The sequence below is a fragment of the Pseudomonas sp. RA_35y_Pfl2_P32 genome, from assembly GCF_963970735.1.
Classification (GTDB): Bacteria; Pseudomonadota; Gammaproteobacteria; order Pseudomonadales; family Pseudomonadaceae; genus Aquipseudomonas.
The window spans coordinates 57,672-115,342 of the sequence record NZ_CAXAQF010000012.1 but is presented as its reverse complement, the minus strand read 5'-3'; the positions used below and the strand labels follow the sequence as shown (position 1 = coordinate 115,342).

Below are 57,671 nucleotides of genomic sequence, written 5' to 3'. Positions count from 1 at the left end.
TGTTCGGCGTGCGCCTGCTGGAGCTCTGCCAGGCGCTGGTGGAGCTCTGGCACCTGCCCTTCTGGGTCGCCCAGGGCTATCGCCTGCTACTCACCGAGCAACGCGAGCTGGTGCAAGTGCTGCACATTGCCCGCGACGCCGATCATCCCCTGCGCCAGCAAAACCGCCTGGATGACGACCCGACCCTGCGCCGCTGGCTCAGCCAGCCCGCCAACAGCGTGCTGCTGGCCAACGGCCTGGCGCTGTCGGCCCAGCAATCCTGGGCCGGTCCGCACACCTTGCGCTGGCAGTACCTGACCAGCCTCTACCTGCAAATGCCCATGGACGAGGTGCAGCAGCAACAACACCAACAGGCCGCACAAAGCGCGCGCAACCATGGGCAGCCCGACCTCTGGCACCCGGCCGAGGCGCTGCTGTGGCCCTGGGGAGATGGCCGGCCCCGTGCCGAACAGGCGCCCGCCGCCCCCACCGCCGAGGACCTGCAGCGCTGGCGCAAACACTGCGCCCAACTGCTGGCCGAGCCGAGCCCGTTCAGTAACGCCCTGCACCTGACCACCTGCGCCCGGGATGCCTTGGCAGCCTGTGGCATGCGCCGGGTCATGCTGCTGATGGCCGACCGCACTCAGAGCAACCTGCGTGTCCACCAGACCTGGGGCTTGCCCAAGGACAGCGCCACCCTGCAACTGGCAGTCGGCCAGAGCAGCGTGCTGCAGCGCTTGCTGGCGCAACCGGCGCAGTTGCGCCTGACACCCGCCAACCACGGCCAGTTTTGCGCCCACTTGCCGGACAGCCTGCGCGTGCTGTTCGACGGCGAGCACCTGCTGCTGCGCTCTCTGGCCAACAAGGGCAAGGTGATCATGCTGCTCGTCGCCGACCAGGGTGGTGGCGCGTTTGCGGACATCAGCGTCCAGGCTTTCGGCAAAACCGCGCAGTGCATCGAAAAGGCTCTCAACAGCTATAGCGCGCGCTAAGCACACGCTCATCCGTTTTTGCACCAACGGATTTGCCAATCTGGCGAACTGATACTAATCCTTACTCACCAGCGATCAGCCTGCGCAGCCCCCGAGAAACGACGGGGAGAGATACGTCAACAGTCCATCTCCAAGGACATGAATTATGTCTGGCAGTCATTCTTGGGCACGACTGGGCCGTCGTGGATATGGCGTTTTCTGGGTGATCGGCGGCCAGGCGGCGCAGAGCCTGACCAGCTTCCTCACAGGCCTGGTGCTGGGCCGCTGCGTCTCGCAAGAGGCCCTGGGCGCCTACGCCCTGGGCTTGAGCTTCTGCTTCCTGATCATCTCCCTGGGCGACACGCTGATTGCTACGCCCTACACCTACCTGCGCGCCAGTGGCGAAGGAGAGCCGCACACCCTGTTCAGCAGCGCCTTGTGGGGCAGCGCCGTGCTCGGCCTGGTGGTGGCGTTGATCCTGACCCTTATGCACCAGTTCGGTGCAGGCCTGCCCACCGAGCTCTGGCCCGCCTTGCCCCTGGCGGTGATGGGCCTGGTGATGCGCGAATTTTTGCGCCGGCATTTCTACGTGATCAACCGCTCCAGGCAGGCCCTGATCCTCGACCTGACCAGCGCAGTGGGCCAACTGGCAGCCCTCGGGGTATTAGCCTGGGCCGGATGGCTCAGCGCCGAAGCCGTCTTCTTTGCCATCGCCGGGGTTTGTGCCCTGTCCTTTGCGCTGAACCTGCCCCAGGCACAGGCGTCGTTCTTCTGGCCGTCCATCAAGCAATTGGCGACCCAATGGCGAGCGTTTCTGGGCTACGGCGGTTGGCTGGTGGCCGGCGGGCTATGCCATGTGGCCAGCGTGCAGCTGTACCCCTGGCTCGCCCTGCTGGGGGGGGGCCAGGCGATGGCCGGCCTCTACGCGGCGTGCATCGCGGTCACCAACCTGATCAATCCGTTGCTGACCGCCCTCACCAATCATTTCCGCCCGCGCTTCATTGCGCACTATCAAGAGGCAGGCCAGGCGAGTTTGCTCCCGTATATGCTGCTGCGGGCGCTGCCGTTCCTGCTGCCGGCCCTGGGGTTCGTGCTGCTGGCGTGGTGGGTGGGCGAGCCGTTACTGGGGTGGCTGTACGGCCCCGACTTCAGCAAAGGCGCACCGGCGCTGATGTACCTGGCGCTTGGCCTGCTGGCCGTGGCAGCCGCCGCACCGATACAACTCGGGCTCCTGGCCCTGCGGGCACCGGTCAGCAACGTGTTCTACCACGGCACCAACCTCGCGGTGCTGCTGGTGCTGGCTTTGATCTGGCATGACCGGTTGTCGCTTGAGCTGTTGGCCCAATTCTATTGTGGCGCAAATGTTGCTGGCCTTTTGATGCTAGGCATTATGTTTCAGGTAATGGCAAAAAAAACTAACCGCAGCACTGGAGAAATACAGGTGAGTGACTAAAGTCACACTTCACATCTAATGGCTATTAAGTATCAAAACGCCACAAGTTCGCTATTGTCGTTGGAGCTATCTGTAACAAAAAACACTAATGGGCCCTTGATCCGCGCAGTAGGGGCCGGCGAATCGACTGGACGTTTTATCTGACTCAGGTTTTTGGCCAAGGAGTTAACGTCATGCGCAAGATAGTAGTAACTGGCGGTGCCGGCTTTGCAGGCTCGCATATTGTCGACGAAGTTTGCCGGCATTTCTCTGACGCCAAAGTTGTGGTCTTCGACAAGATGACTTACGCCGGCGATGTACGCAATATTTCCCACCACTTGTTTCCCAATCGCGTCCAGTTACTGGTTGGCGATGTTGCCGACCTGGATATGTGCCGCCGGGTGGTCAAGGACGCTGACCTGGTGATACATGCCGCCGCCGAGAGCCATGTGGACAACTCGTTCGGCAACTCCCTGGAGTTCACCCGCACCAACGTGCTGGGCACCCATGCATTGATGGAAGCCTGCCGCCAGGAGAAGGTCAGGAAGATCGTCCATGTCAGCACCGACGAGGTCTACGGGCAGGTCATGGAGGGCGCGGCCAGTGAAAACGAGGTCTTGCGCCCCACCAACCCCTACTCATCCTCCAAGGCCGCGGCCGAGATGATCCTGCAGGGTTACCTGCAGTCCTACCACGAACCCATCGTGATCATCCGGGCCAATAACCTCTATGGCATCCGCCAGTTCCCGGAAAAGATCATCCCGCGTTTCATCTGCCACATGCTGACCGGGCGCAAACTGACCCTGCACGGTAATGGCACCAATCGCCGGCACTACCTCAGTGCCCAGGACTTCGCCGAAGCAGTGGTGTTCGTGGCTGAAAAAGGAGAAGTCGGCGAGGTCTACAATATCGGCACCACCGAGGAATATACCAACCTGCAAGTGGCCGAACTTATCAGCAAGGCCTTCGACAAACCCTCTCGCGAAGTCATTACCTATATCCCCGACCGGCCGTTCAACGACGGGCGTTATTCGGTGTCCTGGGAAAAGCTCATGCACATGGGTTGGAAGCCCAAAAACAACCTGAGCGACGATATCGGCATGTTAGTGGACTGGTACCGCGACAACTTCGCGCGCTACCCGGAGTTGTTTGGTGAGTTGCCCGCGACCGCTTCGGTCGAGGTCGAAGTCGCCGGCCTGCTCCCGGTACAGGAAGTCTCCAACGGGCTCTCCAAAGGCCTTAGTTCCTGACTCAGCGTTGTTGTCACTTGCGCAGTTGAGGCGAGGATATTCCATGTCAGTTAGCGAAACGCTCCCGGGCACTGCCCCGGACGTAAAAGTGCAGGGCACTCGCGCTCACAAAAGAGCTCGACGTTTTGATGCCCCGGCGTTGGCCGGCCTGGAAATCCTCCTGACACGACTGGGCCGAGTGCTGGGTGGGCTGCTCGCGACCCTGCTGCTCAGCGCCCACTACTGGTGGGTCACGGATCAAGGGTGGGCCAATGCCTGGACGGTGGGCTTTGTGGTGGTCTGTGCCTCGGCAGTGATGCCGGTGCGCGTCTATAAGGGCTTTTCGCGCCAGGATCGCAAAGCCCTGCGCTGGGTCAGCTCGGTGTTCAACGGCGCCCTGGTGACCCTGCTGGCGCTGGTATTCATGAAGATCGGCCAGATGCCGATGCTCCCCCCCTGGTACTACCTCGGGCTGTTCATCATGCTGACGCTGTTTGCTCAACTGGCCGGGCAGTACGTGTCGCGCTATACCCGCTCCTGGGACCGCAAACTGCGCCTGGTCATTGTCGGTGCCGGTGAGCAAGGCGTGGCGATCGCGCGCTACCTGACCGCACGGGAACCGGAAATCGTGGTGATCGGTTTCATCGACGACCGCAGCTCGCGCATTGACACCTCCACGCTGCCGTTCCCCCTGCTCGCCGGAGGGACCGCGCAGCTGGACCAACTGCCACCGGACATCGACGGGGTGATCATCGCCCTGCCCAACCAGGCAGGCGACCGGGTCAGTTCGCTGGCCACCCGCCTGCGCGGGCAGATGGGCAACGTCTACCTCGCCCCCGAGGAGCCGGTGCTGGGTCATCCCTTCCTGAGCCGACCGCACAGCGGACCCGGCAACATGTTGCTGCTGGGCATGAACCCCTTGCCCATCGAGGGACGGCTGATCAAGCGGGTGTTCGACATCAGCTTCTCGGCGGTCGTGCTGTTGCTGTTCCTGCCCATTGGCCTGGTGCTGGGCGCCCTGATCCGCCTGGAGTCACCTGGACCGGCCCTGTTCACCCAAGGTCGTTATGGCCTGCGCAACCGTCTGTTCCAGATCTACAAGTTTCGCAGCATGCGATTCGACCCCACGCCCGGCGAAATCTGCCTGAACCAGCGCCAGGATGCCCGCGTGACCCGTATCGGCAACTTCATCCGGCGCACCAGCCTCGACGAGTTCCCGCAGTTCATCAACGTGCTGCTGGGCGATATGTCGGTCATCGGCCCACGCCCTCACCCGCCCGGCGTCAAGGCCGGCGACCGGACCTACGAGAACGTGGTGGTGGACTTTGTCGAGCGCTACAAGGTACGCCCGGGCATTACCGGCTGGGCTCAGGTCAACGGCTCACGGGGCAATACCTTCACCGAAGAGTCACTGACCGAGCGCTTCATCTATGACGTGCAGTACATCCAGAACTGGTCGCCAGAGCTGGACCTGTGGATCGTGATCAAGACCATCTTTGGTGGGCTGGGAGGCAAGAATGCATTTTGAAGCCATGCCTGCCGCCAGTCCGAACGAGTTAGCCGATCTGGGGCTGCGCAGCAGCGTCGTCGTGCTGACCCTCAATGCCCAGGAGCACCTCAAGGCCCTGCTCCCGGCCCTGGCGGCCCTGAAGCAGGCGCCTAGGGAGGTGGTGTTCATCGACTCCTCGTCCACCGACCTGACGCCACAGATGATCGAGACCGCCGGGCATCGCCTGGTGACCATCCAGCGCAGTGACTTCGGCCACGGCAAGACCCGCAACCTGGCGCTGCAGTTGTGCGCGGACAGCGAATTCCTGGTCTACCTCACTCAAGATGCCTGCCCTCAGGGCGATGATTGGCTGCAACGCCTGCTCAAGCCCTTTGCCGACCCACAGGTGGCCCTGGTCTACGGTCGGCAACTACCGCGCCGGGAAGCCACCGACACCGAACGTTTCGCCCGCGAGTTCAATTACCCCGATCGCCCGGAACGCACGACCCAGACTGACATCGCGCGCATCGGGATCAAGGCGGTGTTCTGCTCCAACTCCTTTGCCGCCTATCGTCGCGAGGCGCTGGAGGCCGTCGGCGGATTCCCCACGCAGTTACCCCTGGGCGAAGACATGGCCGCGGCCATACGCCTGCTCGGCAAGGGTTATGTCCGGGTCTACGAACCCGCGGCCCAGGCCGTGCATAGCCACGACTACAGCATCAGCCAGGAATTCAAGCGCTACTTCGACATCGGCACCCTGATTGCCATGGACAGCGAGCTGAGCAAGGCGCGCCTGTCGACATCCGGCGAAGGCCTGCGGTTCGTCAACGTGGAGATCCAGGCCGCACTCAAGCGTGGCCAGCCCCTGGCCGTTTTCTCAATCCTGATGCGCACGGCCGGCAAGTACCTGGGCTACTGGCTCGGAGAACGCTACCACCTGGTACCGCTGGCATGGCGGCGGCGCATGAGCATGCACTCACTGTTCTGGAATCAGCCATGAGCATCGTCGTCGTCGGGGATACCAGCCTGATCGCCCAGGCCTTGCGCCAGTGCGGGCAGACCGCCGGCTGGCGCTTCATCGGCCACCGCGAAGCCCTCACGAGCAGTGCCTGGCTCGACGGCGTCGGCCAGGTGCTGAACCTGGCGTACAACCCCGCCTTGCGCAATGGCTACGAGCACGCCCTGGACTTCGAACTGGCCCTGGCCCGGCGCATTGAACCGCTGCCGCACGTACGCTACATCATGGCCAGTTCGCGCCTGGTGTACGGCCCCGCGATCCACGACCAGGCACTGCACGAATCCCAGGAGCCCCAGCCGGTGGCGACCTACGGGGTCGGCAAGCTGATCACCGAGCAAGCATTGACGCAGATGCTCGGCGAGCGCCTGACCATCGTGCGCATGAGCAATATCTTCGGCTACGAAATTGCGCAAACCCGGCGCAACTTCTTCGCCATCGCCTTGCGCAGCCTGCTTGACCAGCAGCGCATCGTGCTGGACATGAGCCCCTTCGTCGAACGCGACTTCCTCCCAGTGGAAGTCCTGGCCAGTTGGCTGATACCTATCGCCGAAAACCCGCAGCCCGGCCTCTTCAACCTTGGCGCGGGCATAGGTACACCCACGGGGCGCATTGCCCAGTGGTTGATCGAAGGTTTTGGCAGCGGTGAGCTACTGGTGACCAACCTGCGCGAGTTCGACGCGTTCCGCCTGGATATCGGCGCCGCCCGGGCCACCTATGGTATCCCGGGCCTGACCACCACCGCGCTCAGGCAGCATTGCCAAGCCCTCGGCGCCCGCCTGCGTGAAGAGAGCCGATTGATCCAGGGGTATGCGTGATGAAGACGCTCACGGTTTCCATCGTCAATTACCGCACGCCGCAGTTGGTGGTCGAGTGCGTGGCATCGCTCAAGCGCTTCCCTCCCACCCGGGCGACGCTGACCATTGCCGTGGTCGATAACGCCTCGGGCGATGACAGCGTGTCGGTCATCGCCGGGCAGTGCCCGGACATTCAACTCATCGCCTCGCCAGACAACCTGGGCTTTGGCGGCGGCAACAACCTGATCCTGCGCGGCTTGCGCAGCGACTACGTGCTGCTGCTCAACAGTGATGCCCAAGTGGAGGCCGGCACCCTCGACCGGCTGATCGACGTCCTGGAGCAGCAACCAACGGTGGGCGCGGTCAGTGGCCGGGTGGTCAATGCCAGCGATGGCGCCGACCAGGATTTCCCCTGCCGTTTCCCCAGCCTGACGCAGATGGTCAAGCGCATGCTGACCGGCCCGCAGTTCCCGGCCAACGGCCAGTCGAGCCCCGTCAACCTCGAACGCCTGCATGGCGCCTGCATGCTGATCCGCGGCGAGTTGCTGCAAAGCGTCGGACTGTTTGACGAAGGTTTCTTCATGTACGACGAAGACGTCGACTGGTGCGTACGGGCCCGCAACGCCGGCTGGGAGCTGCTGCTGGTGCCCGACGCGCGGATTCTGCACCACGGCGGCAGCTCTTCCGGGCGCGCCCCCGTTGGCCAGCGCCGCCAGGCACCGAGTGAAACCGCGCTGCGCATGCGCTATGAACTGCGCCGCAGCCGGTATCGGCTGTACCGCAAGCACCGCAGCCTGGCCGAGGTGCTGCTGCTCAAGCTATTGACCGACCTGGTGATGCTGGCCGCCAGTGCCAAGACACTGCTGGCAGCCGTCCTGCAGCCGGCGCGGCGCGAGGAAGCCCGGGCGTTGCTACGGGCCAATGCCCGGGTGATGTCGATCAATCCCCTGCGCATCGAGGTGGTTGACCATGGCATTTGAGCCTTCACCCTACGAACCCCTCGATAACCGGACTCAGCGCCGGGGCGTGGTGCTGGCCGGGGTCCTGGGGCTGGTGGTGGCCTTCGCCACGGTCTACATGCCCCTGGCGGGCATGGCGCTGTCGTTGGCTTTTGGCGGCGTCCTGCTGCTGGCCCGCCGACCGCAATGGTTGTTTCTGGGTTTTGTGATCAGCCTGGCCATCCCGATCCAGAAATCCATCGGTGGCATTCCACTGAACGCGGCCGATGCCATTGTCGTGCTCTGGGCGCTGCTCTGGCTGTTCATGCTGCAACGCCCACAGGCGCCGCACCTGGGGCGAATGCGCGTACCGTTCTTGATCCTGGCAATCACGCCCTTCCTGATCGCGGTGTTCCTCGCACAACTGGGCTCCATCGCGCCCGGCGCCAGCATCAAGCAGTCATTGCGGATCGTCGAATGGTTCGTGCTGTTGCCGGTGCTGTTGATGGTGTTCCGCCCTGACCAACGCTTCTGGCGTTTTGCCGCGATCACGCTGATCTGCACCCCGGCCTTCTTTGCCATCGATGGCCTGGTGGAGTATGCCACCGGTGGCCACACCCTCACCGGCATGCTGGGCATCCCGGTGCCCGGCCCCAGCGGCGATGAACCGGCGATTCACCACACCTTCGATGTCTCCGGCCGGGCAGGCAGTGCCTTTGGCGGGGCGCAGGGCCTGGCCATGTACCTGGTGATGCTGCTCAGCATCTCCCTGGCCCACCTGCTGAATTCGCGTACCGGTGGCCTGAGGGTCCTGGCCGGCCTGGGAATCGTCATCAGCATCGCCGGGATGATGGCCGCCCAATCCCGCGGCGGACTGCTCGGAGGGCTGGCGTGCCTGTTGGCGATCTGCCTGATGCGGCGCCCGCAACTGTGGAAATTCCTGGTGCTGGGGCTGGTCGCGGTGGCCGTGCTCGCGCCCATTGGCCTGGGCCTGTGGCCCAGCTGGGACGGCACCCTCAGCGGCCTGGTGCCGGGCCGCCCGGATGCGGTGCTTGACCGCCTGACCATCTGGGGCGTGGTACGTGACGTGTGGTTCGACAACCCGTTGATCGGGGTCGGGCTGGGCAATTTCCGCGATGAATTCTACGCCCGCGGCGTGACCCTCAACGTCGAACTCGGCTACCAATCGACGCATGCCCATAACACCTACCTGGAACTGCTCGCCGACACCGGCGCCCTGGGGCTGCTCAGCTACCTGGCCTTCATTGCCCTGGTCTTTCGGCAATTGATCCGGCGCTGGCGCCGCAGCGTTGGCGACCCCGGCGACACCTTCACCCTGGCGGCAGTGGGCACCCTGACCGCGTACTGCGTGTTTGCCATGGTTGACATGCTGCTGCTGCAGAACATGCATTTCACCCTGGTGCTGCTGCTGAGCCTGGGGCTGACCGACAGTACCGCCCGTGCCCTGGGGCTGACCGGCGTCAAGACTCAAGAGGATGCAGGATGAAGATCATGCTGCTGGTCGAGGAACTGGGCATCGGTGGCCTGCCCAACTATGTGCTGGACCTGGCCCGGGCGCTGAACGCCCAGGGCGACCGAACCCTGGTGGCGCACCAGGGGCAACAGGTTCCGGCGCACCTGGATTGCACCGGGGTGCAATTGCTCGGCCTGCGGGATGCCGCATCGCCCGGCGAGGCCCTGGAGCGCATCCAGGCCTGGGAGCCGGACCTGGTGCACGTGCACCTGTGCAGCGACAGCGACTTGCTGGCGGCATTGACCGACAGCGGCCTGGCGCTGATGCGCTCGTTCCATGACTACACCTCGATGTGCCTGCGCCGCGGTCGTCGGCGTTTCCCGGGGGATCGTTGCCAGCGCCCGCTGGACTGGTCCTGCGCCTTGAATGGCTGCCTGATCGGTCCGCCGAAAGCCGGTGCCCGCGTGCCGCGCTTGATGGACCTGGCGGGCAAACTCCACGAACGTGGCCTGTACCAGCGCTTTCGCGGGGCCGTGGTTGGCAGCCAGCACATGGGCCGGGTACTGCGCATCAATGGCTTCAGCGAACAACGGATCCATGTGGTGCCTTACTTCAGCCGGTTCGATCAACAGGCCCAGCAGCCCCAGGCCGTTGGCAAACCTGCGCTGCAAGGGCGTCCCCTGCAATTGATGTTTGCCGGCCAGGCCGTCAAGGGCAAGGGCCTGGAGGTGCTGGTCAAGGCCCTGGCCGAGATCCAGGGTGACTGGCGCCTGGTCGCCATCAGCAGCGGCCCGCGCCTGGCCTCGGCCCGCGGGCTGGCGCAAAAACTGCAACTGACCTCGCGCATTACCTTCATCGACTGGCTGGCCTCCGAGGAACTGGCCGGGCACTACCGGAGCGCCGACCTGTTCGTCCTGCCTTCGGTGTGGGACGACCCCGGCCCCTTGGTGGGAATTGAAGCGATGGCCTTCGAGACACCGGTGCTGGCGTTCGCGGTCGGCGGCATTGCCGACTATGTGCGCGATGGCCAGACCGGCCTGCTGGTCACCGACGTCAGCGTCAAGGGCCTGGCTGCCGGCCTGCAGCGCGCCCTGGATGAACCCGAGCGCCTGGCGGTGCTCGGCCGGGCGGCTCGTGAGTGGGTCAAGGCCCACCACAGCCGTGACGGTCACATCCGCGCCTTGCGCACGCTGTACGAGCAGTGCACCCACAACTTACAGGCCCATCCGCCCCTGGGACTGATCTGCGGGAGTGTGAGGGTATGACCGTATTGCGCCAGTTTGCCGGGTTCTACAGCAAGGCGATTGCGCCCTGGGCCGTGGCTCAGGGTGAACTGCTCAGCGTCCAGCGCTTGCGCGGGCTGGCGGTACTGATGGTGTTGGTGGTGCACGTCGAAGACATCGGCCGCAAGCTGCCGGTGATGGCCGACTTTCACAGCACCTACGCCATGCGCGTGGGGTATTCGGCTCCCGACCTGTTCTTCGTGATCAGCGGCTTCATCATGACCTACGTCTCGGCAGGCAGCACGTTCCGGCCCAAGCGCTGGGTCCTGAGCCGGGTCTTTCGCATCGTGCCCCTGTACGTGCTCTTTACCGGGCTGGTGGTGCTGATGTGGCTGTACAGCCCGAACATGACCATGGGCTCAGGCAGCCACGACTGGGTCAGCGCGCTGAAGTCGATGCTGATGCTGCCGCAAGCCGGCCTGCCGATCCTGTTCGTGGGCTGGACGCTGGAACACGAAATCGTGTTCTACACCCTCGTCTTCCTGGTCATGCGCTTCAGCACGCTCAACGCTTTGCCGTGGGTGATGCTGACCCTCTCGGTGCTGGCCCTGGCCAAATGGGCACTGCGGGTCCATGGCGGGATCGACTTCTGGGACTACCACCTGTTTTCGCTGTTCATTATCCAATTCACCATCGGCGTCGGGGTCTTCAAGATCTATGAGCGGGCCCGGGCCTGGGGCTTCTGGCCGCCCTTCGTGGCGGGCTGTGTCCTGCTGCTGCTGGCGTCGATCTTCGCCGACTCGGGGCAACTCAACCGTGAACAACCGGTCCGGGTCCTGAGTTTTGGCCTGGCCTATGGCGCCTTCATGCTGGCCGGGCTGACCCTGGAATGGCAAAACCGCAGCAACGGCCATGCGCCCACGCGCCGGGACTGGATGGTGCAAATCGGCGATGCCTCCTACGCGATCTACCTGACACACCCGTTCGTGCTCGCCAGTTTTGGCCGCTTGTTCAAGGTGGTCAGCGTGACCCCCTTCGGTGCGGTCGGGGTGGTGATCCTGGCGGGCCTGACTACGATTGGGGTGGGGTATGCCGTGCATGTGTTGCTGGAAAAACCGGTCATCGAGATTGGCAAGCGAATCACCCGAGCCATTGCATAAGCCGCGAAGGAAGAATCAATTATGAATGCAATCAGTCATCCCATCGTGCCCTCTGCGGGAGTAGACGAGGCAAGACTGAGGTTTCCGATGCAGGAAATCATGGCCAGGGTCCTGCGCGACGCCACTGACGAGGCGCTTACGCAACTGATGTTCATCGGCGTGGCGCGCAAGGTCGGCACCACCTTTGTCGCCCAGCAGGCCGCCAGCCATCTGGCCGCCGCCTTTGGCAGCGTGCTGGTGATCGAGGTCAGCGCCCATGTCGACGACGCCGAAATGCTCGCCGGCGACCTCAAGCGCCTGCGGGTGCCGAACCATTCGGTGGTGCGCATCAGCCTGTCGGTCAACAGTTGCCTGAAGCTGCTGGGCCACGGCGGTGAATCGCCGGCGGCACTGGCCGAGCGCCTGCGCGAGCATTTTGACCTGGTGCTCTGGGACATGCCGTCGCCGACCTTCGCCCCCGTGTCGATCGTTGCCGCTCGCCACATGAATTCGATTGTGCTGGTCGCACAGGCCAACAAGAGCCGACGCCATGCCGCCAAGTACGTTTGCGACCGCCTCGAGGACAGCGGCGGCAACGTGCTGGGCGTGGTGCTCAATCGCACCCTCAACTTTATTCCGGAGTGGTTGTATCGCTGGTTGTAACCGTGGCCAAGAAAAACATGAATTTCACCTGGGGATAAGAACGGACATGGCGATCATGGACTGGTGTGGGGCGAGCGCGAAGTTTCTGCTAACCGCTGTACTGATGGGGGGCCTGCTGAGTGGTTGTACAACGATCAAGACCGAACAGATGGCTGGGTCGGAGACTTTGCCGCTGCTAGGCAAGGATGGGGTGGTGCCCGGCGGAAAATACCTGATCCGTCCCGGTGATGACCTGGACATCAAGTTCTACACCGCCAAGGACTACGACGAGGCGATCCCGGTGCGGCCCGATGGCTTCATCAGTATGCAGCGGGTCTCGGACATCAAGGCCGCCGGGTTGACGCCCGACGAACTGAGCGCGGCCATCAGCAAGGCCTACACGGGCAAGCTCAGTGATTCGAGCGTGTCGGTGATGGTCAAGTCCTTCAAGGGCTTTCGCGCGTACATCGGCGGCGAAGTGGCCAAGCCCCAGGTTATCCCTATGGAGGGTGGCATCACGGTGATGCAGGCGATCTACCGTGCCGGGGGCCTGCGTTACACCGCGCACCCGGAATCCGTGGTGCTGATCCGCAAGCAGGAAAATGGCGAGCCCAAGAGCTACCACCTGGACCTGAGCGACCAGGCCATCGAACTGGGCAAGAACGACATGGCCGTGGCCCTGAACCCTTACGACGTGATCTATGTCCCGCGCTCGCCGATTGCCAATGCCAACCTGTGGGTGACGCAATACATCACCGACCTGCTGCTGTTCAAAGGCATCAACTTCGGCTTCTCGGTCAACCGCAACTACAACAGCGGGGACAGTTCGGATGGCACCTTCTAATCCACGCGTGAGGCTCTGGAGCAGCCTGGTCCTGGGGTTGCTCGCCTGTTTGCTGATGCCCGTGGCGCAGGCCGAGATGAAATACGGGATCAACGCCAAATGGGGCGGTGGCGGCTACGATGAGCTGGTCGCACGCTTTGCCCTGGCCCGTTCGCTGGGCGTCAAGCAGGTGCGTATCGACTGGGAGTGGCGCCTGGTGGAAGGCCAGAAAGGCGTCTACGACTGGGCGCCCATGGACAACCTGGTCAAGGCTGCCGCCGAGCAGGGAATCGAGTTGCTGCCGATCGTCCACTACGCGCCAAACTGGGCCCTGCCAATGCTGGCTTTCAAGTCCAGCGGCACCTACGAGCTGGCGCCTTCGAGCGACTACTACGACAACTTTGCCGCCTTCATCAAAGCCTGTATCGAACGCTACGGCCCCGCCACCCAGGCGGGAATCACCTACTGGCAAATCTGGAACGAGCCCAACACGCCGCAATTCTGGGGGCCGTCACCCAAGCCCAAGGACTTCGTCAAGATGATGAAAACCGTGAGTCAGGCGGTGGCGGAACAGCGGGCGAACATCAAACTGGTGCACGCCGGTATTTCGCGCAACGACATCACCTACCTGTGGATGCTCTGGGATATCGACCCCTCCTACGGCGACTACTTCGACATCCTGGCGGTGCACCCGTACCTGTTCAACAAGGACGCCAGCGGCATCAACGCCCCCCAGGACATGGACGCCGACGAAAGCAGCCTGGCCAAGATGGGGTTTGTCGGCAGCAAGGAAGACAGCACCTACCTGGGCAAACTCTTCAACCTGCAACTGTTCATGCACCTGCGCCAATCCAGCAAGCCGATCTGGGTCACTGAGCTGGGCTATGTGGTCGCCGAGCCGCCCCTGGGCGTGACCGAGGCCCAACAAAGCGCCAAGACCAAGGCCACCCTGGACTACATCAACCAGCACTTGGGCGGCAAAAGCTTCGGCAAGGGTTTGCGCGGCGACTTGCCGGCCGATGTCGAGCGGGTCTACTGGTTTTCACTGGAGGACTACGAGTCCCCCGACGGCCTGGGGAACTTCGGCCTGTTTCGTGCGGACGGTACCGAGCGGCCCGCCGCCGCCGTGTATCGCCAATACGCCCAATAAGAGGGGATGAACATGAGTATCCGCGACGTTCTTAATATTCTCTTCAAGCGGCGTTATGTCGCGATCTGCTTCTTCCTGGCGGTATTGATCGGCGGCTTTGTCGGGCTCAAGGTCTACCCGGCAACCTACGATGCCACCGCCCGGCTCCTGGTGCGCCTGGGCCAGGAAGACATCTACATGCCGGTGCTGAGCAGCAGCCAGTTCCGCACGCCGATGATGTCGGTGGTGCGCGAAGAACAACTGCACTCCGAAGCCGAGATCATCACCAGCGAGGGCCTGTCCGAACAGGTGGTGGACAAACTGACGCCGCAAGTGCTGTTTCCCGGCATCGACATCAACCATCCCTGGTACACCCCCAAGGGCTGGCTGCAGATGGCCACCCAGGCCTACGCCGGTCTCGAGAGCTTCTTCTTCCCGCAATCAGGCAACCGCGACCTGCGCAGCAAAGCCATCTCGCGCTTGCAGAATGACCTGAGTGCAGAACCGGTCAAGAGCTCCAACATCATCGAGGTCACGCTCAAGAGCAAGTCGCCGCAGGCTGCCGCATTGGGGGTCAATGAACTGGTCAAGCACTACCTCACCGAACGGGTCAGGGTCTACCAGCGCGAGCAGACCGGCTTTATCTCCACCCAGCTGGAGGAGCTCGACGGCCAGATCAAGGGCATCGAAGGCACCCTGGAACACTTCCGCAATGACCGGCAGATCATGGATGTCGACCTGCAACGCAGCATGCAGATCGAGAAACTCAAGGACGCGCGCAAGAACATCGATACCACGTCGTTGATGGTCGAGCAGACCGACAAGCAGATCGATGTGCTGCGCAGTCAGTTGACCGGCTTGCCCCGGGTGACCGAACTCGACGGCCAGCAAGGCTCCAACAGCTACGCCCTGAGCGAGATGAACAAGCAACTGACGGACCTCAAGCGCCAGGAGGCCGACACCATCGCCCGACTGTCGCCAAGCGACCCGAAGGTCAGCTCACTGCGTGAACAGATCAGCGTTGTCGAACGTGGGATCGCCGAACAACGCGGCCAGCGCGACACCAACTCGCGGCGCGGCATCAACCCGCTCAACGCCCGTGTGCGCGATGACCTGATGAAAAGCGAGGCGGCCATGGCCGGCTATCGCCAGGGCCTGGCCACTCTCAAGGAGCAGGAGGCGGCGGATATTGCCCGGCTCAACGAAATCAACAACGTCGAAGCCCAGTTCAAGGAACTGGAACAGAAACTCGGCGTGTTGCGCGACAGCCGCAAGCTGTACCTGGAGAAACTCGAGGAGACCCGCTTCCTCAACGAACAGGCCAGCTCGCAGATCGGCAACGTCTCGGTGGTGAGCTGGGCGACCGTCAATACCAAGCCCGTCAGCCCGAAACTGTGGATGGTGTTGATTGGCGTACTGATCGGTGGCTTGCTCGGTGGGATCGGCCTGGCGTTCGTGATCGAGTTCTTCGACGACAGCCTCAAGTCCGACTCGGACGTGCGCCGCTACCTGGGCCTGCCCGTGATCGCCAAGGTGCCGAACCTGGGATGATCCCTGTGGGGGCGAGCCTGCTCGCCCCCACACCCTCATAGTTCACAAGCCCTCTGTTAGTGCTTGCGCTACAATCGTCTCCCTTTGTGCTCTGGAGACCTCACATGCCTGACTTCTCTGGCTTGCCGTTGGTGATCGAGCCGGGCGAGCTGCGCGCCCGCCTCGACGCCCGCGAACTGATCCTGGTGGACCTGACCAGCAGCGCCCGCTATGCCCAAGGGCATATCCCCGGCGCACGCTTCGTCGACCCCAAGCGCACCCAACTGGGCCAGCCGCCAGCACCGGGCCTGATGCCGCCACAGGCGGCACTCGAAGCCCTGTTCGGCGAGCTGGGGCATAACCCCGATGCGGTCTACGTGGTGTACGACGACGAAGGTGGCGGCTGGGCCGGGCGCTTCATCTGGCTGCTGGATGTCATCGGTCACCGGCGTTATCACTACCTCGACGGTGGGTTGCTGGCCTGGCAGGCCGAAGGCTTGCCACTGTCTGGCGAGGTTCCCGCGGCAGTCGGCGGCCCGGTCGGGCTGACCTTGCACGACGGCCCCACGGCCACCCGCGAGTACCTGCAAAGCCGTCTCGGCGCCGCCGACCTGGCGATCTGGGATGCACGCGGCCCGCTGGAATACTCCGGGGAGAAAGTCCTGGCGGCCAAGGGCGGGCATATTCCCGGCGCGATCAACTTCGAGTGGACCGCGGGCATGGATCAGGCGCGTCAACTGCGTATCCGCAGCGACATGGCGCAGATCCTCGAGCAGCTTGGCATTACCCCTGACAAAGAAGTGATTACCCACTGCCAGACCCACCACCGCTCTGGCTTCACCTATCTGGTGGCCAAGGCGCTCGGTTATCCGCGGGTCAAAGGCTACGCCGGTTCATGGGGCGAATGGGGCAACCATCCCGATACGCCCGTTGAGATTTAAGGTTTTTAAGGACAGTTAATGAAAAAGCGTTTGTTTATCCTCAGCCAGTACCTGCTGCCCCACCACCTGCTCTCGCGTCTGGCCGGCTGCATTGCCGAATGCCGCGTGCGTTGGTTCAAGAATGCCTTCACCGCCTGGTTCGCCAAGCGCTACCAGGTCGACATGTCCCAGGCGCTGGTCGAAGACCTGAGCGCCTACGAGCACTTCAACGCCTTCTTCACCCGCGCCCTGAAAGACGGTGCCCGGCCACTGGACCAGACCCCGGGCGCGATCCTCAGCCCGGCCGACGGTGCGGTCAGCCAACTCGGCCCGATCGAGCACGGTCGCGTGTTCCAGGCCAAGGGCCACAGCTTCAGCGTGCTGGAACTGCTGGGCGGCGACGCCGCCAATGCCGCGCCGTTCATGGGCGGCGACTTCGCCACCATCTACCTCTCGCCCAAGGATTACCACCGCGTGCACATGCCGCTGGCCGGCACCCTGCGCGAGATGGTCTACATCCCGGGGCGGATCTTCTCGGTCAACCAGACCACCGCCGAAAACGTGCCGGAGCTGTTTGCCCGTAACGAACGTGTGGCCTGCATTTTCGACACCGAGCGTGGCCCGATGGCCGTGGTGCTGGTGGGCGCGATGATCGTTGCCTCGATCGAGACCGTCTGGGCCGGGCTGGTCACGCCGCCCAAGCGCGAACTGAAAACCTTCCGCTACGACGAAGCCGCCCGCGCACCGATCCACCTGGAAAAAGGTGCGGAGCTGGGTCGCTTCAAACTGGGTTCGACGGCAGTGGTGCTGTTTGGCCCGGACCAAGTGCAATGGGCTGAAGAACTGGCGGCGGGTTCGCCGGTGGTGATGGGCCAGGGCCTGGGCGCACCAAAAGCCTGATACACACCGGCACTGTAGGAGCGAGCTTGCTCGCGATGAACCATAGAGCGACGCGGGCATTCAGAAAGCCCGCGTCTTCGTTGACGACCATCGCGAGCAGGCTCGCTCCTACAAGTGTTTTGCGGTGTTACAGCTGTCCGTCGCGGTCCCTGAACCCCAGCAGGTACAGCACGCCATCCAGCCCCAGGGTGGAAATCGCCTGTTTGGCCGACTGTTTGACCAGCGGCTTGGCGCGGAACGCCACACCCAAACCGGCAATCGCCAGCATCGGCAGATCGTTGGCGCCGTCACCGACCGCAATGGTCTGTTCCAGACGCAAACCTTCCTTGTGCGCCAGTTCCCGCAGCAGATCGGCCTTGCGTTGGGCGTCGACAATCGGCTCGACCGCCACCCCGGTGACTTTGCCGTCGACCACTTCCAGTTCGTTGGCAAACACGTAGTCGATGCCCAGCTTGGCCTGCAGCTGCTTGGCAAAGTAGGTAAAGCCGCCAGACAGGATCGCCGTCTTGTAACCCAGGCGCTTGAGCTCGGCGAACAGGGTTTCGGCGCCTTCGGTCAGGCGCAGCGAGGCACCGATGGAATCCAGCACTCCGACGTCCAGGCCTTTGAGCAAGGCCAGGCGCTCCTTGAAGCTGGCACGAAAATCCAGCTCGCCGGCCATGGCCCGCTCGGTGATTTCAGACACCTGCTCACCCACTCCGGCCGCCTTGGCCAGTTCGTCGATGACCTCGGCTTCGATCAGCGTCGAGTCCATGTCGAACACCGCCAGGCGACGGTTGCGGCGGAACAGCGAGTCTTCCTGGAAGGCGATATCGACATTCAATTCCTGGGCCACGCTGAGGAACTCGGCCCGCAGCGCCTGCGGATCCGCCGCCTCGCCGCGCACCGAGAACTCGATGCAGCCCTTGCCCTTGTCGGCCGGAGTGTCCAGTGGCATGCGCCCGGACAGGCGGTCGATGTGGTCGATGTTCAGGCCGTACTTGGCCGTGATCGAGCTCACGCTCTGCAATTGCTCGGCCGTCACTTTGCGCGTCAGCAGGGTCACGATGTGGCGTTTTTTACCCTGGTTGCCGACCCACTGCTGGTAATCCTCTTCGGAAACCGGGGTGAACCGCACCTGCTGATCGAGCTTGTAAGCCGTGAACAGGATGTCCTTGAGCACCGACTTGCCTTGCTCGGTGTCGGGAATTTCAACCAGGATGCCGAACGACAGGGTGTCGTGGATCACCGCCTGGCCGATGTCGAGAATGTTCACACCACCCTGGGCCAGAACACCGGTAATGGCCGCAGTCAGACCCGGACGGTCGACTCCCGTGATGTTTATCAGGACGATTTCGCGCAAGGCGCACCCCCGCAAGTGGAAAAAAACCGCATTCTACCCACATTCAGTGACCATCGGGCACAGCGAGCGCTTTGCCGGTCTGGGGGCTATCGCTATACTGCGCGTCAACTCCACGGACAAAAGAGCCGAGCTCAGTGAACCGGCCCACGCCAGTCAAACCCGATAACTTCTTCCTGCTGATCTTCCGTGCACTGCGCCACCGCCGTGTACCGATTGCATTGCGCATTGCCAGCCATAACGTGATCCTGGTCGCACTGGCCCTGGTGATCTACGCCTGTGTGATGGGTCTGCAGTTCAAGCAGGCGATGCACGAACAGGCCGATGCCCTGGGTCAGAGCCTGACCACCCAGACGGCAACCTCGGCCACCGAGCTGTTAGTGTCCAATGACATCCTCAGCCTCAACGTGCTGCTGAACAACCTGACCAAGAACCCCTTGGTGGCCCACGCGGCTATTTATAGCGTGGACAACCGGATTCTGGCCGAGGCGGGGCAACGTCCCAAGCAGGGCCTGCTGGGCGAAACCCAGGGCATGTACGAGAGCAAGATCACCTTCCAGGACGTGACGGCCGGGCAACTGCGCATCAGCCTGGACATGCAGCAGTTCGAACAACCCATGACCATCAGCCTGCAGAGCATGGGCATTCTCAGCGCCATCCTGCTGGCCCTGGCCTTGGCCCTGAGCCTGCGCCTGGGTCGCCATATCTCCACGCCGCTGCTGCAATTGCGCGTGTGGTTGCGTGACATCGACGAACACACCCCGGCCACCCAGCGCCAGGACGAGATCGGCGACCTGGCCCGCCAGCTGCACGCCAGTTTTGCCCCTGAGCCAGTAGCGCCGGTGGCGGTTCCCGAGCCGGAAATCGACGAACTGGACGATGCCGAGGACGACGAGCCAGCTTTCGAAGTGCGCAACCTGCGGGACCCGAGCTTCGATGAAAGCGCTCCGGTGGCCAGCCCGAAAGCCGCACCCCGGCATGTGCTCAGCGCCGAGGAAGACGAAACGGACGATGATGAAGACCCATTCGCCGACGTTCGCGACAGCGCCACCACTGCCGTCGTGGTCAAGCCACAGCCCAAGGCCGTCGCCTCCAGCCAACCGCAGTTCAGCGCCGTGCTCGCCGTACAGCTTGGCGCCCAGGAGCAACTGCGCCGTTTGCCACGCGCGCGCCTGACCGAACTGCTGGACCGTTACCGCGACTGCCTGGACCAGGCCGCGTCGCTGTACGAGAGTGAGCTGCACACCCTCAACGATGGCAGCACCCTGATGCTGTTCCACACCCAGGAAAGCGGCGAAGACTACCTGACCAATGCCATTTGCTGCGGCGAACTGCTGCGCGCCCTCGGCCACCAGTTGCAGATCGAAGTCGCCGACAGCGGCATCACCCTGCAATTGCAGCTGGGCCTGACCCTGGGCGAAGAACTCTTCGGCCTGAGCCAGATCGACCTGCTGTTGACCGAAACCGCCCAGGACGCCCTCGCCCTCTCCCAGCACAGCCGCAACCTGCTACTGGTTGAGCGCAAGATCAGCGACGACGCCTTGATCCGCCAGCGCGCCCGCATCCGTCCGATCGCCAGCCCTGAAGGCGCCTGCTGCGTCGAGCGCCTGATGGAGCCTTACCCTTCGATGTTGGAGCGGCAACTGGCGCGCATGCACGAGACCGGCGCCTAAACCCGACCGCGCCACACCCAAGCCCGCAGCCGAGTAATCGCCTGCGGGCTTTTTGTTGCGATCCCCAGCCATTCCCCCGTAGCAGCTGTCGAGCCCGCGAGGCTGCTGCTACAGGGGTTCAGTTGGCAGAAACAACAAAGCCCGCATTGAGCGGGCTTTGTGGGTACGGTGTGCGACTTAGAAGCGGAACACTTCCATGTCTGTGCGAATAGGCGCGGCCATCGGAATCTTCGGCTGTTTCTCGCGCTCGGCGGGGGCCGTGGGTTTTGCCGCTGCAGACTTGCGAGGGGCTTCGGCAACAGGCGGCTGGTTGGCCAGCGGCTTCAGGGCCACCGACAACTGCTCGGCCAGGCGCTGCAACAACACGCCCTGGGCCTGCACCTGCGCGGCGGTGCCGCCGGCATGCTGCTCTTGCAGGTGAATGATGCGGTTATCGCGGACTTGGCCACGACGGTCGATCAGCCGCCATTGGGCATCCAGCACCGCCGGTTGCGACTCACCCGAGTCCAGGCGGGTAATCGACAGCAACACCTGGACGTCCGGGGTGAACCCCAGGGTCGCCGGCGCCAGGACCACACGCTGGCTGTCCAGTTGACCCGCGACCTGACGCAGCAGCAACTGACTGATGTCCGAAGACAGGCTGCCGGCCCAGCGACCGTCGGTCGAGGCTTGCAGGCTGCCGTCCGGTTGACGTTGCAATAGGGTTTCACGCTGCAGGTAATCGGCAATCAATACCGGACCCAGCAACACCGCCATGCCCGAGCTTTGCGCAGGCTGCGCCGGGGTGCCGCTGTCCAACTGATACAGCGACACCGGCTGGTGAACGCTGCAACCCGCCAGGCCAAGAACGCCAGCGAGCAACAAAATTAAAGGAAAGCGCAGAACAGTCATCATCCCATCCAGGTGACGGCCACAAGGCCAGCCACTGTGAAAATACTCAAAAAATATAAAGAACGCTCGACCACGCCGGCGTTTGAAAGGCCATATCATCCGTGAATATGCCCGGCGACTCCAGCGCGAAAGCATCGATCTACGCGTTAAATCGTAGATCGAGCGCTCTAGACCGCTTAATTGAGAGTTTCTACCAATAGTGCATCGACCCGCTGGAAGCCCCGCGGCAGTTTATTGCCTCGGCGTCCACGCTCACCTTTGTAGTGCTCCAGGTCATCGGCCTTGAGTGACAGTGTGCGCTTACCGGCCTGCAATACCAGCGTCGCGCCTTCCGGCAGCACTGCGATATCCGTGACGTATTCCTCGCGGTTGGCCACACGTTCGCCGGGGATACCGATGATTTTGTTGCCTTTACCCTTGCCCAGCTGCGGCAGGTCGCTGATTTTGAAGATCAGCAGGCGACCTTCGGTCGTTACCGAAGCCAGCCAGTTCTCGTCACGGTCCGCAACCGGACGCGGCAGGATCACCTTGGCGTTGTTCGGCAGGCTCAACAGCGCCTTGCCCGCCTTGTTCTTGGCTTGCAGGTCCTCGCCCTTGACCACGAAGCCGTAACCCGCGTCGGAGGCGATCACGTACAGGCCGTCGTCCTCTGGCATCAGGACACACTCGAAGGTCGCACCCGGTGGCGGAGTCAGGCGGCCGGTCAACGGCTCGCCCTGGCCACGGGCCGACGGCAGGGTATGGGCCGGCACCGAGTAACTGCGCCCGGTGGAGTCGATGAATACCGCAAACTGGTTGGAACGACCGGCAGCGGCGGTCTTGAAACCGTCCCCGGCCTTGTAGGAAAGGCCGGTCGCATCGATATCGTGGCCTTTGGCCGAGCGCACCCAGCCTTTTTCCGACAGCACCACCGTGACTTTCTCGTTCGGCAGCAGATCATGCTCGGTCAGCGCCTTGGCTTCGGTGCGCTCGACAATCGGCGAGCGACGGTCGTCGCCATAGGTTTCGGCATCCTTGAGCAGCTCGGTGCGCACCAGCTTCTTGAGCTTGGCTTCGCTGCCCAGCAGGGCTTGCAGCTTGGCCTGCTCCTTGAGCAGTTCGTCCTGCTCGTCGCGCAGCTTCATCTCTTCCAGGCGCGCCAACTGACGCAGGCGTGTGTCGAGGATGTAGTCAGCCTGGATTTCGCTCAGGGCAAAACGCTCGATCAGCTTGGCCTTGGGGTGTTCCTCGGTGCGGATGATGTGGATCACTTCATCCAGGTTGAGGTAGGCAATCAACAAGCCGTCCAACAGGTGCAGGCGACGCTCGACCTTGTCCAGGCGGAACTGCAAGCGGCGACGCACCGTGCGCACCCGAAATTCCAGCCACTCGACCAGCAACGCGCGAAGGTTCTTCAGCTGCGGCTTGCCGTCCAGGCCAATGATGTTGATATTGACCCGGTAGGTGGACTCCAGCTCTGTGCTGGCGAACAGGTGCTGCATCAGGGCTTCATGATCGACCCGGCTGTTGACCGGAATGATCACGATCCGGCACGGGTTCTCGTGGTCGGACTCGTCACGCAGGTCGGCGATCTGCGGGGCCTTGGACGGCTTGGCCTGCATCATCGCGGCAATCTGTTCCAGCACCTTGGCCCCGGAAACCTGGTGCGGCAGTGCGGTGACAATGATGTCGCCGTCTTCGACGTGGTACACGGCGCGCATGCGCACCGAGCCCTTGCCGGTCTCGTACATTTTCAGCAGGTCGGCGCGCGGCGTGATGATTTCCGCCTCGGTCGGGTAGTCCGGGCCCTGGATGTGCTCACACAGCTGCTCGACCGTGGCTTTCGGCTCATCGAGCAGGCGCACGCACGCCGTGGCGACTTCCCGCAGGTTGTGCGGCGGAACGTCAGTGGCCATGCCCACGGCGATGCCAGTGGTGCCGTTGAGCAGGATGTTCGGCAACCGCGCCGGCAACACCAGCGGCTCGTCGAGGGTGCCGTCGAAGTTCGGCCCCCAGTCGGCCGTGCCCTGCCCCAGTTCGCTGAGCAACACTTCGGAGTAACGCGACAGCCGTGCTTCGGTGTAACGCATGGCGGCGAAGGATTTCGGGTCATCCGGCGCCCCCCAGTTACCCTGGCCGTCCACCAGCGTGTAGCGGTAGCTGAACGGCTGGGCCATCAGGACCATGGCTTCGTAGCAGGCGGAGTCGCCGTGGGGGTGAAACTTGCCGAGCACATCACCGACGGTACGCGCGGATTTCTTGTGCTTGGAGTCAGCGTCCAGCCCCAACTCGCTCATGGCATAGACAATACGTCGCTGCACCGGCTTCAGGCCGTCGCCGATGTGCGGCAGGGCCCGGTCCATGATCACGTACATGGAGTAGTTGAGGTAGGCATTTTCGGTGAAGTCGGCCAGTGAGCGGCGTTCTACGCCGTCCAGGCTGAGATCCAGGGAGTCGCTCATGCGGGCCTCATCATTTCGTGGTCTGGCGCAGCAGCAAGGTGCCGCCGCGCTGGGTAAATTCGAGTCGTTTCAGGGCGCTCATGCCCAGCAGCACTTGATCGCCGCTCAAGCCTGGCGCCACCAGGGCGCGCACGTCATGCAAGACAATGTCGCCCAGTTTCAGTTGTTCCAGTCGGGTCCGATAGCCCTGGCTGCGACCATTGGCCGTGCTCAGGGTGACCTCGACACCTTTTTCCAGGTTCAGCCGTCGGGCCAGGCTGGCCGGGATCGACACATCGGTGGCCCCGGTATCGAGCATGAAGTTCACCGGCTGGCCGTTGATCTGGCCATCGGCAACGAAGTGCCCCTGACCATTGCCCACCAGCTTCACCTCGATAAACCCCTCGCCCTGCTGCGAACTGACCTGGGTGTTGGGGTTTTCCTGACGCTGCTCCCAGTCGCCAAAAAACCGCGTCGCCAGAAACAGCCCGGCACACCAGGCGAGCACCAGCAGCACCCGGCCGGCGCGCTTGCCCGGCGCCTGCTGACTCATGACTTGGCGCTCCAGCCACCCAGCGGCGCTGCGAAGCGCCAGACGATCGGGCGAAATTCACCATCGGCACGGGCGCCGTTGTTGTTGTCGATGCCAATCCAGGCACCTGTGGCGTCGATCACCAGCGCCTCGGCCAGGCCGTAGGCTTGTGGATAACGTCGCGGCGCCTGCAAGGCATCGGCGGCAAACGACCAGCAACGCTCGACCTTGGCCGTCACCGCGTCACGGCGGCAGATTTCATAGGCGTTGCGTTCCAGGGTAAAGAGCTTGCCGTCGAACCACGCCAGGTCAGCGAAGTCCCGAGACACCGGCCGGGCATGGGGAAACTGCGCCGGCTGCATTTGCGTGCCGGCTTCGCTGAGCAGCACGCAGGCGCCGTCGCAATCCCACACGGTTTGTTGCCGCTTGAGCCGCAACAGCCCGCGCCGCTCGCGCTCGGCCGCCAGCCACAGCTGGTTGCCCTCAGGGTCGACAGCCAGGCCTTCGAACAGCGCGTTGAAGTGCAGCAACATGCCACTGGCCCGCGCTTCGCGCGCCAGCATCGGGGAAATTTTCAGCCATTGCGCAGCGCCCGTCGGCGGCACCTGCAATACGGCCGCATGGGCCTCGCTGACGATGTAGCGATTGCCCGCCTTGTCACAGCTGATGCCTTCGAAATCGAGGTTGCCACCGCGCACGATCGACGACGCCCAGGTGCGCGATTTCAGGCCCCAAGGCAAGCCGCTGTCCGGCACCGGCGGCACGTCGATGGGCACCGCTTCGGCCTGCCACACGCCCTCGCCCGTGGCGAGACGATAGATCTGCCCATCGTCGCGATCGGAAACCGTCCACAGGTCATTGCCGCATTGCGCCAGTCCCGACAGATTGCCGCCGTGCATGCCTTGCACGGCATGCTCGGACAGCAGCGTCAGCTCAGGCGGGGGCTGCGCGAACGCAGCCCCCGCCAGCAACAGCCATGGGAGGGCGAAACCGCTCCGCATCAGCCCAGAACCTCGGCCAGGTTGCCCTTGGACTCCAGCCAGGACTTGCGATCACCTGCACGTTTTTTCGCCAGCAGCATGTCCATCATTTCCGACGTGGCGGCGAAATCATCCAGGGTCAATTGCACCAGGCGCCGGGTGTTCGGGTCCATGGTGGTTTCGCGCAACTGCGGCGGGTTCATTTCACCCAGGCCTTTAAATCGGGTGACCTGGGGCTTGCCGCGTTTCTTCTCGGCCACCAGGCGGTCGAGGATGCCATCGCGCTCGGCTTCGTCGAGGGCGTAGTAGATTTCCTTGCCCAGGTCGATCCGGTACAGCGGCGGCATCGCCACGTAGACGTGACCGGCATCCACCAGCGGACGGAAATGCTGGACGAACAAGGCGCAGAGCAAGGTGGCGATGTGTAGGCCGTCGGAGTCGGCGTCGGCGAGGATGCAGATCTTGCCGTAGCGCAGCTGGCTCATGTCCGCCGCGCCCGGATCGACGCCAATGGCGACGGCAATGTTATGCACTTCCTGGCTGGCCAGCACTTCGCTGCCGTCCACTTCCCAGGTGTTGAGGATCTTGCCGCGCAGCGGCAGGATCGCCTGGAACTCTTTGTCCCGCGCCTGTTTGGCCGAGCCGCCGGCGGAGTCACCTTCCACCAGGAACAGCTCGGAGCGCATCGGGTCCTGCCCGGCGCAGTCGGCGAGCTTGCCCGGCAGGGCCGGACCCGAGGTAATGCGTTTACGCTCGACTTTCTTGCTGGCCTTGAGGCGACGGCCGGCGTTGTTGATCGCCAGTTCCGCCAGGAGCATGCCGGTTTCCGGGTGGGCGTTGAGCCACAGGCTGAACGCGTCCTTGACCACTCCGGAAACAAACGCCGCCGCCTCGCGGGACGACAGGCGCTCCTTGGTCTGGCCGGAGAATTGCGGCTCCTGCATTTTCATCGACAGGACGAACGCGATGCGCTCCCAGACGTCTTCCGGCGCCAGCTTCACCCCACGGGGCAACAGGCTGCGGAATTCGCAGAACTCGCGCATCGCATCGAGCAGGCCCTGACGCAGGCCGTTGACGTGGGTACCGCCCTGCGCCGTGGGGATCAGGTTGACGTAGCTTTCCTGCACGCTGTCGCCGCCTTCGGGCAACCACAGCAGCGCCCAGTCGACCGCTTCTTTATTGCCGGCCAGGCTGCCGCAGAACGGTTCGTCCGGCAGGCGCTCGAATTCGCTGACTGCGTCCACCAGGTAGGAACGCAGGCCGTCTTCGTAATGCCATTCGACTTTTTCGCCGGTGGCCTTGTCTTCAAAACTGACCAGCAGCCCCGGGCACAATACGGCCTTGGCCTTGAGCACGTGCTTGAGGCGGCTGATGGAGAATTTCGGCGAATCGAAATACTTCGGATCCGGGGCAAAGAACACGCTGGTGCCGGTGTTGCGCTTGCCGACACTGCCGATCACTTCCAGCTCGGTTTTCTTGTAACCGTCGGCGAACGTCATCTGGTATTCGTTGCCGTCACGCTTGACCCGCACCCGGACCTCGGTGGACAGGGCGTTGACCACCGAAATACCGACCCCGTGCAAACCACCGGAGAACTGGTAGTTCTTGTTGGAGAACTTGCCGCCGGCGTGCAGCTTGGTGAGGATCAGCTCGACGCCCGAGACGCCCTCTTCCGGGTGGATGTCCACCGGCATGCCGCGGCCATCATCGCTGACTTCCAGCGAGTGGTCGGCGTGGAGGATGACCTGGACCGATTTGGCGTGCCCGGCCAAGGCTTCGTCGACGCTGTTGTCGATGACTTCCTGGGCAAGGTGGTTCGGCCGACTGGTGTCGGTGTACATGCCGGGGCGTTTACGCACCGGGTCGAGGCCCGAGAGGACTTCGATGGCGTCTGCGTTATAAGAGCTAGCGCTGGGAGTGGCCATGGGGTCTCGTCGTCAGTCGTTCATGAAAATAGGGGCAAGGGTTCACAGTGCTGTGAAATCGATCGCCTGGTACACATCGGCGCCAATGCCGGCAAAGCTCAACAGGGCCGGCAACTGCCCGGCAAATCCCTGGAAGCTATGGTCGCCGCCGGCCTGGATACGCAACGCACAGGCTCGGTAATACTGTTGGGCGAGGCGGTAGTCCAGCGTTTCGTCGCCGGTCTGCAGCCACACCTGGTAGCGCTGCGGGTCCCGGGGCGCCGGCACTTCCAGCTCGGCCAGGGCCGTGATGTGGTCGTGGGTCAATTCCCAGGTTTGTTCGGTATACAGGTTTTGCTGCGTCCCCAGGTAGCCGTCGAACATCCGGTGCGGACTGACGGCAGGGTTGATCAGCAGGGCTTTAAGACCATGGAGCTCGGCCAAGTGAGTGGCATAGTAGCCGCCGAGTGAGCTGCCGACCAGCAGTGGCCGCCCCAGCTCGGCAATCGCCTGCTGTAACTGACCGATGGCTTCGCGTGGGTGATGATGCAGGGCCGGAACGCGCAATTGGTCAGCCAGCCCCAGACGCTCCATCACCCCGATCAGCTGGCAGGCCTTTTTCGACGAAGGCGCGCTGTTGAAGCCATGGATGTAGAGGATCGAACCGGACATTTGAGCTCCCTGGCGGTCGGCAAAAGAAAGCGCAGTTTACAGGGAGTCGGGCATATCGCGAGCAGGCTTGATCTCACATTTACTCCCCTGTGGGAGTGAACCTGCTCGCGACTGCCGTGATGCGGCGCTCCTGCTCAGTAACCGTCAGAGCCGTAATCGACCGTAAAATCGAACCCAATGACCCGCTCCACCCCGGTCTCCAGCCGTCCATCGGGCAACAGCCGCAGCCAGCGATAGCCCGGCGCCAGGGTATCGACCCGGAAATCTTCGCTGCCCGGCTCGAACTGGATACAGGTCGAAGGCGACGCCAGCAACCGCACGCCGTTGCGCTGTTGATCGATTTCCTGATGCACATGCCCCCACAACACGGCCCGCACCTGGGGGAAGCGGTCGAGCACGGCAAACAGCGCTTCCGGGTTACGCAAGCCGATCGGCTCCATCCACGGACAGCCAATGGGCACCGGGTGATGATGGAAACACACCAGGTGGTGGCGTTCGGGCGCTTCGCTCAGGGCGCGGGCGAGCAATTGCAGCTGATCGTCCTGCAGGTAGCCCGGCACCGAGCCCGGCACGGCCGAATCGAGCAAGGTGATCCGCCAGTTGCCGATGTCCACTAACGGCTCCAGCAGCGAACTCTGCACCGCGGCCTGGGCCATGACCTGCGGCTCGTCATGGTTGCCCGCAATCCAGCGGGCAGGCGCGTCGATCTGCTCGCTCAAGCGGCGAAACAGTTGATAAGAGGCCAAGGTGCCGTCCTGGGACAGGTCGCCCGTGGCGATCACCAGGTCCACCCGGGGCTGTTGCGCCCGCACCAGCTCGATCACCGCCGTCAGGCTGTCGCGGGTGTTCATGCCCAGCAGCGTGCGGTCTGCCTCGGCGAACAGATGGCTGTCGGAAAGCTGCACCAGCAGGACGGGGTCGTTGGCGGTCAGAGTGGATACGCTCGGCAAGGCGTTCTCCCAAGGCGCGATCACGCAGGTGGATAGGTGGCGCAATTATGCTGGGGCATGGGTAAAAGAGGAAAGCCGTGAACCGGACACAGTTCACATCTGCCGCTTAACGCACCACTTCGTATTCGTGCCCGCACGCCAGGCAATGGCTCAGCCATTCGCCGAGGAAGACGTTGAGCTGGGACTTTTCGTCGGGTTGGTGCATGAAGGCATTGGGGTAAGGATAGATGCCGCGAAAGCGCCGCGCATGTTCGGCGCTGACCACTTCGGCCATGCGCGCATCGTGGTAGACCTGCACTTCCAGTTGCGGCACCGGCAGCCAGGGCAGGCTGTGCTCCTGGCGCACGCGCAGGGTCGTGGTGTAGGGACAGGTCAGCAGGACCTCGAGGGTCAACACCCCGAGCATCTGGTCACCCTGGGTCATGGCGATGCGCCGCGCTGCCGGCGTATTGCGCATGTCCGGCAGCAGCCGCAGCAAGCGGGCATAGTTGGCCTCGCAGGCGCTTTGCAGCCCCACCAGGTCGACCCGATAGCGGTCGCGCTGTTTGTTTACGACCATAGCCCCCTCACTTCAACGCGGTTCAAAGCCAGCCATTGCAAGGCAATAATGCTCGCCGCGTTGGAAATCCGCCCATCACGCACGGCCTGCAGGGCATCTTCAAAGTCCCAGACCGTGACGCGAATATCTTCTGCTTCCTCCAGCAACCCGTGCAGGCCGCCAGCCCCCGTGCTGTCACACCGTCCCAGGTACAGGTGCACGTATTCGGTGCTAGCGCCTGGCGACGGGAAATACTTGAGCATCGGCCACAACCCCGTGAACTCAAGCCCAGCTTCCTCCTGCGCTTCACGGTGAGCAACTTCTTCCGGTTGTTCGTCCTTGTCGATCAGACCGGCGACCAGCTCGATCAACCACGGGTTGTCGGTCTTGCTCAATGCCCCCACGCGAAATTGCTCGATCAACACCACCCGGTCGTGCTGCGGATCGTAAGGCAGGACGCAGACCGCATCATGGCGCACGAACAGTTCGCGATTGATTTCCCGGCTCATGCCGCCGGCAAACAGCTCATGGCGCAGGTGCACCCGGTCGAGCTGGTAGAAGCCCTTGTGGCAGTTCTCGGTGCGCACAACGTCGACGACAGTCGGGGTGGCATTGGCAAAGTCAGTCATCACAATCCTCGTCTACTGCAAATCCGCTACGAGGTTCCAACCTCGACTTCGCGCCATCCTAACGCGCTCGCCACCTTTGATGCAGCCCCTTTGCAGTTGCCGGGATAGACGGCAAGGGGGCAAACCTACTCTAATTGACACTATTGAGCTTAGTGGCGAACTGACCGCCCCGCTGGCAGTCGAAGCCGGTAACTTTTTGCCTACCCTTGATCCATGAAGGACGCCCATGTCACTTTTGAAAATCGCCTCCGTGGCCTGTATCGCCCTGACCCTGGGCGCCTGCCAAAGCCTGTTTGAGCCTAGCTACAAGGCACCGCTGGAAACCCTGCGCGACACCGCCGAGACCGTCAAGCCCGGCTGCACCGGTGCCGAATGCCCGCTGGTCAACATCGACACCGTGCGTTTCCCCGGCGAGCCGCAACTCGATGGCATCATCGAACGACGCCTGCTGCAAATGACCCGCAGCACCGCCGATGGACCGCTGCCCGCCTCGCTGGCGGCCTATCGCGAGCAGTTCCTGCGCGATGCCGCCCCGCGCAACAGCAGCTACTTGCAGGCCAAGGTACGCGAGCAGCATGACGGACTGGTGATCATCGAGCTGTCCAGCTATCTGGACAATGGCACCGCCACTGGCAAGCCGGGACGCGGCTTCATCAACTACTCGCGCCAGGAGCACAAGGTGCTGACCCTGGGCGACATGCTCAAGCCGGGCGAGGAACAAGCGTTCTGGAAAGCCGCCCAGGTGGCGCACAACAGCTGGCTGATCAGCACCCGCCTGGATCAGGAAGCGGGATTCCTCAAGGCCTGGCCGTTCAAGCAAACCCCCAACGTTGCCCTGACCACCGCCGGGGTGATGCTCAAGTACGACGTGAACACCATTGCGCCTTACGCCCTGGGCCACGTCGAGTTGAAGATTCCCTATTCGCGCCTGGGTGGCATCCTCAAGCCTGAGCTGTTTCCCGCCCGAAAGTAACGATCCGGCCCAGCACCAGTTGCAACAGCCCTGCCAGGATCAGCGCCGGCAGGGTTGCGCCCACCTCGGGATAAAGATTGGCCAGCAAATGATAGGTGACCACTCCGCCCAACCAGGCGCACAGGGCCGAGCCGCGCAACGCGGCTGAGGCTGCCTGGGCACTGCGCTTGCGCAGGATGAAATGATCCACCAACACCACGCCGAACAAGGGCGCGAACACCGAGCCGATCAGCAGCAGGAAGTTCTGGTACTGGGCCAGTGGCGCCAGCAGCGCGATCAGGGTGCAGATCACACCGATGGCCAGGGCCAGGTGCTCGACCTTGAGCCGTGACAGGGTCGCGCTGGATACCGCCGCCGAGTGAATGTCGGCAAAGGCGTTTTCCGACTCGTCGAGCAGGATCAACAGCAGCGGAATCCCCAGCCCGGCACCGGCCAGCGCCAACAGCAAGGCATTGACGTCACCACTGGGGGCAAACGCCAGGGTATAGGCCACACCCAGGCTCATCAGCCAGAAGTTACCGATGAAAAAGCCCAGTGCCGTGCCGCCGAAGACATTTTGCGCGCGCCTGCCGAACCGCGAGTAATCCGCAATCAGCGGCAGCCAGGACAGCGGCATGGCGATAGCAATGTCGAACCCCACGGCAAACGGCATCGACCCATCACCGGCCTGGGCCCACAACGCGGCCAGGTCAGCCTTGGCCAACAGGTTCCAGGTCAACCAGATGCAGGCTGCCAGCAACAGCCAGATGCCCCACTTGCGCAGGATCTGCCGCACGAACGTCAGGGGCCCGCTCACCGCCAGCAGGGTCGCCAGGGCACCGAAGAACAGGGTCCACATCAACGGGTTGGCCATCACGCTGCCCTCGCTGAACCCGCGGGCGCCCAGCAGGCTGGCGGCGTCGCGCATGACGATGATTTCGAACGAGCCCCAACCGATCAGTTGCAGCAAGTTGAGCAGCGCCGGCAGGCTCGCGCCCTTGCTGCCCAGGCTCAATTTGAGCGCGGCCATTGACGACAGGCCGGTGTCGCTGCCGATCACGCCAACGGCCGCCAGCAGCAGCACCCCAACCAGGGTGCCGAGGAAAATCGCCAGCAACGAACCCGACAGGCCCAGGCCCGGAGCAAGCAAGGCGCCGGTCTGCAAGACCATCAGGCCGATGCCGAGAGAAAACCACAGGGAAAACAGATCACGCCCGCCGAAGACACGCTTGTCCGTCGGCACCGCGCTATCGGGTGAATAAGTGCTGGGTTGAATGCTCAAGGGGGGTATCTCAGAGGAACATTTGTTGTTGTGTTGACCGCTATCGCCAGCAGGCTGGCTCCCACAGGGGACTTGTGAACGCCACAGATCCAATGTGGGAGCCAGCCTGCTGGCGATGGGGCCTGTGCAGGCCCCACCCTTTCAGGTCAAATCAAACCTTCTTGTACAGCTGGCTGCCTTCCTGCTTGAAGCGCTCGGCCTGTTCGGCCAAACCTTGGGCGACGTCCACGTCCACCGCGTCGATCCGTTGGTTCGCCGCATACTCGCGGACTTCCTGGGTGATTTTCATCGAGCAGAATTTCGGTCCGCACATGGAGCAGAAGTGCGCGACCTTGGCCGAGTCCTTCGGCAGGGTTTCATCGTGATACGAACGGGCGGTGTCCGGGTCCAGGCCGAGGTTGAACTGGTCTTCCCAGCGGAACTCGAACCGCGCCTTGCTCAAGGCGTTGTCGCGGATCTGCGCGCCCGGATGGCCTTTCGCAAGGTCGGCGGCGTGGGCAGCGATCTTGTAGGTGATGATCCCGGTCTTCACGTCATCCTTGTTCGGCAGGCCCAGGTGTTCCTTGGGCGTGACGTAGCAGAGCATGGCGCAACCGAACCAGCCGATCATTGCCGCACCGATGCCCGAGGTGATGTGGTCGTAACCCGGGGCGATGTCGGTGGTCAGCGGGCCGAGGGTGTAGAACGGCGCCTCGTCGCAGCACTCCAGCTGCTTGTCCATGTTCTCCTTGATCAACTGCATCGGCACGTGGCCCGGGCCTTCGATCATGCACTGCACGTCGTGTTTCCAGGCAATCTTGGTCAGCTCACCGAGGGTTTCCAGTTCACCGAACTGGGCGGCGTCGTTGGCGTCGGCAATCGAGCCCGGACGCAGGCCATCGCCCAGCGAGAAGCTGACGTCGTAGGCCTTCATGATTTCGCAGATGTCTTCGAAATGGGTGTAGAGGAAGTTTTCCTTGTGATGCGCCAGGCACCACTTGGCCATGATCGAGCCGCCACGGGAAACGATACCGGTCACGCGCTTGGCGGTCAGCGGCACATAGCGCAGCAACACGCCGGCGTGGATGGTGAAGTAGTCGACGCCCTGCTCGGCCTGTTCGATCAGCGTGTCGCGGAACAGCTCCCAGGTCAGGTCTTCGGCGGCGCCGCCGACTTTTTCCAGGGCCTGGTAGATCGGCACGGTGCCGATGGGCACTGGCGAGTTGCGAATGATCCACTCACGGGTTTCGTGAATGTGCTTGCCGGTGGACAGGTCCATGACCGTGTCCGACCCCCAGCGAATGCCCCAGGTCAGCTTCGCCACCTCTTCTTCGATGGACGATCCCAGGGCGCTGTTGCCGATGTTGCCGTTGATCTTCACCAGGAAGTTACGGCCGATGATCATCGGTTCCAGTTCGGTGTGGTTGATGTTGGCCGGGATGATTGCGCGGCCGCGGGCGATTTCCTCGCGCACGAATTCCGGGGTGATGATTTTCGGCACGCTGGCGCCGAAGCTGTGGCCGGCGTGTTGCTGGTCCAGCAGGCCGGCGGCGCGGGCCACTTCCAGCTTCATGTTTTCGCGGATGGCGACGTATTCCATCTCGGCGGTAATGATGCCTTGGCGCGCGTAGTGCATCTGGCTGACGTTGGCCCCGGCCTTGGCGCGGCGCGGGTTGTTGACGTGGGCGAACCGCAGCTTGGTCAGTTCGGCGTCGGCCAGGCGTTCCTGGCCGAAGTTGGAACTCAGGCCTGGCAGGCGCTCGGTGTCACCACGGGCTTCGATCCACGGCGAGCGTACGTCGGCGAGGCCTTTGCGCACGTCGATGATGACGTTCGGGTCGGTGTAGGGGCCAGAGGTGTCGTAGACCACGACAGGCGCGTTGATTTCACCGCCGAAGTCGGTCGGGGTAACGTCCAGGCTGATTTCGCGCATCGGCACCAGGATGTCCGGGCGAGAGCCCTGGACATAAATCTTTTGCGAGCGGGTAAAGGGTTGCACCGATTGTTGATCGACCTTGGCCGATTCACTCAGGTGGGTCGCATTTTTTAGTTTTGTGGTCATCACGGGCTCTCCAGACAGCATCCAGGCAGTGGATTGTCGGAGCAGAACCTGAAAGGCACGGAGGCACCAGAATGGGTGCTGTGCATCATCTCGCGAAGCGTTCGATTGTCGAACAATATCCCGGACGAAGCACAAGAGGACTCGCCGGGTGACGAGAAATCTTGTTCCCTACGCAGGCGCTAACCTGATCAGGTTCAACGGGATCCGAAATTATTCGATCTCAGCCTCACAGCAAGGCACCCCGACAAGAACCCGGCCAGTCTAGACATAACCACCCAAGAACGCCAACCCCGGATTAAACAGCGTGATGAATGGCGCAATTGCAGGATTGTTGCCCCAGATCACCCCAACTACACTCGCTACGCCATGCCGCGCCTTGACGCTGACGGGCCCGCGCCGTAGCTTGACGCTCTATTTCTTGTCACATTTTTCACTTCTAGGGATCGCCTCATGCTGCGCAAACTCTCACTGGCTCTCGCCGTGTCTTGTGCGTCCAATGGAATGGCCTGGGCAGCAGGCACGCCCCTGTCGACCAAGACCGATCTGGTCAGCGTCTATCAGGAGGCCGTCGACAACAACGCCGACCTCGCGGCGGCCCGCGCCCAATATGGCGCACAAAAAGAAGTCGTGCCCCAGTCCCGCGCCGGCCTGCTGCCAAACCTCTCCGGCGGTGCGGAAATCGCCAATGTGCGTACCGACATCGATACCCCGGCGGCCATCGCCAACCGCAATGCGCATTTCTACCAGGCAACCCTGGCTCAGCCACTGTTCCGCGCCGACCGCTGGTTCCAGTTCCAGGCCGCCAAGGACGTCAACGAACAAGCCGCACTGCAGCTCTCGGCCACCGAGCAGAACCTGATCCTGCAGACCGCCCAGACCTACTTCAACGTGCTGCGCAGCCAGGACAACCTGGCCTCGACCAAAGCCGAAGAAGCCGCCTTCAAGCGCCAACTGGACCAGTCCAACGAGCGCTTCGACGTGGGTCTCTCGGACAAGACCGACGTACTGCAGTCGCAAGCCAGTTATGACACTGCCCGCGCCAACCGGATCCTGGCCCAGCAACAGGTGGATGACGCGTTCGAGGCCCTGATCACCCTGACCAACCGGCAGTACAACTCGATCCAGGGCATCGTCCACACCTTGCCGATCCTGCCGCCGGCGCCCAACGATGCCAAGGCCTGGGTCGACACCGCCGCCCAGCAGAACCTCAACCTGCTGGCCAGCAACTATGCAGTCAGCGCGGCCGAGGAAACCCTCAAGCAACGCAAGGCCGGGCACGCCCCGACCCTCGATGCCGTGGCGCAGTACAAGAAGGGTGACAATGACGCCTTCGGCTTCAGCAACCCGAGTGCGTTTGGCCAGCCCTACAGTGGCGACGTCACCCAGACCACCGTCGGCCTGCAACTGAACATTCCGATCTACAGTGGCGGCCTGATCAACTCCCAGGTCCGCGAGTCGTATGCACGCCTGAACCAGAGCGAGCAACAACGTGAATCGCTGCGCCGCCAAGTGGTGGAAAACACCCGCAACCTGCACCGCGCGGTGAACAGCGATGTGGAGCAGGTACAAGCACGCCGCCAGTCGATCATCTCCAACCAGAGCGCAGTGGAAGCCACGGAAATCGGTTATCAGGTGGGCACACGCAACATCGTCGACGTGCTCGACGCCCAGCGCCAGCTGTACACCTCGGTGCGTAACTACAACAACAGCCGCTACGACTACATCCTCGACAACCTGAGCCTGAAACAGGCGGCCGGCACCCTGAGCCCGGGTGACCTGCAAGACCTCAAGCGCTACCTCAAGGCCGACTACAACCCGGACAAGGACTTCCTGCCCCCGGACCTGGCCAAGGCTGCTGCGGAGCAGTTGAAAGCCCGACCTTGAGCTAGCACGCAAACCCTTGTAGGAGCGAGCTTGCTCGCGATCGCGGCGGCACATCCGACATCAATGTGACTGAGCCCGCTCCCACAAGGGGCTCGGTGTCTTCAGGACCTATCGATCAACCGCCCCAACCCATCCAGCAGGCGCTGCAGTGCGCCCTGGTTGGCGCGCATCACGGTCAGCCCGGCCTCGGCCATTTGCTGCGCATCGCGGGGCAACTCGAACAGGCGCTGCACCGCCACCGCCAGCCCGTGGGCGTCCTCCACTTCCTGCAAGGCCTTGGCATTGCGCATCAACGCTGCGATCTCAAGGAAGTTGAACAGGTGCGGACCACTGAGTACCGGCTTGGCCAATGCCGCCGGCTCCAGCAGGTTATGCCCGCCGTTCGGCACCAGGCTGCCACCGACAAACGCACTGTCCGCCAGGGCATAGAGAAACAACAGCTCACCCATGGTGTCGCCGAGCAGCACCGAGGTATTGGCGTCGACCGCCGCGCCGCTGGAGCGACGGACCGTGTTGAAACCCTGCTGCTGACACAACTCGAACACCGAATTGAAGCGTTCCGGATGACGCGGCACCAGAATCAGCAGCGCGTCCGGATGGCTGGCGAGCAACTGCCGATGAGCCGCCAACACCACCTCGTCTTCACCTTCATGGGTGCTCGCGGCGATCCACACCGGCCGCTGGGTCGCCTGCCATTGCTCACGCAAATCGCTGGCGCGTTGCAGCAAGGTCGGGTCGATGCTCAGGTCGAACTTGATCGAGCCGGTCACTTCGACCGTTTCCGCCCGCGCCCCCAGTGCCCGGAAGCGCTCGGCTTCGGCTTCGGTTTGCACCGCAAACAGGCTCATCTCGGCGAGCATCGGCTGCGTCAGTTTGCGAAAACGCCCGTAGCCCTTGGCCGAGCGTTCGGAGAGCCGGGCATTGGCCAGCGCCACGGGAATCCCGCGCTTGGCGCATTGGTGGATATGGTTGGGCCACAACTCGGTTTCCATGATCACCGCCAGTTTGGGCTGGACCCGATCGAGAAAACGCGCGGCGGCACAGGGCAAGTCGTACGGCAGGTAGCAGTGCTGGATCCGCGGTTGATTGGCGAACAACGCCTGGATTCGCTCCGAGCCGGTCGGCGTCATGCAGGTGACGGTAATCGGCAGCTGTGGATAACGTTCCAGCAGCGCACGAATCATCGGCGCCGCGGCAATGCTTTCGCCCACTGACACGGCGTGCACCCAGATCCCACCGGGCTCCATCGGCGGCAGACCGATGGAGAAGCGCTCACCGATACGCTTGGCATAGGCCGGCGCCTTGCGCGAGCGCAGCCACAGCCGAATCGCCACCCATGGCAGCCCCAAGTAAAACAATGCGGTATAGAGGGTTCTGTTCATGGGGGCGGAGTTTATCGGCTTTTTCAGCCAATCGCCTGCAACTGCACGGCAAAACGCTCGGCCAGCCAACGCGCCGCCGGCCCCAGCGTCTCATCCCGGCGCCAGACCAGCTCCACCACCAGTGCCGGCGGGGTCCACTCGCTGACCAACTCGACCATCTGCCCCTGGTAAGCGGGGTACTGCACCACGTGTCGAGGCAGCCAGCCCCAACCCAGGCCACGCATCAGCCACTCCGCCAGCACGTAGAAACTGTCGGCGCGCCAGACCTGCGGACTGGCCTGTTCACTGCCGGGATAGACACTGGAATGAGTGGCCATCAACAGTTGCCGGTGCTGGGCCATTTGCTGGCAATTGACCTGGCCGCCCGCCGCCAGCGGGTGCCCCACGCCACACACGGTGACCATCTCGACACTGCCCAGCACCCGGCGCTCCAGCGCTTCGGGGATCTGCTCGTGATAAAACAGCAGGCCCAGGTCGGCTTGGCGCTGCACCAGTTTGCGCGCCACATCGCCCTGGGCGGCGCTGGCCAGTTGCACTTCCAGACTAGGGAACTGCTCGGCCAGCGCTTCCAGGCTGTCGAGCACCGGCTGATAGGGCATCGCCTCGTCCTGGGCCAGGCGCAGGCGTGCCTCCTGGCCACGCATCAAGGCCTGCGCCCGGCCGTTGAGGCGCTCGCACTGGCGCAACACTTCCCGCGCCTCTTCCAGCAAGGCACTGCCGGCTTCGGTCAACCGTGGCTGGCGGCCGCTGCTACGCTCGAACAGGCTCACGCCCAGGTCCGCCTCCAGCAGTGCAATCGAACTGCTGACCGCCGACTGCGCCTTGCGCCGGTCGCGGGCCACGGCAGAAAACGAGCGCTGCTCGGCGACGCTGACAAACAACTGCATCTGTTCCAGGTTCCACTGAATGCTCATGCCACAACCCATCTTCAAATCAGATAGGTAATGACTTTACCGCATCTAAGGAAACACTAGAATGCCGACCTCAGAAAGCAGCACTTCATACGAGGATTGACCCATGACCGCTTACTACTACCTGGCCATCGCCATCTGTGCCGAAGTGATTGCCACTGTTTCGATGAAAGCGGTCAAAGGCTTCAGCACGCCCCTGCCCCTGATGCTGGTGATCGTCGGCTACGGCATCGCCTTCTGGATGTTGACCCTGGTGGTGCGCAGCGTTCCCGTAGGCGTGGCGTATGCAGTGTGGGCCGGCATGGGCATCGTGATGGTCAGCGTCGCCGCGTTGTTCATCTACGGGCAGAAGCTCGATGTTCCGGCCATGCTGGGCATGGCGCTGATCGTGCTGGGGGTGGTGGTGATCCAGCTGTTCTCGAAAACTGCCGGGCACTGAGCCACGGCAGCGGCTACATAGCGCTCGGCACGAATCTGTATACTGCGCCCCTCGTCTTGAACACTGAGGTCGCCGCATGCCATCCGTTATTTCCACCGACGTACTGATTGTCGGCGCTGGGGTTGCCGGGCTCTGGCTGAATGCACGCCTGCGCCGCCAGGGTTTTTCCACCGTGCTGGTGGAGAGCGCCAGCCTGGGTGGTGGGCAGAGTGTCAAATCCCAGGGGATCATCCATGGCGGCGCCAAGTACGCGCTGCATGGTGCCTTGACAGGCGCCTCGGAAGCCATCGCCGACATGCCGCGCCGCTGGCGCGAGTCCCTGGCCGGTGACGGCGAGCTGGACCTGTCCGGCGTACGCTTGCTCTCCGAAGCCCACTACCTGTGGTCCCCCGGCACCCTGGCCGGCAACCTCACCAGCTTCTTCGCCAGCAAGGCCGTGCGCGGGCGGGTCGACCAGGTCAAGGGCGAGCAACTGCCGCCGGCCCTGCAAGACAAACGCTTCAAGGGCAAGGTCTATCGCCTGGCCGAGCTGGTGGTCGATGTGCCGAGCCTGATCAGCCGCCTGGCGGAACTGGCCGGTGATGGCTTGCTGGCCGCACAGCAGATCGAGCCGCTGCTGGAGGACGGCCAACTGGTCGGCCTGCGGGTCGACGAGCGGGAAATCCGCGCACAGCGCATCGTTCTCAGCGCCGGCGCCGGCAACGCCGAGCTGCTCGCCGCCCTGGGCCTGAGCGAGCCCGCCATGCAACGCCGGCCGCTGCACATGATTCTGGTCAAGGGCCCGAGCCTCAAGCCGCTGTACGCCCATTGCCTGGGCGGCGGGCCGAAACCGCGGATTACCGTCACCACCCATCCAGCGGCCGATGGCCAATGGGTCTGGTACCTGGGTGGCGATATCGCTGAAGCCGAAGGCGTGGCGCGCGAACCCGCCGCACAAATCGCCGCCGCGCAAAAGGAACTCGGGCAGTTGCTGCCGTGGATCGACCTCAGCCAGGCGCAGTGGGCAACCTTGCGCGTCGAGCGTGCCGAGCCGCAGCAGTCGGGCTTGAGCCGTCCCGACAATGCCTTCCTCGCCGAGCAGGACCGCCTGCTGGTGGGCTGGCCGACCAAGCTGGCATTGGCCCCGGACTTTGCTGACCGAGTGATCGCCGCCCTGCAGCGCGACGGCATCCAGCCGTGCCACCCGGGCCCCTTACCAGCCCTGCCGAAACCCCCCATCGCGGTACCGGCCTGGGAGCAACTGCTGCCATGAGCCAGGCCACTCTGCACGACTTGCACCGCCCGCTGGGCAGCACCGGCCTGCGGGTATCGCCACTGGGCCTGGGCACCGTGAAGCTCGGTCGCGATCAAGGGGTGAAGTACCCCAACGGTTTCCAGATTCCGGACGACGACGAAGCGCGCATGCTGCTCAAGCTGACCCGCGACCTGGGTATCAACCTGATCGACACCGCCCCTGCCTATGGCCGCAGCGAAGAGCGCCTCGGCCCGTTGCTGCGTGGCCAGCGCCAGGACTGGGTGATTGTCAGCAAGGTCGGTGAAGAGTTCGCCGACGGCCAGTCCCGCCATGACTTCAGCGCCGCCCACACCCGTTTCTCGATCGAGCGCAGCCTGCAACGTCTGGAAACGGATTTTATTGACCTGGTGCTGGTGCACTCGGACGGCAACGACCTGGCGATCCTCAACGACAGCGAGGTCTATCAGACCCTCGCCGCGCTCAAGGCCGAAGGCAAGATTCGCGGCTTTGGCTTCTCTGGAAAAACCGTCGAAGGCGGCCTGAAGGCTCTGGAACAGGGTGATTGCGCCATGATCACCTACAATCTCAACGAACAGGCCGAGCGGCCGGTGATCGACTACGCTGCTGCCCACGGCAAAGCGATCCTGGTGAAAAAGGCCCTGGCCAGCGGTCACGTATGCCTGAGCCCGGGGGTGGACCCGGTGCGTGCCAGCTTCGAGTTGTTGTTTGCCCAACCCGGGGTCGCCAGTGCTATTGTCGGGACCATCAATCCGCTGCACCTCGCCCACAATGTGGCGACCGTTGCTCAAGTCCTAGCCAGTCGTTGAACCGCCACCGAGGCGGCCGACCCCGACGCAAGAAGGAGCCGACATGCCGCGAACGCTCATCAGAAAGAACCCCAGCAACTTCAAGACCCTGCCGTTGTACGTCGAAGCGACTCCCGAAGGCCTGAGCTACCAGAGCGTCGGGATGCCGCTCAACTTCACCCAGACCCTGCAGCGCCGACGCCCGGTGACGGTGGCCAATGCCGAACACTTTGCCCTGGAGCTGGCCAACCTCGGCGTGTCAGTGCGCCTGACCCTGCACTGGCAGAATCGCGACTATTGGGTGTTGGTGCGCCAACGCCGCCAGGACCGTGGCGATGTGGTGCTCAAGCTGATTTCCGGCTACGTACCGGCCCACGAGCTGAACCTGCCGCTGCACACGGCGATTCAGGAAATCGCCGAAGAGTGCCTGCTGGAAACCCCGGAAGGCTGGCTCGGTGGACGGTTCAATGACACTTGGCTGCCAGCGCCCTACGCCAGCGCGCTGCATTACCGCGAAGCCATGCCGTTTCGCCTGACCCCGGAGTCGGGCGCGGCACGCCCGGTGCGCTGCGCCAACCTGCCATTGATCGAGCGCCCACAGGCCTACGTGCACCTGCCCACGGCGTCGCTGCAACTGATTTACGATTTGCGCCTGGACGTACCCAAGGAAGCCAAGTCCCTGAGCCTGTTCCATGTCGACGAACGCCTGGAAGGCGATCAACTGGTCGCCCGCCTGGATCGCAAGCGCCCGGACCTGTACCTGATGCCCCTCAAGGACGGTCAGCCGCTGCCCGAGCTCTACACCCTGAAAAAGGATCAGTTGTACCCGGCGAGCACGCGCGGCCTGTACCTGGCCGAGAGTTTTGCCCGGCAGGAAGGCTGGCTGGTACGCGATGAGCGAATCAAATGGAAGGACTGGCTCGAGCAACAGGGGCTGAGCTTGCCAGGCAAGCCGTCAGGCTTGAGTCGCCTGACCGGCAAGGCCAGGCAATTGCTGAAAAAAATCGTACCGCGCAAGGCGACCCGGTAAACGCGAGCGGTGGTGAGGGAGCCGGCTCCCCCACCCGCTCACTCTTACTCGGTCTTGCGGATCTTCTCGACGATGGCCGTGGTCGAGCTGTTTTCCACCAGCCCCAACACCTTCACCGTGCCGCCATAGGCGCTGACGATATCGGCGCCGACCACCTGGTCGATCCCGTAGTCGCCCCCCTTGACCAGCACATCCGGCTTGACTTGGGTCAGCAGGTTTTCCGGGGTGCCTTCAGGGAAGCTGATTACCCAGTCCACGGCGCCCAGGCCGGCCAGTACGGCCATCCGTCGATCAACGCTGTTGATCGGGCGGCCAGGGCCTTTCAAGCGGCTTACCGAGGCGTCGTCGTTGACCGCGACGATCAAACGATCACCCTGGGCCCGCGCCTGCTCCAGGTAGGTCACATGGCCGGCGTGGAGGATATCGAAGCAACCGTTGGTGAAGACGATCGACTCGTTGTGCGCACGGGCATCGTCGACCGCCAGCAGCAGTTGCTCGAGCCCCAGTACGCCGCGCTCGGAGCCTTCTTCACGCTGAATCGCCCGACGCAATTCCGGAGCGCTGATGGCCGCCGTGCCCAGCTTGCCGACCACGATGCCCGCCGCCAGGTTGGCCAGGGCCACCGCGTGGGGCAGTTCTTCGCCAGCCGCAATCGCCGCCGCCAGGGTCGAAATCACCGTATCGCCGGCACCCGTCACGTCGAACACTTCACGGGCCCGCGCCGGCAAGTGCAGCGCCGGATGATCGGGACGCAACAAGGTCATGCCGTGCTCGCCACGGGTCACCAGCAACGCGCCGAGATCCAGGTCGTGCATCAGCTTGGCACCCTTGCTCACCAGGTCGTGCTCATCGACGCAACCACCGACGATGGTTTCGAACTCGCTGAGGTTAGGGGTGATCAGGCTGGCGCCGCGATAAATCGAGAAATCCTTGCCCTTGGGGTCGGCCAGCACCGGAATGCCACGGGCACGGGCCGCCTGGATCAGCACCTGGTGGTTCTTCAGGGCGCCCTTGCCGTAGTCAGACAGCACCAGCACCTTGATGCCTTCCAGCAAATTCTCGACCTCGGCACCGAGCGCCAGGGCGTCGGTGGCGAAGGGTTCTTCAAAATCGATACGCAGCAGTTGCTGGTGACGACTCATCACCCGTAGTTTGACAATGGTGGGCTGGTGGGCGATGCGCTGGAACAACGCCCGCACGCCAGCGCCCTTGAGGCTGTTGGTCAGGCTGTCGGCAGCCTCGTCGTCACCGGTCACACCGACCAGGGACGCTGGCGCGCCGAGCGCAGCAATGTTCAAGGCAACGTTTGCGGCACCGCCCGGGCGGTCTTCGATTTGCTCGACCTTGACCACCGGCACCGGTGCCTCAGGAGAAATCCGTGAGGTACCACCATGCCAGTAACGGTCGAGCATGACATCGCCGACCACCAAGACAGGGGCTTGATCGAATCGCGGCATGGACAACTTCATGGTGCAACCCACATACAAAATGAACAGGGGCGCGATATTAGCACAGGGTGAACGCTGGCTAGTTCGAGAGCTTCATCGGCTGTGATGCAGACTGTTAATTTGTTTATTTTTTAAACAATTCAGACAGCTAGAGGGACGATCGCGGGGTGAGCCAGGCTCACCCCGCTGTCGTGATCAGGCAATGCCGGCCGGGGCAGGCTCATCCAGGCCCATGGCGTGCAGGCGGGAATAGTACCCACCCTGAGCCAGCAACTGGGTGTGGGTACCGCGCTCGACGATCTCGCCGTGGTCCATGACCAGGATCAGGTCGGCTTTCTCGATAGTCGACAACCGGTGGGCAATCACCAGGGTGGTGCGGCCCTTCATGACTTTATCCAGGGCCGCCTGAATATGGCGCTCGGACTCGGTATCCAGGGCGGAAGTCGCCTCATCGAGGATCAGCAATGGCGCATTCTTCAACAGCGCACGGGCAATGGCCAGGCGCTGGCGCTGGCCGCCAGACAGCAGCACGCCATTTTCCCCGACCTCAGTGTCCAGGCCCTGCGGCAACTGGGAAATGAAGTCCATGGCATAGGCGTCTTCAGCGGCCCGCTCGATCTCCTCGCGCGGCGCGCCGGCCAGGTCGCCGTAGGCGATGTTGTTGGCGACCGTATCGTTGAACAGGGTCACATGCTGGGTCACCTGGGCGACATGCTTGCGCAGGTTACGCAGGCGATAATCTTCGATCTCGACTTCATCAAGCAGGATCTTGCCGCTTTCATGGTGGTAGAAGCGCGGAATCAGGCTGGCCAATGTCGACTTGCCGCTGCCCGAACGCCCCACCAGCGCGATCATCTGCCCGGGGGCTGCACTGAAGCTGATGTTCTTCAACACCTCACGGTCGGTACCCGGGTAAGTGAAGCTCAGGTTGTGTACATCCAGGCGACCACTGATACGTTCGCGCTCGACCGTGCCGCTGTCGACTTCCGGCTCGACGTCCAATTGCTCGAAGATGCTTTCAGCACCGGCGACCCCCTTCTGAATGGTCGAGCTGACTTCCGACAGCTGGCGGATCGGCTTGGGCAACAAACCGGCAGCCGTGATGTAGGCCACCAGGTCACCGGCGGTGGCATCACCGCGCAGGAACAACACCAGGAACATCAGCGAAGCCATGGCGGTATAGATCACCAGTTGCAGTGCCGGGGTGTAGATGGCACTGGTGCGGGTCATGCGCAGTTGCTTGTCGGTATTGCTCTGGCTGGCGCGGGCAAAACGCTGTTCTTCGTAGCTTTCGCCACCGAAGCTGCGGACCACGCGATAGCCTTGAATGGTTTCGGAAGCGACATGGGTCACGTCACCCATGGCCACCTGGATTTTTTTGCTCTGCTTGCGGAATTTCTTGCTGGTGTTGCCGACCATGAAGGAAATGATCGGCAGGATCGCCAGCATCACCAGGGTCAGCTTCCAGTTCATCCACAACAGGTAGGCAAACAGGAAGATCACTGTCAGGCCTTCACGAATCACCACCTTGATGGCGTCGGTCGCCGCCCCGGTGACCATGGTCACGTTGAAGGTGATGCGGGAAATCAGATGCCCGGAGTTATGGGTATCAAAATAGCGGTTAGGCAACACCAACAGCTTGTTGAACAGCTCCACCCGCAGGTCATGCACCAGCCCCAGAGAAACCTTGGCCAGGTAATAGTTACTCAGGAACGAGCCCAGTCCCTGCCACGCCGCGATCAGGATGATCAGCAGGGGCACGGCCACCAGCAACTGCAGGTCCTGGAGGAAGGGGACATTGGGGAAGAGCACGGCTTCGGGGTTGCTCAGGCCATCGACGAAGTACTTGAGAATCCCGGCCAGCATCGGTTGAGTGGAGGCAAATATCACAAAGCCCAGGATACTCAACAGGAAAATGCCTACGTAGGGTTTTACATACCCCAGCAGTCGAAAATAGATTTTCAGGCTTGAATCCTGTTCCGCATTGGGCGGTGCTGCACTCATCGTAGAGCTCACTTCTTAGGTAGAACGCGGAATTTTATCACAGGCTTGGTATTTGGCCTGTGTCCATACCAAAACGCTGGCCAGGCCCACCGGCAACCAACTGATGAACCACTCGGCACGTGGGCTCCCACTGATGCTCGCCGCGTCGAACTGCATGGCCAGGAACGAGAACATCCAGATCCCGATGATGCCACGGCCATATACCGTATCACGTGCCCGCCACGCCTCGCGCAGCACGGCAAACCACACCACGCACCAGAGCAGCAGGCCGGGCAGCCCCAACTCGATGGCGATATGGGTGAACAGGTTGTGGGCGTGATCGAATTCCTGGCCTGCCGCAAACACCGAGTAAGCCGAGCCCAGGCCCAGGCCACGCCACGGGTGCTGGGCAATCATATCCAGGCTGGCCATCAGGATTTGTGGGCGGAATGAGGCGCCGCGGGCCATGACCAAGGGCTCCAGCAGCCAGAACGCAAACATCGCCGCCGTCAGTGCGCCGACGGCGATCAGACGGCTGTGGCGGTCGCGGCTCCAGATCGGCATGCTGACGAATGTCAGCAACAGGGCCAGCGCCGCGCCCCGACTCTGGGACAGCACGACAAACCCGCACAGCAACGCCAGCGCCACCACCCAGATCGCCTGCTTCCAGCGCTCCTGCGGAATCCAGTGCGCCAGCCAGACGGCTGCCAGCCCCAGCACATACCCGCCCAGGATTGGATGGGCCAACTGCCCCAGGCCGACCAGGCGCGCGGTCCAGAGATTATCCTCGATCAGGTAGAACTTTCCGGCCGCCAGCACCGCCGTCAAGGCCAGCCCCAGGCCGCCCCACTGCATGACGCGAATCACCCGCTCGGGGCGGGCATTGGCAAGTACCGGGAAAAACAGCAGGAAGACGATGACGTACAGCGCGCGCTTGGCCCCGCGTGAGGGTTCGGGGTCATGGGTCCAGAGCAAGGTGAGCAACGCCCAGGCTCCCAGCGCCAGGACCGCCAGGCACAACACCCGCTGTGCCTGCCACAGTTCAGCCAGTCGAGCCCGCGCCGACCACGCCAGAAACAGGGTCGGCAACCAGAGAAACGCGACCAACCCTTGCTGATAAATCTTGTTGGTCGGAGCAAACGCGATCGCGAGCAAAAACCATAGAAGACCTGTCGCCATCCAAACCTGCGCCCAGCGCGTTTCCTGCATCTACCCGCTCCCGCTAAAAATCCGACTGCCAACACGGCATGGTGAAAACAATAACTTTTCGGCATCATTGATCGCACATACGCCCCATTTTTCTACAAGGCTTCCTACATGCAATGCTTCCGGCTTCCACACGCCGCTTTAAATCAAATGGTTGAAGGCGCCAGAGTACTAGAAGCCGACAGCTTCGGCCCGAAAGTATTCCTTTTGCCGGATGGCAACATTCTCAAACTGTTTCGACGCAAGCGGCTGCTCTCGTCGGCCCTGTTTCGCCCGTACTCGAAACGTTTTATCGAGAACGCCGCCCAGCTCGAAAAACTCGGTATCCCGACCCTGCAGACGTTGAAATTCCATCAATTGGAAACGCCTGGCATGACGGCTGTCCTCTACCGCCCCCTGCCTGGCGAAACCTTGCGCCAGATTGCGGGCAAGGCCGGTTTCGACTGGCAACAGGCCTTACCGGCATTGACCTTGTTCATTCGCCAACTGCACAGCGCCGGGGTCTACTTCCGCTCACTGCACCTGGGCAACATCGTGGTCACGCCCGACAATGAGTATGGTTTGATTGATGTCGCCGACATGCGCTTCACCCGCGGGCCGCTGCCACCTCATCTAGTCAAGCGCAACCTGCAACACTTTGCGCGCTACATTGAGCGCGAGAAGCTGAACGAGAGCTTTCCAATGCACACTCTCGAGCAATCCCTACTGTCGGCATGACAACAGGGTCCGGGCCGCCTGGCTGAACTCCAGCCACCCGCGGTCCGGGGACAATACCGCCGATTGCGCCTGGGCAATCTGCTCGGGAGCGACGCTGAACGTCTTGATCAGCGCCTCGCTCCAGGCTTGGGCATCCTCTGTCGCCGCGTACCAACCCGCCTCTGCCAACTGCTCGCGGAACACCGCCAGCTCACTGCTCAACACCGGCACACCGGCCAGCACCGCCTCCTGCAGAATCAGGCCCAGGCCTTCTTCCAACGACGGGATCGCCACCCAGTCGAACGCTCGATACAAGGTTGCCACGTCATCCAGGTGCCCTGGCAGCGAGACATTACCCTGCAAGCCAAGCTGGTTGATCTGCTCCTGCAGGGCAGCGCGTGCATGGCCTTCACCGACAATGACCAGATGCAGGCGCGGACGCTCGATCAGCGCCGTGGCAAACGCCTCGATCAGGCAGGCAAAGCCCTTGTCACCGACCAGACGCCCCACCGCGCCCACCACTGGCGTGTCATCGACAGGCAAGTGCAGGCGAGTTCGGGCCTGTTCGCGAGACAGCAGGCGGGCGCGAAACTCAGTGGGGTCCAGCGCACTGCGCAGCGTGACGACCGGCAAGCGCAAAGCGCTCGCCAGTGAGTCGGCCAGGGTTTGGGAAACCGCCGCCAGGGTCAGCCGCGAAGTATCGAACCTGGCCAGCAGCTCACGATCGGCGGCCCTGATCCGGGTCTGCCCGTGGAACAGCACCACTGCACGCAGGGACGGCAATTTTTCCAGGACCGGCAACAGGGCACGGGCCGTACCCAACCCATCGAGCAACACCACTTGTGTATCCGTCCCCTTCAGGGCGCGGTAGAACTGCGCACGCATCCGCCACTGCAGCAGCTTCCAGACATGCTTGCCCTTGAGCCGACTGGAGGACAAATGCCATTCCCGGGTCTGCCCGATATCGGCGACACAGCCTTGCTTTTCGCCGCATAGCAGCCAGGTATTGACTGCGATGGCCGGGTCCACCTGGGCCAAAATCTGCCGATGAACCTTGTGGACAGAGGCAAAGGCAGAGCCACCGGACCACATGACATTGAGGATACTCATCGAGCGGGGCACCCTTTTCCACATCGGCTTGAGGCACTGTTGGAGCCCAACAGCGCCGGATCATTGCCAGTTATAGTTTCAAATACTCTCAAACGCTTGGGACACCCGGTCAAATACCCAGTTTCAGGCGCAAACGTTCGACCAGGCTCAAGGGCGCGCGGGGTCTTAGCGCAGGCTCGAGTTCTTCGACGATACGCTGGCCGACCCGCGCAAAACTGAACTGGCTGACGGCCAGATCCCGGCCATTGCGGGCAATGCTGGCAGCCAGCCCAGGGTCGGCGCGCAGCAGCGCAAGCTTTTCCTGCAACTGTGCAATGTCACGATAAAACACGATGTTGTGCATGTCCTGCAGACCCAGCGCGCGGCTTTCGGCCTCGCCCTGATCGAAGGCCAGGAGCACGCAGCCACAGGCCATGGCTTCGAAATTCTTGATCATGAACTCGCCCATGCCGACATCGGCACTGACGAAAAAGCGGATTCGGTTGAGCGTATCGCGATACTCGTCGCCGGACTTGGTGCGGGTCACCACCAGCGGTTCGACACTGGCCAGTTCATCGAGCAACGCCTTGCGCCCACTGTAGGCAACGCTGTTGGTACTGCCGACGAAGGCCAGCTCGATGTCGCGCTCCCGGCCCTGGTCCTGCAACAGGCTCTGGTCATAGCCCTTGGGCACGAACACCGCGTCGAAACCTTCCTGGCGCAAACGCTCGGCGACCACAAAGCCGGAACTGATAACCCGCGCCCACGGCAGGCGGCGGTAGTGCGCACTGAACTTGCCAGTGTACTTGCAAGGAATGTAGTTCTGGTAAGCGTCGTGTTCGAGGATCACCAGATTGGGGATAGTGCGGATAAAACTCGCCTGGCGAATCTCCTGCTTGAACCGCAGGAAAAATACGATGCGGTCATAGCGCGTCACATCCACTTCACGACGAAAGTAGCGGCGCAGGTTGCGCTGCTCGTCACTGCTCAGCCACCGCAGGTCGCATTCGCAATGATCGGCCACGCCCTCATACAAGCGGTCGAGAATCGCCCGCTGTTCTTTCTGCACCAGAAATAGAACCTTCATCGTTTTCCTTGCAGTGCCCGCCAGCCCAAAAAAGTGCAGAGATTAACCCACGATCTCAGTCGAAATATGTCACGCAACACATAATTACAAACGCCAGAACAGCTCGTGGCGACGCACTGCCTTGCGGAAAAACTCGTTCTCGCCATAAGGCGAAGCACGGCGCCCCGCCAGCCAGCGCTGCAAGCCACGGCGCAAGCGTCGCTTGAACGGCGCACGGGGCTGCAGGTCATGCATCATGCCCAAGGCCATGGCCTTGTCCCGCTGCTGCTCGAGCGACAGGCTCAGGCAGTACGGCTGCAGCACCTGCGTCCCATCGAACACCGGCGGCAAGGCAATCCCGGCACCGGAATCACCCATGGGCCAGCGATCGTTGTCATGCAGGTGATTAGCGTAGCCAAGCAGTACCTGGGGCTGCCACTCAAGCCCCTGCAACGCCTCTAGCACCGCTTGCTGGGCACAGATGTGATCAGGGTGGGGATCGAGCGAACGGTGGGGCAGAACGATCACCTCAGGGCGCGCCTTGAGCAGGACTTCGCGCAGATCGGCCAGTAGATTGTTCCAGGTCGGCTGGCCGTCCAGGTCGCCCGGCAAGGCAAACGGGTTGAGCCGGCGGAAGGTGCGGATATCGCTCAGCCCGGCCTCGCGGGAGGCCACCGGCTGCTGCGGCGCCGCCTGCATGGCAGGCAGTTGCAGGCAGAAATACCCCAACTGCACGCAGTGCGCCTCAGGCACACCCGCCCAACGAGGCACCGCAATACTGTCCCAGGCACGCAGACGGCCCTTGAGCCGTGACGCCTCGACCTTGTCCAGGCCCATTGCCTGATAGTGCTCGGCCTCGATTTCACCGGCCGTCAACGTGACGATCCAGGTCTCGGCCGCCTGACTGTAGAGGCCGAATGCGGCGAGCTCGGCATCATCGGCATGGGGCGCAATCACCATGACCCGCTGCTGGCGGTAGTCCGGCTGTTCGATCGACCACAGCAGCGGCTCCCCGGCGAGTCGGCAGAAATGCCCACGCAGGCGCAATTGACCGGCAGACAGCACTTGCGCCTGGCCACTGAGGTTGAGGTAACGCAGGCCGCTGACCCCGCGCTCGAACGCTTGCCGATCCGGCTGATCACCGCCCGCCAACTCGACCACGGGGTCGAAAAAGCGCCCCAGCCAGGTGCTCTTGACCTGCACGGCCAGCACCAGGGTGGTGTCGTCCGCCAGGATCACCCCCTCATCCAGCAGCAGCCGATCCCCGTCCAGCCGAACCTTGGGCTGTGGCGTGTACGGCGGGAAGCTGTAGTGGTAATCGTCTTTGGGCGAATAGAACAGATGGTCGGCGAACCAAGCCTCGTGAGCGACCCAGGCCAGCACCGCCAGCACCAGCGGCACCCACCAGGCCAGCAGCACGCCGACCCCGATCAACAGCACCAGGGTAATCAACAGGCCGATGCGTTTGTTGCGTCGATGACGCTTGAGCAGTTGCTGCTTGCGACTCATGGGCTGGCTCATACAGTGAAGACGGGCACGGGATTGCACCAACGGTCCTTGTATTCACGATCTGCGCGGCCAAACGAAAAGCGCAGCGGCTTGTCGAGTGCCCGCGCCTGTTCCCAGGCACTTTGGGTGTTGAGAAAGCTCAGCACGCTACCGGGGCTGAACTCGCGGGTCTCAGGGTCGACCCCGCCATTGATGTACTCGACACTGATCCACTGCGGCGCTTGCACCCGATACACCAACTGGATCGCAATCGGCGCATCGTTAAGGAAAATCACCGAACCGATCAACAGCTCGCGCAGCAACGCCAGCACCTCGCTCATGCGTGCCGCCCCCGTGGCCGGGAAACCCCAGCGGCGCTGGAACAGATCGCAGTAGATCGCCGCCAGTTCGCTGCTGGAAAACTCGCTGACCGGCCGCACCACGCCGCCCGCTTCTTCCAGCAAGCGCAGCTCGCGACGCTGGTTGTAGCGAAATTTCTTCGACAGCTCTTCCGGCGTGCGCGCCATCGCCAGTTGCTCGGTCTGCAGCCTGAGGCCGGTGAAACGACCTTCATTGAGCGCCGACAAGTAGCGGGCACGATGGCGGAGCACGGCCTGGGCATCGGGGGCGGCCGGCAGAATCAATTCGGCATTGCCGAGGTCAAACAGACCTTTCTTGCCATGCCGCTTGAGCACGTCCTTGGACAAGGCCAGGTCGCGGCCCCAGGTTGGGATCGCTGCTTGCAACTCGCCGCCCTGCTCCCACGCCAGGTAACGCACCGGGATGCCGGCCAGGTCAGCCAGGCGCTCGACCACCAGCGGGTGAGTCGCGACACTGCCCCCCCAACGTTGCCAGGCGTCGTGATAGGTCGACGCGTCGACAACGGACCAGCCGCGTTCGCGCCAGCCTTGGAATCGGTTGAGCATCAAGCCCTCGTCGTCAGTTCAATGACAGGCGGCAGACGCCAGAACGCCTCGCGTACCGCGCGATCGGAAAATTGCTGGCGCAGGCGCTCAAGCATCAGCTCGGCGCACAACTGGCGCTCACGCTGGTCCATCCGGGCCAGGTGTTGCAGCCCTTGCGCCAGGTGTTCAGCGTCCCCCAGGGGAAACAGGATGCCGACGCCTTCGACCACTTCCTTGGCCCCGCCACACGCGGTGGCCAGCAACGGCACGCCGGCCGCCATGGCTTCGAGTAGCACCATGCCGAAAGGTTCATGGTCGGAGCTCAAGGCAAACACATCAAAGGCACGGAAGTAGCGACGCGCCTCAGGCACCTGGCCGAGGAACAACACCCGATCGCCGATCCCCAGTTCGCGGGCCAGCTCCTTGAGGTCCTGCTCCAGGCGACCGGTGCCGAGAATAGCTAGTTGGCTGTCGACCGGCAACCCCGGCAAGGCCTGGGCAAAGCCATGGAGCAGCGTGGCCTGGTCCTTGTCCGGGTGCAGGCGGCCCACGTTGCCGACCACCCAGGCATCCGGCGACAGGCCCAACTCGTCCCGCGCCTGGGCGAAGGACAGCTGGCTGGCCTGCAAGGCGTCGACATCGATGCGGTTGTAGAGCGTCTGGATACGTGTCACCGGCCATGTCGGCAGGCAGCGACGCATGTCGTCGCGCACCGCGTCAGAGACCCCGAGCAGGCACAGACGCTTGCGGAAAATCTGCGCAAACAGCTTGCGCGTGCGCCGTTGGTAGTCGCCAAAGGCGTGGTGCACACCGATCACCGGCAGCGCCGTGGCGAGCAAGGCGATGTAGATCGGCTTGAACCGGTGGGCGATGCAGAAACTGAACTGGCGCGACTGGGCGATCTTGCGCAGATCGGCAATCGCGCCCAGCTTCAGGCCACGGATGGCCTTGGAGCTGTATTCCATGAACAGCACTTCGTCAGACGCGCAGCCGGCTGCCACTTCGGCATCGGCCACCCCGGTGAGGAACACCGTGGTCACGCGATAACCAGAGCCCGCAAACAGGCTGGCGTACTGTCGGGCGCAGTCCAGGAACGGCCCGTCATAGCCGTGACAGAACTGCAGGACATGGCGCTCAGCCGAGCGTGTCATAAGCGTCCGCGCCGTCTTTGACCACCAGAATGTCTTCCATGATCAAATACTGTAGATCGGAACCGAAGAACATGTTCAGCGCGTCGGTCGGCGAGCAGATCATCGGTTCGCCACGACGGTTGAGCGAGGTGTTCAGCGACACACCGTTGCCGGTCAGCACTTCCAGGGCTTTCATCATGTCGTAGTAACGCGGGTTGTACTCGCGCTTGAGCACCTGGGCACGGGAGGTGCCGTCTTCATGGACGACTTCCGGCACTCGGGTCTTCCACTCTTCAGCCACTTCGAAGGTGAAGGTCATGAAGGGGGCCGGGTGATCGATCTTGATCATCTGCGGCGCCACGGTGTCGAGCATCGACGGGCAGAAAGGCCTCCAGCGCTCGCGGAACTTGATCTGGTGGTTGATCCGGTCAGCCACGCCGACGGCGCTCGGGCAACCGATGATCGAACGCCCACCGAGGGCACGCGGGCCAAACTCCATGCGCCCCTGGAACCAGGCCACCGGGTTGCCATCGACCATGATCTTGGCGATGTTTTCCGGCATGTTCTCAAGCTTGCGCCACGTAGGCTTGCTCGGGTGACGGGCACAGGCGGCGATCACGTCTTCGTTGCTGTAAGACGGGCCGAGATAGACGTGTTCCATCTTCTCCACCGGTACGCCACGGGCGTGGGACACGTAGGCCGCAGCACCCACCGCGGTCCCGGCATCGCCGGACGCCGGCTGGACGAACAGTTCCTTGACGTCATCGCGCGCGATGATTTTCTGGTTGAGCTTGACGTTCAACGCACAGCCGCCGGCGTAAGCCAGCTTGCCGGTTTCCTTGAGCACGTCGCCCAGGTAGTAGTCGATCATCTGCAGCGAGATTTTTTCGAACAGCGCTTGAATGCTGGCGGCATAGTGGATGTAAGGCTCGTCAGCGATGTCGCCTTCGCGCTTGGGACCCAGCCACTCGATCAGCTTCGGCGAGAAGTAGTAACCCTTGCCCTTTTCTTTGTAGCGACGCAGGCCAATGACGTTGGCGTAGTCGGTGTTGATCACCAACTCGCCGTTTTCGAACGACGCCAGGCGCGAGAAATCATATTTGCTGGCGTCGCCGTACGGCGCCATGCCCATGACCTTGAACTCACCGTCAAGCATATCGAAACCGAGAAACTCGGTGATCGCGCCGTACAGGCCGCCGAGGGAGTCCGGATCGAAGAATTCCTTGATCTTGTGGATCTTGCCGTTCTCGCCGTAACCGAAGAAGGTCGTGGCGTACTCGCCCTTGCCGTCGATGCCCAGGATCGCCGTTTTCTCTTTGAAACCGGAACAGTGATAAGCGCTGGAGGCGTGAGCCAGGTGGTGCTCGACCGGCTCGATCTTGATCTTCTTCGGATCAAAACCCAGTTGCTCGAGGCACCAGACGATCTTGTTGCGATAGCGCTTGTAACGACGGTTACCCATCAGGATCGCGTCGAGCGCGCGGTCCGGGGCGTACCAGTAACGCTTGGCGTACTGCCAGCGGGCCTTGCCGAACAGGCTGATCGGGGCGAACGGGATCGCGACGACGTCAACGTCGGACGGCTTGATGCCCGCCTGCTCCAGGCAGAACTTCGCCGACTCGTAAGGCATGCGGTTCTTTGCATGTTTATCGCGTACGAAGCGCTCTTCTTCAGCAGCCGCGACCAGCTTGCCGTCGATGTACAGCGCTGCGGAAGGATCATGGCTAAGGGCGCCGGACAGGCCAAGAATCGTCAATGCCACAGGGGTCTAGCCTCTTTAGTCTGCATGCAGGCGGCGTGCGCCTGGAAATAATGTGCCCTCGCAGCAAGGCGAGAAACAGCTAAAGGGCGAGATTATAGCGTAAAAGCAACGGCTAGCCGCTAGCCGCTCGCGGCAAGACGTCGCAGCGCGGCCTTTGACGCGGCTCAGCTGCGAGGGAGGCGCCAGTAAACCTGGAGGTTGCCAACGCTGATCTGGCGGCAGATCGTGTACGGCAAGGACACCGTATCGAGGATCCCCGAGACGCTCAGATCGAGCAGAATCAGGGGAGCAAGGATACCTGTCGGGTCGGGCGGCGCATTCAAGATGCAAAAGTCGTATGCAAGGCCGCTGTAGATACGCGAAAGAGACTGGCAGTAGGTTTTATGCCGCCGCAGATCGCGCGCCGCGTCGGCGTCACCCTGCCCCAGCGTACTGACAGTCCCGCATCCGCTCAAAGCAAGAGATAGGACACCCAGTGAAAGAGCCGTTTTAATTGTCAAAACCTGACCTCCGAGAACGTCAGGTAAAACTAGCAACACAGCACTTCAGGTCCCAGGTGGCGACCTCCGCAGATCACGTAGGACGATTCACAAGAACCGCCCCCCCCCCCCTACAACCTGTCAGGTGATATCGAAAGGCTTGGGCAACCGCTGATCAATCACCCGATACAACGCCGCCCCCTCAGCCCAATTGCGCATGAACCGCGCCCGATCCCGCGCATAAGCCGGCACAAAACTGCTGAGGGAGGCATGCTGACACATCGAGTCCAGGTCAATCAACGACCAGCGATCCTTGTCCCAGAACAGGTTATGCCCCTTGAAGTCCCCATGACTGATGCGCTCGGCAATCAGCTCGGCAAACAACTGATCCAGCGCCAGCAACTCGGCCTCAGGCGCCTCGCCACTTTCCACATAGGGCGCAAAACGCTCGATGATGTCCGGCCCTGGCAAGTACTCGGTGATGAGGTAAGCCCGGCTGCGCAGCCAGAAAAAACGCTTTTCCAGTAACGCCAGCGGCTTGGGCGTGGCGATGCCGAGGAACCCCAGGCGATTGCCTTCGCGCCAGGAATGCCAGGCACGGCTCGGACGCCAGAAGCGCTTGAGCCAGTGGGCAAACCCCTTGATGTTGTAGCGCTTGACCACCAGCGTGCGACCGTCCACCTCAACCTTGCCCACGCTCGCCGCGCCGCCGGTCTTGTACAGGTGCCCCTGGTCGAGCAAGGCATCGGCCTGCTCCAGCACCGGCAACATGGCAGCCTCTTCGTCGCGGCGGATCGCGCGCAACCCAAAGGCCCCGCGCTGCACGGCGAACAGCGAGCACTCGCGCCCAACCTTGATCAGGTAATCCTTCAGTCGCCAGCGACGAATCTTGCGCACCTGCTTCTGCAAGGCTTCGAGCGGTAACGCGTGCTCGCCATTGCTCAGCAGGTAATGCACCAGCAACTCTTCGGTGAACGGCTCCAACGCCTTGGGCAACTGGGCAAAAAACACCCCGAGGTTCTCCAGGACCTTTTGCCGCGACAACGGTTGCCCCGCGGTTTCGGCATGAATCCCGGCACCGTCGATCAAATACAACCGGCCACCGTGGCGCAGCAGGTTGTCCAGGTGCAGATCCGACTGCCACAGGCCCTTGCTGTGCATCTGGCCGATGGCGGCCAGCGCCTCGGCCAGCACTGCGGTTTGTGCATCCGCCAGCACCGGCAGGGCTTCAACCTGTTGCCAGGCATCGCCCAGGCTCTGTGCGCCTTCGAGCAGTTCGAACAGCAACCAGCCGCCCTCGCCTTCTTTCAGGCCGTCGGCCAGCAGCAACGGGGTGGTCAGGCCTTGGGCGGCAAGCAGGCGTACACCGTCCAGCTCACGCCGAAAATGCCGCGCCGCTTTGCTGCCCACCAGCAACTTGGCCAACACCGGACGCCCGCGCCAGACCCCGGCACCGACATACCGCTGGCCCGGCAGCACCCGTAACAGGCTCAGCAGTTGCAACTGCGCCGGACCCGCGGCATCGGCCAATTCCAGGCTCAACGGCAGTTGCGGTGTACGTCCGGCGCTTTTCAGTTCAGACAAACGCATCAACGCACCCCCTTATGGCTGCGTCGGGCGGACAAGCGCTGCAGCCAGGCATCCACCAGCGCACCGTCGGCCGGTTGATCCAGGTAAGCCGCCAGCAAGCTGCGCACATTCTCGGTGCTCCAGACCGGCGCCCGGCGCAACAACGGCTCCAGGTCCTTGACCCGGTCGCGCTGGCCAAACAGCAATGGGCGGGTTTTCTCCAGGTCGATCAATTGCGCCCGATAGCCTTCGCCCTCGGCCCGCAAAAAGATGTGCTTGGGATAAAAGCAACCGTGCACCTGGCGCGCACCATGCAGCCCGCGCGCCAGCAAGCCACAGGCGCGCAGGATCCCCGCCTGCTGCCCAGCACTGAGCTGCGGCCATTGCTGCAGCAGGGCATCCAAGTCATTCCAGCCGTCCAGCGCCCGCGTCAGCAGGATCGCGCGGACTTCGCCGGCGACGTTGCGCTCGCCAAAGAACACCGCTTCCAGCGCCGGGATCCCCAACTGCCGGTAACGACTGATGTTGCGAAACTCGCGGGCAAAGCTGGGCTCGCCGAAGGGCCGGTGCCAGGTCCGAGTCAGGTAATTGCTCTGGCGCTTGAGGTAATACCCCTGGCCCTCCAGGTCCAGGCGGAACACGCTGCTCCAGCCCCCGCCCGAGGTGTTGGGCTCGTCAACGGCTTCCAGCTCCCGCGCCCACAGCGCATCGAACGTGGCAAGCCCATGGCG

The 57,671-nt window shown here is 62.9% G+C and carries 50 protein-coding genes and 1 riboswitch (2 of these 51 cut by a window edge); of the genes, 24 read left to right on the top strand and 26 right to left on the bottom strand.

Annotated features, from left to right (window positions below):
• The 16 genes from AACY45_RS13975 to asd all read left to right on the top strand — a co-directional run.
• Positions 1-971 carry the 3' portion of an HDOD domain-containing protein gene (locus AACY45_RS13975; protein ID WP_339546031.1) on the top strand. The gene continues 559 nt to the left of window position 1, outside the view, so only the last 971 of its 1,530 coding nucleotides appear in the window; its start codon lies beyond the left edge, outside the window; the stop codon is at positions 969-971.
• Between the two features lie 145 nt (positions 972-1,116).
• Positions 1,117-2,403 carry a lipopolysaccharide biosynthesis protein gene (locus AACY45_RS13970; protein WP_339546030.1) on the top strand — a complete coding sequence of 429 codons (1,287 nt, stop codon included), beginning with the start codon at positions 1,117-1,119 and terminating at the stop codon, positions 2,401-2,403.
• A gap of 173 nt (positions 2,404-2,576) precedes the next feature.
• The gene (locus AACY45_RS13965) at positions 2,577-3,632 is read left to right on the top strand and encodes a GDP-mannose 4,6-dehydratase (RefSeq protein WP_339546029.1); all 1,056 of its coding nucleotides are present in this window, start codon (positions 2,577-2,579) and stop codon (positions 3,630-3,632) included.
• A 43-nt stretch (positions 3,633-3,675) separates the two neighbouring features.
• Positions 3,676-5,139 (top strand): exopolysaccharide biosynthesis polyprenyl glycosylphosphotransferase, encoded by a 1,464-nt coding sequence (locus AACY45_RS13960; protein WP_339546028.1) that lies wholly within the window; start codon positions 3,676-3,678, stop codon positions 5,137-5,139.
• Complete coding sequence (locus AACY45_RS13955) at positions 5,129-6,100, top strand: glycosyltransferase family 2 protein (protein ID WP_339546027.1); 972 nt, start codon at positions 5,129-5,131, stop codon at positions 6,098-6,100. The genes AACY45_RS13960 and AACY45_RS13955 overlap by 11 nt, the downstream gene beginning before the upstream one ends.
• Complete coding sequence (locus AACY45_RS13950) at positions 6,097-6,933, top strand: NAD-dependent epimerase/dehydratase family protein (protein ID WP_339546026.1); 837 nt, start codon at positions 6,097-6,099, stop codon at positions 6,931-6,933. Before AACY45_RS13955 ends, AACY45_RS13950 begins: the two co-directional genes overlap by 4 nt.
• Complete coding sequence (locus AACY45_RS13945) at positions 6,933-7,892, top strand: glycosyltransferase family 2 protein (RefSeq protein ID WP_339546025.1); 960 nt, start codon at positions 6,933-6,935, stop codon at positions 7,890-7,892. Before AACY45_RS13950 ends, AACY45_RS13945 begins: the two co-directional genes overlap by 1 nt.
• Entirely contained in the window at positions 7,882-9,357 is a 1,476-nt protein-coding gene (locus AACY45_RS13940; protein ID WP_339546024.1) for an O-antigen ligase family protein, read from the top strand. Before AACY45_RS13945 ends, AACY45_RS13940 begins: the two co-directional genes overlap by 11 nt.
• The gene (locus AACY45_RS13935; RefSeq protein WP_339546023.1) at positions 9,354-10,589 is read left to right on the top strand and encodes a glycosyltransferase family 4 protein; all 1,236 of its coding nucleotides are present in this window, start codon (positions 9,354-9,356) and stop codon (positions 10,587-10,589) included. The genes AACY45_RS13940 and AACY45_RS13935 overlap by 4 nt, the downstream gene beginning before the upstream one ends.
• Entirely contained in the window at positions 10,586-11,707 is a 1,122-nt protein-coding gene (locus AACY45_RS13930) for an acyltransferase family protein (RefSeq protein ID WP_339546022.1), read from the top strand. The genes AACY45_RS13935 and AACY45_RS13930 overlap by 4 nt, the downstream gene beginning before the upstream one ends.
• A gap of 87 nt (positions 11,708-11,794) precedes the next feature.
• Positions 11,795-12,349 (top strand): hypothetical protein, encoded by a 555-nt coding sequence (locus AACY45_RS13925; protein WP_339546021.1) that lies wholly within the window; start codon positions 11,795-11,797, stop codon positions 12,347-12,349.
• A gap of 193 nt (positions 12,350-12,542) precedes the next feature.
• Complete coding sequence (locus AACY45_RS13920) at positions 12,543-13,172, top strand: polysaccharide biosynthesis/export family protein (RefSeq protein WP_339546020.1); 630 nt, start codon at positions 12,543-12,545, stop codon at positions 13,170-13,172.
• Entirely contained in the window at positions 13,159-14,301 is a 1,143-nt protein-coding gene (locus AACY45_RS13915) for a hypothetical protein (protein WP_339546019.1), read from the top strand. The genes AACY45_RS13920 and AACY45_RS13915 overlap by 14 nt, the downstream gene beginning before the upstream one ends.
• A gap of 12 nt (positions 14,302-14,313) precedes the next feature.
• Positions 14,314-15,831 carry a GumC family protein gene (locus tag AACY45_RS13910; protein ID WP_339546018.1) on the top strand — a complete coding sequence of 506 codons (1,518 nt, stop codon included), beginning with the start codon at positions 14,314-14,316 and terminating at the stop codon, positions 15,829-15,831.
• 104 nt (positions 15,832-15,935) lie between these two features.
• Positions 15,936-16,751, top strand: coding sequence for a thiosulfate sulfurtransferase (gene rhdA, locus AACY45_RS13905; RefSeq protein WP_339546017.1), 816 nt, complete (start codon positions 15,936-15,938; stop codon positions 16,749-16,751).
• An 18-nt stretch (positions 16,752-16,769) separates the two neighbouring features.
• The gene (asd, locus tag AACY45_RS13900; RefSeq protein WP_339546016.1) at positions 16,770-17,630 is read left to right on the top strand and encodes an archaetidylserine decarboxylase; all 861 of its coding nucleotides are present in this window, start codon (positions 16,770-16,772) and stop codon (positions 17,628-17,630) included.
• 127 nt (positions 17,631-17,757) lie between these two features.
• Here asd and serB read toward each other — a convergent pair whose 3' ends face one another.
• On the bottom strand, positions 17,758-18,972 hold the full coding sequence (gene serB / locus AACY45_RS13895) for a phosphoserine phosphatase SerB (RefSeq protein WP_095169604.1): 1,215 nt from the start codon (positions 18,970-18,972) through the stop codon (positions 17,758-17,760).
• A gap of 134 nt (positions 18,973-19,106) precedes the next feature.
• Between serB and AACY45_RS13890 the strand changes: the two genes are divergently transcribed.
• Positions 19,107-20,642, top strand: coding sequence for an AhpA/YtjB family protein (locus AACY45_RS13890; protein ID WP_339546015.1), 1,536 nt, complete (start codon positions 19,107-19,109; stop codon positions 20,640-20,642).
• 177 nt (positions 20,643-20,819) lie between these two features.
• Here the strand turns inward: AACY45_RS13890 and AACY45_RS13885 are convergent, their stop codons facing one another.
• From AACY45_RS13885 to AACY45_RS13845, 9 genes are all read right to left on the bottom strand, one after another.
• Positions 20,820-21,533 (bottom strand): PqiC family protein, encoded by a 714-nt coding sequence (locus AACY45_RS13885; RefSeq protein WP_339546014.1) that lies wholly within the window; start codon positions 21,531-21,533, stop codon positions 20,820-20,822.
• Between the two features lie 176 nt (positions 21,534-21,709).
• Positions 21,710-23,974: a DNA topoisomerase IV subunit A gene (gene parC / locus AACY45_RS13880; RefSeq protein ID WP_159993410.1), complete on the bottom strand. Its 2,265-nt coding sequence runs from the start codon at positions 23,972-23,974 to the stop codon at positions 21,710-21,712.
• Between the two features lie 10 nt (positions 23,975-23,984).
• On the bottom strand, positions 23,985-24,506 hold the full coding sequence (locus AACY45_RS13875; protein WP_339546013.1) for a retropepsin-like aspartic protease family protein: 522 nt from the start codon (positions 24,504-24,506) through the stop codon (positions 23,985-23,987).
• Positions 24,503-25,486, bottom strand: coding sequence for an esterase-like activity of phytase family protein (locus AACY45_RS13870; RefSeq protein WP_339546012.1), 984 nt, complete (start codon positions 25,484-25,486; stop codon positions 24,503-24,505). Before AACY45_RS13870 ends, AACY45_RS13875 begins: the two co-directional genes overlap by 4 nt.
• Complete coding sequence (gene parE, locus AACY45_RS13865) at positions 25,486-27,390, bottom strand: DNA topoisomerase IV subunit B (protein ID WP_339546011.1); 1,905 nt, start codon at positions 27,388-27,390, stop codon at positions 25,486-25,488. The genes AACY45_RS13870 and parE overlap by 1 nt, the downstream gene beginning before the upstream one ends.
• A 42-nt stretch (positions 27,391-27,432) precedes the next feature.
• The gene (locus tag AACY45_RS13860) at positions 27,433-28,041 is read right to left on the bottom strand and encodes a YqiA/YcfP family alpha/beta fold hydrolase (RefSeq protein ID WP_339546010.1); all 609 of its coding nucleotides are present in this window, start codon (positions 28,039-28,041) and stop codon (positions 27,433-27,435) included.
• Between the two features lie 134 nt (positions 28,042-28,175).
• Entirely contained in the window at positions 28,176-28,991 is an 816-nt protein-coding gene (gene cpdA, locus AACY45_RS13855) for a 3',5'-cyclic-AMP phosphodiesterase (protein ID WP_339546009.1), read from the bottom strand.
• Positions 28,992-29,097: 106 nt separating this feature from the next.
• Complete coding sequence (locus AACY45_RS13850) at positions 29,098-29,550, bottom strand: DUF1249 domain-containing protein (protein ID WP_159993402.1); 453 nt, start codon at positions 29,548-29,550, stop codon at positions 29,098-29,100.
• Positions 29,541-30,158 (bottom strand): NUDIX domain-containing protein, encoded by a 618-nt coding sequence (locus AACY45_RS13845; protein ID WP_339546008.1) that lies wholly within the window; start codon positions 30,156-30,158, stop codon positions 29,541-29,543. Before AACY45_RS13845 ends, AACY45_RS13850 begins: the two co-directional genes overlap by 10 nt.
• Positions 30,159-30,384: 226 nt before the next feature.
• On the opposite strand from AACY45_RS13845, the gene AACY45_RS13840 reads away from it, so the two are divergent.
• Complete coding sequence (locus AACY45_RS13840) at positions 30,385-31,131, top strand: RsiV family protein (protein WP_339546007.1); 747 nt, start codon at positions 30,385-30,387, stop codon at positions 31,129-31,131.
• Here AACY45_RS13840 and cytX read toward each other — a convergent pair.
• Both cytX and thiC read right to left on the bottom strand, forming a co-directional pair.
• Complete coding sequence (gene cytX, locus AACY45_RS13835; RefSeq protein WP_339546006.1) at positions 31,100-32,392, bottom strand: putative hydroxymethylpyrimidine transporter CytX; 1,293 nt, start codon at positions 32,390-32,392, stop codon at positions 31,100-31,102. The genes AACY45_RS13840 and cytX overlap by 32 nt on opposite strands.
• Positions 32,393-32,543: 151 nt before the next feature.
• Positions 32,544-34,433, bottom strand: a complete 1,890-nt coding sequence (gene thiC / locus AACY45_RS13830; RefSeq protein WP_339546005.1) for a phosphomethylpyrimidine synthase ThiC — start codon at positions 34,431-34,433, stop codon at positions 32,544-32,546.
• Between the two features lie 148 nt (positions 34,434-34,581).
• A riboswitch (TPP riboswitch) is annotated at positions 34,582-34,687 on the bottom strand.
• Positions 34,688-34,883: 196 nt separating this feature from the next.
• Here thiC and AACY45_RS13825 point away from each other — a divergent pair.
• Entirely contained in the window at positions 34,884-36,317 is a 1,434-nt protein-coding gene (locus tag AACY45_RS13825; protein WP_339546004.1) for a TolC family outer membrane protein, read from the top strand.
• A gap of 101 nt (positions 36,318-36,418) precedes the next feature.
• On the opposite strand, the gene waaA is transcribed toward AACY45_RS13825, so the two are convergent.
• Both waaA and AACY45_RS13815 read right to left on the bottom strand, forming a co-directional pair.
• Positions 36,419-37,699, bottom strand: coding sequence for a lipid IV(A) 3-deoxy-D-manno-octulosonic acid transferase (gene waaA, locus AACY45_RS13820; RefSeq protein ID WP_339546003.1), 1,281 nt, complete (start codon positions 37,697-37,699; stop codon positions 36,419-36,421).
• A gap of 23 nt (positions 37,700-37,722) precedes the next feature.
• Positions 37,723-38,613 (bottom strand): LysR family transcriptional regulator, encoded by an 891-nt coding sequence (locus AACY45_RS13815; protein ID WP_339546002.1) that lies wholly within the window; start codon positions 38,611-38,613, stop codon positions 37,723-37,725.
• Positions 38,614-38,716: 103 nt separating this feature from the next.
• Here AACY45_RS13815 and AACY45_RS13810 point away from each other — a divergent pair, with 103 nt between their 5' ends.
• The 4 genes from AACY45_RS13810 to AACY45_RS13795 all read left to right on the top strand — a co-directional run bounded on the left by AACY45_RS13810 (position 38,717) and on the right by AACY45_RS13795 (position 42,119).
• The gene (locus AACY45_RS13810) at positions 38,717-39,049 is read left to right on the top strand and encodes a DMT family transporter (protein ID WP_339546001.1); all 333 of its coding nucleotides are present in this window, start codon (positions 38,717-38,719) and stop codon (positions 39,047-39,049) included.
• A 76-nt stretch (positions 39,050-39,125) separates the two neighbouring features.
• Positions 39,126-40,301: an NAD(P)/FAD-dependent oxidoreductase gene (locus AACY45_RS13805; protein WP_339546000.1), complete on the top strand. Its 1,176-nt coding sequence runs from the start codon at positions 39,126-39,128 to the stop codon at positions 40,299-40,301.
• On the top strand, positions 40,298-41,110 hold the full coding sequence (locus AACY45_RS13800) for an aldo/keto reductase (RefSeq protein ID WP_339545999.1): 813 nt from the start codon (positions 40,298-40,300) through the stop codon (positions 41,108-41,110). Before AACY45_RS13805 ends, AACY45_RS13800 begins: the two co-directional genes overlap by 4 nt.
• Positions 41,111-41,153: 43 nt before the next feature.
• Positions 41,154-42,119, top strand: a complete 966-nt coding sequence (locus AACY45_RS13795; protein WP_339545998.1) for a metal ABC transporter ATPase — start codon at positions 41,154-41,156, stop codon at positions 42,117-42,119.
• 44 nt (positions 42,120-42,163) lie between these two features.
• Here the strand turns inward: AACY45_RS13795 and hldE are convergent, their stop codons facing one another.
• From hldE to AACY45_RS13780, 3 genes are all read right to left on the bottom strand, one after another.
• On the bottom strand, positions 42,164-43,588 hold the full coding sequence (gene hldE, locus AACY45_RS13790) for a bifunctional D-glycero-beta-D-manno-heptose-7-phosphate kinase/D-glycero-beta-D-manno-heptose 1-phosphate adenylyltransferase HldE (protein WP_339545997.1): 1,425 nt from the start codon (positions 43,586-43,588) through the stop codon (positions 42,164-42,166).
• Between the two features lie 174 nt (positions 43,589-43,762).
• On the bottom strand, positions 43,763-45,571 hold the full coding sequence (gene msbA / locus AACY45_RS13785; RefSeq protein WP_339545996.1) for a lipid A export permease/ATP-binding protein MsbA: 1,809 nt from the start codon (positions 45,569-45,571) through the stop codon (positions 43,763-43,765).
• A 15-nt stretch (positions 45,572-45,586) separates the two neighbouring features.
• Positions 45,587-46,759 carry an O-antigen ligase family protein gene (locus tag AACY45_RS13780; RefSeq protein ID WP_339545994.1) on the bottom strand — a complete coding sequence of 391 codons (1,173 nt, stop codon included), beginning with the start codon at positions 46,757-46,759 and terminating at the stop codon, positions 45,587-45,589.
• A gap of 108 nt (positions 46,760-46,867) precedes the next feature.
• On the opposite strand from AACY45_RS13780, the gene AACY45_RS13775 reads away from it, so the two are divergent.
• A complete protein-coding gene (locus tag AACY45_RS13775; protein ID WP_339545993.1) occupies positions 46,868-47,473 on the top strand; it encodes a toluene tolerance protein in 606 nt (201 codons plus the stop codon).
• Here the strand turns inward: AACY45_RS13775 and AACY45_RS13770 are convergent.
• The 9 genes from AACY45_RS13770 to AACY45_RS13730 all read right to left on the bottom strand — a co-directional run.
• Positions 47,459-48,562 (bottom strand): glycosyltransferase, encoded by a 1,104-nt coding sequence (locus AACY45_RS13770; RefSeq protein WP_339545992.1) that lies wholly within the window; start codon positions 48,560-48,562, stop codon positions 47,459-47,461. The two genes, AACY45_RS13775 and AACY45_RS13770, sit on opposite strands and share 15 nt — an antisense overlap.
• Positions 48,563-48,671: 109 nt before the next feature.
• The gene (locus tag AACY45_RS13765; protein WP_339545991.1) at positions 48,672-49,628 is read right to left on the bottom strand and encodes a glycosyltransferase family protein; all 957 of its coding nucleotides are present in this window, start codon (positions 49,626-49,628) and stop codon (positions 48,672-48,674) included.
• Positions 49,629-49,712: 84 nt separating this feature from the next.
• Entirely contained in the window at positions 49,713-51,116 is a 1,404-nt protein-coding gene (locus AACY45_RS13760) for a PIG-L deacetylase family protein (protein ID WP_339545990.1), read from the bottom strand.
• Positions 51,117-51,124: 8 nt separating this feature from the next.
• Positions 51,125-52,021: an antimicrobial resistance protein Mig-14 gene (locus tag AACY45_RS13755; protein WP_339545989.1), complete on the bottom strand. Its 897-nt coding sequence runs from the start codon at positions 52,019-52,021 to the stop codon at positions 51,125-51,127.
• Positions 52,021-53,151, bottom strand: a complete 1,131-nt coding sequence (locus tag AACY45_RS13750) for a glycosyltransferase (RefSeq protein ID WP_339545988.1) — start codon at positions 53,149-53,151, stop codon at positions 52,021-52,023. Before AACY45_RS13750 ends, AACY45_RS13755 begins: the two co-directional genes overlap by 1 nt.
• Positions 53,135-54,892: a carbamoyltransferase family protein gene (locus tag AACY45_RS13745; protein ID WP_339545987.1), complete on the bottom strand. Its 1,758-nt coding sequence runs from the start codon at positions 54,890-54,892 to the stop codon at positions 53,135-53,137. Before AACY45_RS13745 ends, AACY45_RS13750 begins: the two co-directional genes overlap by 17 nt.
• A 164-nt stretch (positions 54,893-55,056) precedes the next feature.
• The gene (locus AACY45_RS13740; RefSeq protein ID WP_339545986.1) at positions 55,057-55,392 is read right to left on the bottom strand and encodes a YceK/YidQ family lipoprotein; all 336 of its coding nucleotides are present in this window, start codon (positions 55,390-55,392) and stop codon (positions 55,057-55,059) included.
• 120 nt (positions 55,393-55,512) lie between these two features.
• Positions 55,513-56,961 carry a lipopolysaccharide kinase InaA family protein gene (locus tag AACY45_RS13735; RefSeq protein ID WP_339545985.1) on the bottom strand — a complete coding sequence of 483 codons (1,449 nt, stop codon included), beginning with the start codon at positions 56,959-56,961 and terminating at the stop codon, positions 55,513-55,515.
• Positions 56,961-57,671 carry the 3' portion of a lipopolysaccharide kinase InaA family protein gene (locus tag AACY45_RS13730; protein ID WP_339545984.1) on the bottom strand. Its footprint extends 42 nt past the window's final position, so 711 of the gene's 753 nt are visible here — the last part of the coding sequence; its start codon lies off the right edge, out of view — the gene reads right to left on this strand; it ends in the stop codon at positions 56,961-56,963. Before AACY45_RS13730 ends, AACY45_RS13735 begins: the two co-directional genes overlap by 1 nt.

Excerpts from the sequence above, each read along its gene's own strand:
- AACY45_RS13735 (WP_339545985.1), bottom strand. The coding sequence starts at position 56,961 with ATGCGTTTGTCTGAACTGAAAAGCGCCGGACGTACACCGCAACTGCCG.
- AACY45_RS13805 (WP_339546000.1), top strand. The coding sequence starts at position 39,126 with ATGCCATCCGTTATTTCCACCGACGTACTGATTGTCGGCGCTGGGGTT.
- AACY45_RS13960 (WP_339546028.1), top strand. The coding sequence starts at position 3,676 with ATGTCAGTTAGCGAAACGCTCCCGGGCACTGCCCCGGACGTAAAAGTG.
- msbA (WP_339545996.1), bottom strand. The coding sequence starts at position 45,571 with ATGAGTGCAGCACCGCCCAATGCGGAACAGGATTCAAGCCTGAAAATC.
- AACY45_RS13850 (WP_159993402.1), bottom strand. The coding sequence starts at position 29,550 with ATGGTCGTAAACAAACAGCGCGACCGCTATCGGGTCGACCTGGTGGGG.
- AACY45_RS13795 (WP_339545998.1), top strand. The coding sequence starts at position 41,154 with ATGCCGCGAACGCTCATCAGAAAGAACCCCAGCAACTTCAAGACCCTG.
- rhdA (WP_339546017.1), top strand. The coding sequence starts at position 15,936 with ATGCCTGACTTCTCTGGCTTGCCGTTGGTGATCGAGCCGGGCGAGCTG.
- AACY45_RS13965 (WP_339546029.1), top strand. The coding sequence starts at position 2,577 with ATGCGCAAGATAGTAGTAACTGGCGGTGCCGGCTTTGCAGGCTCGCAT.
- AACY45_RS13925 (WP_339546021.1), top strand. The coding sequence starts at position 11,795 with ATGCAGGAAATCATGGCCAGGGTCCTGCGCGACGCCACTGACGAGGCG.
- AACY45_RS13765 (WP_339545991.1), bottom strand. The coding sequence starts at position 49,628 with ATGAAGGTTCTATTTCTGGTGCAGAAAGAACAGCGGGCGATTCTCGAC.
- AACY45_RS13750 (WP_339545988.1), bottom strand. The coding sequence starts at position 53,151 with ATGACACGCTCGGCTGAGCGCCATGTCCTGCAGTTCTGTCACGGCTAT.
- AACY45_RS13950 (WP_339546026.1), top strand. The coding sequence starts at position 6,097 with ATGAGCATCGTCGTCGTCGGGGATACCAGCCTGATCGCCCAGGCCTTG.
- thiC (WP_339546005.1), bottom strand. The coding sequence starts at position 34,433 with ATGACCACAAAACTAAAAAATGCGACCCACCTGAGTGAATCGGCCAAG.
- AACY45_RS13755 (WP_339545989.1), bottom strand. The coding sequence starts at position 52,021 with ATGCTCAACCGATTCCAAGGCTGGCGCGAACGCGGCTGGTCCGTTGTC.
- AACY45_RS13815 (WP_339546002.1), bottom strand. The coding sequence starts at position 38,613 with ATGAGCATTCAGTGGAACCTGGAACAGATGCAGTTGTTTGTCAGCGTC.
- AACY45_RS13760 (WP_339545990.1), bottom strand. The coding sequence starts at position 51,116 with ATGAGTCGCAAGCAGCAACTGCTCAAGCGTCATCGACGCAACAAACGC.
- AACY45_RS13940 (WP_339546024.1), top strand. The coding sequence starts at position 7,882 with ATGGCATTTGAGCCTTCACCCTACGAACCCCTCGATAACCGGACTCAG.
- AACY45_RS13860 (WP_339546010.1), bottom strand. The coding sequence starts at position 28,041 with ATGTCCGGTTCGATCCTCTACATCCATGGCTTCAACAGCGCGCCTTCG.
- AACY45_RS13810 (WP_339546001.1), top strand. The coding sequence starts at position 38,717 with ATGACCGCTTACTACTACCTGGCCATCGCCATCTGTGCCGAAGTGATT.
- asd (WP_339546016.1), top strand. The coding sequence starts at position 16,770 with ATGAAAAAGCGTTTGTTTATCCTCAGCCAGTACCTGCTGCCCCACCAC.
- AACY45_RS13910 (WP_339546018.1), top strand. The coding sequence starts at position 14,314 with ATGAGTATCCGCGACGTTCTTAATATTCTCTTCAAGCGGCGTTATGTC.
- waaA (WP_339546003.1), bottom strand. The coding sequence starts at position 37,699 with ATGAACAGAACCCTCTATACCGCATTGTTTTACTTGGGGCTGCCATGG.
- AACY45_RS13945 (WP_339546025.1), top strand. The coding sequence starts at position 6,933 with ATGAAGACGCTCACGGTTTCCATCGTCAATTACCGCACGCCGCAGTTG.
- parC (WP_159993410.1), bottom strand. The coding sequence starts at position 23,974 with ATGAGCGACTCCCTGGATCTCAGCCTGGACGGCGTAGAACGCCGCTCA.
- AACY45_RS13970 (WP_339546030.1), top strand. The coding sequence starts at position 1,117 with ATGTCTGGCAGTCATTCTTGGGCACGACTGGGCCGTCGTGGATATGGC.
- AACY45_RS13870 (WP_339546012.1), bottom strand. The coding sequence starts at position 25,486 with ATGCGGAGCGGTTTCGCCCTCCCATGGCTGTTGCTGGCGGGGGCTGCG.
- AACY45_RS13840 (WP_339546007.1), top strand. The coding sequence starts at position 30,385 with ATGTCACTTTTGAAAATCGCCTCCGTGGCCTGTATCGCCCTGACCCTG.
- AACY45_RS13780 (WP_339545994.1), bottom strand. The coding sequence starts at position 46,759 with ATGCAGGAAACGCGCTGGGCGCAGGTTTGGATGGCGACAGGTCTTCTA.
- AACY45_RS13935 (WP_339546023.1), top strand. The coding sequence starts at position 9,354 with ATGAAGATCATGCTGCTGGTCGAGGAACTGGGCATCGGTGGCCTGCCC.
- AACY45_RS13770 (WP_339545992.1), bottom strand. The coding sequence starts at position 48,562 with ATGAGTATCCTCAATGTCATGTGGTCCGGTGGCTCTGCCTTTGCCTCT.
- AACY45_RS13800 (WP_339545999.1), top strand. The coding sequence starts at position 40,298 with ATGAGCCAGGCCACTCTGCACGACTTGCACCGCCCGCTGGGCAGCACC.
- AACY45_RS13885 (WP_339546014.1), bottom strand. The coding sequence starts at position 21,533 with ATGACTGTTCTGCGCTTTCCTTTAATTTTGTTGCTCGCTGGCGTTCTT.
- AACY45_RS13775 (WP_339545993.1), top strand. The coding sequence starts at position 46,868 with ATGCAATGCTTCCGGCTTCCACACGCCGCTTTAAATCAAATGGTTGAA.
- AACY45_RS13955 (WP_339546027.1), top strand. The coding sequence starts at position 5,129 with ATGCATTTTGAAGCCATGCCTGCCGCCAGTCCGAACGAGTTAGCCGAT.
- parE (WP_339546011.1), bottom strand. The coding sequence starts at position 27,390 with ATGGCCACTCCCAGCGCTAGCTCTTATAACGCAGACGCCATCGAAGTC.
- hldE (WP_339545997.1), bottom strand. The coding sequence starts at position 43,588 with ATGAAGTTGTCCATGCCGCGATTCGATCAAGCCCCTGTCTTGGTGGTC.
- AACY45_RS13845 (WP_339546008.1), bottom strand. The coding sequence starts at position 30,158 with ATGACTGACTTTGCCAATGCCACCCCGACTGTCGTCGACGTTGTGCGC.
- AACY45_RS13915 (WP_339546019.1), top strand. The coding sequence starts at position 13,159 with ATGGCACCTTCTAATCCACGCGTGAGGCTCTGGAGCAGCCTGGTCCTG.
- AACY45_RS13825 (WP_339546004.1), top strand. The coding sequence starts at position 34,884 with ATGCTGCGCAAACTCTCACTGGCTCTCGCCGTGTCTTGTGCGTCCAAT.
- AACY45_RS13930 (WP_339546022.1), top strand. The coding sequence starts at position 10,586 with ATGACCGTATTGCGCCAGTTTGCCGGGTTCTACAGCAAGGCGATTGCG.
- AACY45_RS13875 (WP_339546013.1), bottom strand. The coding sequence starts at position 24,506 with ATGAGTCAGCAGGCGCCGGGCAAGCGCGCCGGCCGGGTGCTGCTGGTG.